53 protein-coding genes, 2 tRNA genes, 3 rRNA genes and 1 riboswitch (1 of these 59 running past the window's edge) are annotated in these 57671 nt (G+C 49.5%); of the genes, 28 read left to right on the top strand and 30 right to left on the bottom strand.

The annotated features are described in order from the left end of the window. The 3 genes from ABEA14_RS00300 to ABEA14_RS00290 form a co-directional block, all read right to left on the bottom strand. A protein-coding gene (locus ABEA14_RS00300) for a TolB family protein (RefSeq protein ID WP_345337724.1) crosses the window boundary here: on the bottom strand, positions 1-78 show its start. The gene continues 825 nt to the left of window position 1, outside the view; the window shows 78 of its 903 coding nt (coding positions 1-78); its start codon is at positions 76-78; the stop codon falls past the left edge of the window. A 186-nt stretch (positions 79-264) separates the two neighbouring features. Beyond that, positions 265-672: a hypothetical protein gene (locus ABEA14_RS00295; protein WP_345337723.1), complete on the bottom strand. Its 408-nt coding sequence runs from the start codon at positions 670-672 to the stop codon at positions 265-267. A 43-nt stretch (positions 673-715) separates the two neighbouring features. Further along, positions 716-2767 carry an FAD-dependent oxidoreductase gene (locus ABEA14_RS00290; protein WP_345337722.1) on the bottom strand — a complete coding sequence of 684 codons (2052 nt, stop codon included), beginning with the start codon at positions 2765-2767 and terminating at the stop codon, positions 716-718. Between the two features lie 202 nt (positions 2768-2969). Between ABEA14_RS00290 and sppA the strand changes: the two genes are divergently transcribed. Together sppA and ansA are read left to right on the top strand one after the other, a co-directional pair. Next, positions 2970-4829: a signal peptide peptidase SppA gene (sppA, locus tag ABEA14_RS00285; protein WP_345337721.1), complete on the top strand. Its 1860-nt coding sequence runs from the start codon at positions 2970-2972 to the stop codon at positions 4827-4829. 75 nt (positions 4830-4904) lie between these two features. After that, positions 4905-5918 carry an asparaginase gene (ansA, locus tag ABEA14_RS00280; protein ID WP_345337720.1) on the top strand — a complete coding sequence of 338 codons (1014 nt, stop codon included), beginning with the start codon at positions 4905-4907 and terminating at the stop codon, positions 5916-5918. Positions 5919-5939: 21 nt separating this feature from the next. Here ansA and ABEA14_RS00275 read toward each other — a convergent pair whose 3' ends face one another. The 5 genes from ABEA14_RS00275 to ABEA14_RS00255 all read right to left on the bottom strand — a co-directional run bounded on the left by ABEA14_RS00275 (position 5940) and on the right by ABEA14_RS00255 (position 11803). Beyond that, complete coding sequence (locus tag ABEA14_RS00275; RefSeq protein WP_425557236.1) at positions 5940-6563, bottom strand: arylesterase; 624 nt, start codon at positions 6561-6563, stop codon at positions 5940-5942. A gap of 64 nt (positions 6564-6627) precedes the next feature. Then, a complete protein-coding gene (locus ABEA14_RS00270; RefSeq protein WP_345337717.1) occupies positions 6628-9405 on the bottom strand; it encodes a DUF349 domain-containing protein in 2778 nt (925 codons plus the stop codon). Beyond that, the gene (locus ABEA14_RS00265) at positions 9395-9694 is read right to left on the bottom strand and encodes a YeaC family protein (protein WP_345337716.1); all 300 of its coding nucleotides are present in this window, start codon (positions 9692-9694) and stop codon (positions 9395-9397) included. The genes ABEA14_RS00270 and ABEA14_RS00265 overlap by 11 nt, the downstream gene beginning before the upstream one ends. Next, complete coding sequence (locus tag ABEA14_RS00260; RefSeq protein ID WP_345337715.1) at positions 9694-9927, bottom strand: hypothetical protein; 234 nt, start codon at positions 9925-9927, stop codon at positions 9694-9696. Before ABEA14_RS00260 ends, ABEA14_RS00265 begins: the two co-directional genes overlap by 1 nt. A gap of 199 nt (positions 9928-10126) precedes the next feature. Further along, on the bottom strand, positions 10127-11803 hold the full coding sequence (locus ABEA14_RS00255) for an alanine/glycine:cation symporter family protein (protein ID WP_345337714.1): 1677 nt from the start codon (positions 11801-11803) through the stop codon (positions 10127-10129). 204 nt (positions 11804-12007) lie between these two features. Between ABEA14_RS00255 and ABEA14_RS00250 the strand changes: the two genes are divergently transcribed. The 3 genes from ABEA14_RS00250 (at position 12008) to ABEA14_RS00240 (ending at position 12809) form a co-directional block, all read left to right on the top strand. After that, a tRNA-Asn gene (locus tag ABEA14_RS00250) sits at positions 12008-12084 on the top strand. Positions 12085-12105: 21 nt separating this feature from the next. Further along, positions 12106-12182: transfer RNA gene (locus ABEA14_RS00245), tRNA-Asn, on the top strand. Positions 12183-12338: 156 nt separating this feature from the next. Next, complete coding sequence (locus tag ABEA14_RS00240; protein ID WP_345337713.1) at positions 12339-12809, top strand: hypothetical protein; 471 nt, start codon at positions 12339-12341, stop codon at positions 12807-12809. 6 nt (positions 12810-12815) lie between these two features. Here ABEA14_RS00240 and ABEA14_RS00235 read toward each other — a convergent pair whose 3' ends face one another. Continuing rightward, the gene (locus ABEA14_RS00235) at positions 12816-13106 is read right to left on the bottom strand and encodes a putative quinol monooxygenase (RefSeq protein WP_345337712.1); all 291 of its coding nucleotides are present in this window, start codon (positions 13104-13106) and stop codon (positions 12816-12818) included. A 524-nt stretch (positions 13107-13630) separates the two neighbouring features. Here ABEA14_RS00235 and ABEA14_RS00230 point away from each other — a divergent pair. Next, positions 13631-15544 carry an EAL domain-containing protein gene (locus tag ABEA14_RS00230; RefSeq protein WP_345337711.1) on the top strand — a complete coding sequence of 638 codons (1914 nt, stop codon included), beginning with the start codon at positions 13631-13633 and terminating at the stop codon, positions 15542-15544. 21 nt (positions 15545-15565) lie between these two features. Here the strand turns inward: ABEA14_RS00230 and ABEA14_RS00225 are convergent, their stop codons facing one another. After that, positions 15566-16489, bottom strand: a complete 924-nt coding sequence (locus ABEA14_RS00225; protein ID WP_345337710.1) for a Gfo/Idh/MocA family protein — start codon at positions 16487-16489, stop codon at positions 15566-15568. 50 nt (positions 16490-16539) lie between these two features. Next, positions 16540-17472 (bottom strand): DMT family transporter, encoded by a 933-nt coding sequence (locus tag ABEA14_RS00220; RefSeq protein ID WP_345337709.1) that lies wholly within the window; start codon positions 17470-17472, stop codon positions 16540-16542. Positions 17473-17907: 435 nt separating this feature from the next. Here ABEA14_RS00220 and rsxA point away from each other — a divergent pair, with 435 nt between their 5' ends. Genes rsxA through nth form a run of 7 tightly spaced genes read left to right on the top strand, consistent with a single transcriptional unit; the run spans position 17908 to position 24401 of the window. Next, on the top strand, positions 17908-18489 hold the full coding sequence (gene rsxA / locus ABEA14_RS00215; RefSeq protein WP_345337708.1) for an electron transport complex subunit RsxA: 582 nt from the start codon (positions 17908-17910) through the stop codon (positions 18487-18489). 9 nt (positions 18490-18498) lie between these two features. Further along, on the top strand, positions 18499-19056 hold the full coding sequence (gene rsxB, locus ABEA14_RS00210) for an electron transport complex subunit RsxB (RefSeq protein WP_345337707.1): 558 nt from the start codon (positions 18499-18501) through the stop codon (positions 19054-19056). Position 19057: 1 nt separating this feature from the next. After that, positions 19058-21340, top strand: a complete 2283-nt coding sequence (rsxC, locus tag ABEA14_RS00205; protein WP_345337706.1) for an electron transport complex subunit RsxC — start codon at positions 19058-19060, stop codon at positions 21338-21340. Further along, the gene (rsxD, locus tag ABEA14_RS00200) at positions 21341-22429 is read left to right on the top strand and encodes an electron transport complex subunit RsxD (protein ID WP_345337705.1); all 1089 of its coding nucleotides are present in this window, start codon (positions 21341-21343) and stop codon (positions 22427-22429) included. It abuts the gene before it with no gap. Next, positions 22426-23064, top strand: coding sequence for an electron transport complex subunit RsxG (rsxG, locus tag ABEA14_RS00195; RefSeq protein WP_345337703.1), 639 nt, complete (start codon positions 22426-22428; stop codon positions 23062-23064). Before rsxD ends, rsxG begins: the two co-directional genes overlap by 4 nt. Next, entirely contained in the window at positions 23061-23756 is a 696-nt protein-coding gene (locus ABEA14_RS00190) for an electron transport complex subunit E (RefSeq protein ID WP_345337702.1), read from the top strand. The genes rsxG and ABEA14_RS00190 overlap by 4 nt, the downstream gene beginning before the upstream one ends. 9 nt (positions 23757-23765) lie before the next feature. Further along, positions 23766-24401 (top strand): endonuclease III, encoded by a 636-nt coding sequence (nth, locus tag ABEA14_RS00185; protein ID WP_345337700.1) that lies wholly within the window; start codon positions 23766-23768, stop codon positions 24399-24401. 59 nt (positions 24402-24460) lie between these two features. Here the strand turns inward: nth and ABEA14_RS00180 are convergent, their stop codons facing one another. After that, complete coding sequence (locus ABEA14_RS00180; protein WP_345337699.1) at positions 24461-25186, bottom strand: hypothetical protein; 726 nt, start codon at positions 25184-25186, stop codon at positions 24461-24463. Between the two features lie 75 nt (positions 25187-25261). After that, positions 25262-27043, bottom strand: a complete 1782-nt coding sequence (locus tag ABEA14_RS00175) for a substrate-binding domain-containing protein (protein WP_345337698.1) — start codon at positions 27041-27043, stop codon at positions 25262-25264. 292 nt (positions 27044-27335) lie between these two features. Here ABEA14_RS00175 and gloA point away from each other — a divergent pair, with 292 nt between their 5' ends. Together gloA and ABEA14_RS00165 are read left to right on the top strand one after the other, a co-directional pair. Next, complete coding sequence (gloA, locus tag ABEA14_RS00170; protein ID WP_345337697.1) at positions 27336-27743, top strand: lactoylglutathione lyase; 408 nt, start codon at positions 27336-27338, stop codon at positions 27741-27743. Positions 27744-27773: 30 nt separating this feature from the next. Beyond that, positions 27774-28820 carry a S1C family serine protease gene (locus ABEA14_RS00165; protein ID WP_345337696.1) on the top strand — a complete coding sequence of 349 codons (1047 nt, stop codon included), beginning with the start codon at positions 27774-27776 and terminating at the stop codon, positions 28818-28820. Positions 28821-28883: 63 nt separating this feature from the next. On the opposite strand, the gene ABEA14_RS00160 is transcribed toward ABEA14_RS00165, so the two are convergent. Continuing rightward, positions 28884-29750 (bottom strand): flagellar protein MotY, encoded by an 867-nt coding sequence (locus tag ABEA14_RS00160; RefSeq protein WP_345337695.1) that lies wholly within the window; start codon positions 29748-29750, stop codon positions 28884-28886. 184 nt (positions 29751-29934) lie between these two features. On the opposite strand from ABEA14_RS00160, the gene rnt reads away from it, so the two are divergent. Beyond that, positions 29935-30594, top strand: coding sequence for a ribonuclease T (gene rnt, locus ABEA14_RS00155; protein WP_345337694.1), 660 nt, complete (start codon positions 29935-29937; stop codon positions 30592-30594). 66 nt (positions 30595-30660) lie between these two features. Here the strand turns inward: rnt and ABEA14_RS00150 are convergent, their stop codons facing one another. Beyond that, positions 30661-31266: a peroxiredoxin gene (locus ABEA14_RS00150; RefSeq protein WP_345337693.1), complete on the bottom strand. Its 606-nt coding sequence runs from the start codon at positions 31264-31266 to the stop codon at positions 30661-30663. A gap of 248 nt (positions 31267-31514) precedes the next feature. On the opposite strand from ABEA14_RS00150, the gene ABEA14_RS00145 reads away from it, so the two are divergent. Further along, the gene (locus tag ABEA14_RS00145; protein ID WP_345337692.1) at positions 31515-32834 is read left to right on the top strand and encodes a Na+/H+ antiporter family protein; all 1320 of its coding nucleotides are present in this window, start codon (positions 31515-31517) and stop codon (positions 32832-32834) included. A gap of 36 nt (positions 32835-32870) precedes the next feature. Further along, positions 32871-33296: a 3-phosphoshikimate 1-carboxyvinyltransferase gene (locus ABEA14_RS00140; protein ID WP_345337691.1), complete on the top strand. Its 426-nt coding sequence runs from the start codon at positions 32871-32873 to the stop codon at positions 33294-33296. 65 nt (positions 33297-33361) lie between these two features. On the opposite strand, the gene ABEA14_RS00135 is transcribed toward ABEA14_RS00140, so the two are convergent. Next, positions 33362-33703 carry a Grx4 family monothiol glutaredoxin gene (locus ABEA14_RS00135; protein ID WP_345337690.1) on the bottom strand — a complete coding sequence of 114 codons (342 nt, stop codon included), beginning with the start codon at positions 33701-33703 and terminating at the stop codon, positions 33362-33364. Positions 33704-34063: 360 nt separating this feature from the next. Between ABEA14_RS00135 and sodB the strand changes: the two genes are divergently transcribed. The 5 genes from sodB (at position 34064) to ABEA14_RS00110 (ending at position 40376) form a co-directional block, all read left to right on the top strand. After that, the gene (sodB, locus tag ABEA14_RS00130; protein WP_345337689.1) at positions 34064-34645 is read left to right on the top strand and encodes a superoxide dismutase [Fe]; all 582 of its coding nucleotides are present in this window, start codon (positions 34064-34066) and stop codon (positions 34643-34645) included. Positions 34646-34839: 194 nt separating this feature from the next. After that, positions 34840-36774: a PrkA family serine protein kinase gene (locus ABEA14_RS00125; protein ID WP_345337688.1), complete on the top strand. Its 1935-nt coding sequence runs from the start codon at positions 34840-34842 to the stop codon at positions 36772-36774. 35 nt (positions 36775-36809) lie between these two features. Further along, positions 36810-38075, top strand: a complete 1266-nt coding sequence (locus ABEA14_RS00120; RefSeq protein WP_345337687.1) for a YeaH/YhbH family protein — start codon at positions 36810-36812, stop codon at positions 38073-38075. 9 nt (positions 38076-38084) lie between these two features. Then, a complete protein-coding gene (locus ABEA14_RS00115; RefSeq protein WP_345337686.1) occupies positions 38085-39644 on the top strand; it encodes a SpoVR family protein in 1560 nt (519 codons plus the stop codon). 51 nt (positions 39645-39695) lie between these two features. Continuing rightward, positions 39696-40376, top strand: a complete 681-nt coding sequence (locus ABEA14_RS00110; RefSeq protein ID WP_345337685.1) for a hypothetical protein — start codon at positions 39696-39698, stop codon at positions 40374-40376. A gap of 79 nt (positions 40377-40455) precedes the next feature. On the opposite strand, the gene fadR is transcribed toward ABEA14_RS00110, so the two are convergent. Then, positions 40456-41175 (bottom strand): fatty acid metabolism transcriptional regulator FadR, encoded by a 720-nt coding sequence (gene fadR, locus ABEA14_RS00105; protein ID WP_345337684.1) that lies wholly within the window; start codon positions 41173-41175, stop codon positions 40456-40458. 465 nt (positions 41176-41640) lie between these two features. On the opposite strand from fadR, the gene nhaB reads away from it, so the two are divergent. Then, positions 41641-43230, top strand: a complete 1590-nt coding sequence (gene nhaB, locus ABEA14_RS00100) for a sodium/proton antiporter NhaB (RefSeq protein ID WP_345337683.1) — start codon at positions 41641-41643, stop codon at positions 43228-43230. A 169-nt stretch (positions 43231-43399) separates the two neighbouring features. After that, entirely contained in the window at positions 43400-43924 is a 525-nt protein-coding gene (gene dsbB, locus ABEA14_RS00095) for a disulfide bond formation protein DsbB (RefSeq protein ID WP_345337682.1), read from the top strand. A gap of 70 nt (positions 43925-43994) precedes the next feature. Here dsbB and ABEA14_RS00090 read toward each other — a convergent pair whose 3' ends face one another. Genes ABEA14_RS00090 through ABEA14_RS00075 form a run of 4 tightly spaced genes read right to left on the bottom strand, consistent with a single transcriptional unit; the run spans position 43995 to position 46687 of the window. Continuing rightward, positions 43995-44483, bottom strand: a complete 489-nt coding sequence (locus ABEA14_RS00090) for a YcgN family cysteine cluster protein (protein WP_345337681.1) — start codon at positions 44481-44483, stop codon at positions 43995-43997. Continuing rightward, entirely contained in the window at positions 44473-45336 is an 864-nt protein-coding gene (locus ABEA14_RS00085) for a transporter substrate-binding domain-containing protein (RefSeq protein WP_345337680.1), read from the bottom strand. Before ABEA14_RS00085 ends, ABEA14_RS00090 begins: the two co-directional genes overlap by 11 nt. Positions 45337-45395: 59 nt before the next feature. Then, positions 45396-46412: a lytic murein transglycosylase gene (locus ABEA14_RS00080; RefSeq protein ID WP_377776153.1), complete on the bottom strand. Its 1017-nt coding sequence runs from the start codon at positions 46410-46412 to the stop codon at positions 45396-45398. Beyond that, positions 46409-46687 (bottom strand): YcgL domain-containing protein, encoded by a 279-nt coding sequence (locus tag ABEA14_RS00075; protein WP_345337813.1) that lies wholly within the window; start codon positions 46685-46687, stop codon positions 46409-46411. The genes ABEA14_RS00080 and ABEA14_RS00075 overlap by 4 nt, the downstream gene beginning before the upstream one ends. A 159-nt stretch (positions 46688-46846) precedes the next feature. Between ABEA14_RS00075 and minC the strand changes: the two genes are divergently transcribed. Genes minC through minE form a run of 3 tightly spaced genes read left to right on the top strand, consistent with a single transcriptional unit; the run spans position 46847 to position 48680 of the window. Then, positions 46847-47572, top strand: coding sequence for a septum site-determining protein MinC (gene minC, locus ABEA14_RS00070; protein ID WP_345337679.1), 726 nt, complete (start codon positions 46847-46849; stop codon positions 47570-47572). Between the two features lie 25 nt (positions 47573-47597). Further along, the gene (gene minD / locus ABEA14_RS00065) at positions 47598-48407 is read left to right on the top strand and encodes a septum site-determining protein MinD (RefSeq protein ID WP_345337678.1); all 810 of its coding nucleotides are present in this window, start codon (positions 47598-47600) and stop codon (positions 48405-48407) included. Between the two features lie 6 nt (positions 48408-48413). Next, positions 48414-48680, top strand: a complete 267-nt coding sequence (minE, locus tag ABEA14_RS00060) for a cell division topological specificity factor MinE (RefSeq protein ID WP_345337677.1) — start codon at positions 48414-48416, stop codon at positions 48678-48680. 33 nt (positions 48681-48713) lie between these two features. On the opposite strand, the gene bluB is transcribed toward minE, so the two are convergent. The 9 genes from bluB to ABEA14_RS00020 all read right to left on the bottom strand — a co-directional run bounded on the left by bluB (position 48714) and on the right by ABEA14_RS00020 (position 57473). Continuing rightward, positions 48714-49388 (bottom strand): 5,6-dimethylbenzimidazole synthase, encoded by a 675-nt coding sequence (gene bluB / locus ABEA14_RS00055; RefSeq protein WP_345337676.1) that lies wholly within the window; start codon positions 49386-49388, stop codon positions 48714-48716. After that, positions 49385-49990 (bottom strand): cob(I)yrinic acid a,c-diamide adenosyltransferase, encoded by a 606-nt coding sequence (cobO, locus tag ABEA14_RS00050; protein ID WP_345337675.1) that lies wholly within the window; start codon positions 49988-49990, stop codon positions 49385-49387. The genes bluB and cobO overlap by 4 nt, the downstream gene beginning before the upstream one ends. Positions 49991-50001: 11 nt before the next feature. Further along, positions 50002-50625: a histidine phosphatase family protein gene (locus ABEA14_RS00045; protein ID WP_345337674.1), complete on the bottom strand. Its 624-nt coding sequence runs from the start codon at positions 50623-50625 to the stop codon at positions 50002-50004. Next, on the bottom strand, positions 50618-51133 hold the full coding sequence (gene cobU, locus ABEA14_RS00040) for a bifunctional adenosylcobinamide kinase/adenosylcobinamide-phosphate guanylyltransferase (protein WP_345337673.1): 516 nt from the start codon (positions 51131-51133) through the stop codon (positions 50618-50620). Before cobU ends, ABEA14_RS00045 begins: the two co-directional genes overlap by 8 nt. Further along, positions 51126-51896 carry an adenosylcobinamide-GDP ribazoletransferase gene (gene cobS / locus ABEA14_RS00035; protein ID WP_345337672.1) on the bottom strand — a complete coding sequence of 257 codons (771 nt, stop codon included), beginning with the start codon at positions 51894-51896 and terminating at the stop codon, positions 51126-51128. Before cobS ends, cobU begins: the two co-directional genes overlap by 8 nt. Further along, entirely contained in the window at positions 51893-52918 is a 1026-nt protein-coding gene (gene cobT, locus ABEA14_RS00030; protein ID WP_345337671.1) for a nicotinate-nucleotide--dimethylbenzimidazole phosphoribosyltransferase, read from the bottom strand. The genes cobS and cobT overlap by 4 nt, the downstream gene beginning before the upstream one ends. 92 nt (positions 52919-53010) lie before the next feature. Then, a riboswitch (adenosylcobalamin-variant (AdoCbl-variant) riboswitch) is annotated at positions 53011-53114 on the bottom strand. A gap of 1074 nt (positions 53115-54188) precedes the next feature. Continuing rightward, a 5S ribosomal RNA gene (gene rrf / locus ABEA14_RS00025) occupies positions 54189-54304 on the bottom strand. Positions 54305-54324: 20 nt separating this feature from the next. Beyond that, a 5S ribosomal RNA gene (rrf, locus tag ABEA14_RS19310) occupies positions 54325-54443 on the bottom strand. Positions 54444-54589: 146 nt separating this feature from the next. Further along, positions 54590-57473 (bottom strand): 23S ribosomal RNA (locus ABEA14_RS00020). Positions 57474-57671: the final 198 nt, after the last annotated feature.

Raw genomic sequence — 57671 nt, 5'->3', positions numbered from 1 at the left:
GCCGGCCAAAGTACTGCCTGATACAAGCAGCGTGGTAGCAGCAAACAGTACGTTTTTGGTGGTTAGATTGGCTGACATATCGCCTTCCTATTGTTATTAGATGTATAAACTCCCCTGCTTCACCTGGCGGCTGTCAGCCAGCCGAAGCGCAGCAGCGCAAGTTACAGCGGATCCAATGGCAAGGCTAGCCTGGTGAGCAGAAAACGTTGGTTGAGGAGGTCTGGTGGTGTAAGTGAACTCTTACGAGGAAAGGTGAATACAAGGCTAGAGTAACAGAATTAGCGCTAGTGTTCCGGTAACTACACTGGGTGTCCACCATGGAAACTGCCACCCCTTTTCCTCTTCAACCACCTCAGGGTCATCAGGCGAGATCACTGGCTCCATCTTCTTGCGCCCTTCCATCTGATGGATCTCTACCATGGAGGGGTTGTCTTTGGGTATTACACCTGCAGTATCAGCTGCAAACTGTTTGCCTTCGAGAGTAAAGCGATAGCTGTGGCCGGTGTGAGTATGCAATACCAAGGTATCGCCCTCTTCGATATCTTCCAACCACTCCTGGTTCTTTGCGATCTCGGCATCAGGTTGAGAAACGGGGACCGCAACGTAAACAGTGTTCGTGCATGCAGACAACAGCAAAGCTGCGACCGTAAGCATCAAAGTGCGGCCGTTCATCTCTCTCTACCCTGTGTTCAGTTGATTTATTCAGTTCGGTTCGTTAAAGCTCGGCAGCCAACTCAGCACCATCACGAATGGCACGTTTTGCGTCCAACTCAGCCGCCAGCTTAGCACCGCCAATCAGGTGCACCGACGCGCCTCGGTGCAATAAGTCATCATAAAGCGAACGCTGCGACTCTTGGCCAGCACATAGGATGACATTGTCTACCGGCAATAGTTCAGAGTGACCGTCGACTTCGATATGCAAGCCATCTTCATCAATGCGCTTGTACTGCACACCAGCCATCATTTTTACACCATGATGTTTTAGTGTGGCGCGATGGATCCAGCCCGTGGTTTTGCCCAAGCCTGCGCCCACTTTACTGGTTTTGCGCTGTAGCAGGTAGATCTCACGATCTGATTTTTCTGGGTCATGCCCGTTATGTTTAGCTTCCACCTGCGCTTTCAAACCACCTGCCTGCTCCAGATTAGGGTCGATCCCCCAAGTGTCTAACCAACGAGGCAAATCTACTGTCGAAGATGGATGACCTTCAACCAGGTACTCAGCGACATCGAAGCCAATACCACCAGCGCCTATGATGGCAACCTTCTCACCAACAGGTTTATGCTCTCTCAGCACATCGAGATAACCCAACACTTTCTCATGGTCAACGCCCTCAATAGGCGGTGTTCTGGGGGTTACACCGGTAGCAACAATGATCTCATCAAACTGTTGTTCAATAAGAGAGTCTGCTGTTTGTAGCTCTCCAAATCGTTGCTCAACACCCGCGCTGTTCAACCGGTTGCGGAAGTAGCGCAGCGTTTCATAAAACTCCTCTTTACCGGGGATCTGTTTGGCATAGTTAAATTGCCCGCCGATATCCTGGTCTTTATCGAACAACACCACATCATGGCCTCGCTCCGCTGCAAAACATGCCGCGGAAAGTCCTGCAGGCCCCGCACCGATAACCGCCACCCGCTTCGCTTTCTTAGCAGGTTCGATAACCAGTTCGGTTTCATAACAAGCAAGAGGATTAACCAAACAACTGGCACGTTTACCTTTAAACACGTGGTCAAGGCAAGCCTGGTTACAGGCGATGCACGTATTGATGGTGTCGGCTTTGCCCGCGGCCGCTTTGTTAACAAATTCAGCGTCAGCCAGCATAGGCCTGGCCATGGACACCATATCCGCATCACCACGAGCGAGCACCTCTTCACCCACTTGAGGGTCATTGATACGGTTGGTGGTCACTAATGGAATGGATACTTCGCCTTTGAGCTTGGCGGTGACCCAACTGAATGCCGCCCGGGGAACACTGGTGGCAATGGTCGGTACCCGTGCTTCGTGCCAACCGATACCAGTATTGATAATGGAAACACCAGCCTGTTCCAGCCACTTGGCCATGGAAGGTAGCTCTTCCATGGTGACCCCTTGGTCAACCAGCTCCAACATTGAGAGGCGGAAAATAATGATGAAATTTGCCCCCACCTGCTCACGAATCGCTTTGACTATCTCCAGTGGAAAGCGCATCCGGTTTTCTAATGAGCCGCCCCACTTGTCGGTGCGTTTATTGGTACGCGGACAGACAAATTGGTTGATCAGGTAGCCCTCTGACCCCATCACTTCAACACCGTCATAACCGGCTTTCTGGGCTAATTTTGCACACTTAGCGAACTGTCTGATGGTCCTTTTGACACCGCCTTCACTGAGCGCAGAAGGCTTAAACGGGTTAATCGGTGCTTTGATCGCGCTGGGGGCGACGGAGAAAGGGTGATAGGCGTACCGACCTGCGTGCAGTATTTGTAAACAGATTTTCCCGTCGTGCTGGTGCACGGCTTCAGTCACTTTTCTGTGTTTGCCGACTTGGAAGCCGAAGCTAAGCTGGCTGCCATGGGGAGCCAATCGGCCACGAAAATTAGGCGAGATGCCACCCGTCACAATCAGACCAACGCCGCCTTTTGCTCGCTCAGCGTAAAATGCTGCCAATTTGTCGAAACCGCCCCGTTCTTCCTCCAGGCCGGTGTGCATTGAACCCATCAAGACGCGGTTTCGTATCTGAGTGAAACCTAAGTCGAGTGGCGCAAGTAAATTAGGGTAGTTTGCAGAGGTCATAGTTCTCGGGCCATTTTTAATGTTTTTGTTATTGGGTACTTATTAGCTTCAACTACTCAGCTTAATGGTCGTACCAGTTGGTCGCAAGTGTTCGAGCTCTAATTTCGCAGTTACAGAATTACAATTGTTTACAAATTGAGATACGTTAATCCGCCACAAGGACTTAACATTCCAGTGTTAGCTAAATGGATTAGATGTGTTGATGAAATATCTAAAGAAATTTTTCCGCTTTGTCGGAAAGGCCCTGACCGCCACTCGCGTCGGGCTGACCAACCTGCTGTTTATCGTGTTCCTAGTGGTGTTTATCACCACACTCACCGCTGATAAAGGACCAACCATGCCTGAAAAGGCGGCCTTGGTGTTGAGTATTCAGGGACGTATTGTTGAACAAAAGATTGCTGTTGACCCCGCTGAAGCGTTCACCCAACAGATGCTCGGTGGCAAAGAGAAGCCGAAAGAGACATTGCTGAAAGATATCATTTTCGCCATTGAAAATGCACAGCACGATACCCGCGTTGGCGCGTTGGTCATCGAAACCCGCGATATGGCACCCGCCGGTCTCAACAAGCTGCAGGCAATCGGCAAGGCGATTGAAGAGTTTAAATCTTCAGGTAAACCGGTCTACGCGATTGGGGATTACTACGCCCAGCACAACTATTATTTAGCCGCTTATGCCGACGAGATATTCCTTAACCCCCATGGTGGAGTAATGCTGGAGGGCTATGGCCGCTACCGCACCTACTTCAAATCGTTGCTGGAGAAGATCAAAGTTACGCCACACGTCTTCCGGGTGGGTACATTCAAGAGCGCTATCGAGCCATATATCCGTGACGATATGTCACCTGAAGCAAAAGAAGCTAACCTGGCCTGGATGGGTGACCTGTGGACCGCATATAAAGCCGATGTTGCAGAGCAGCGTGGACTTGAGCCTGAGCAGTTGGATGTCTCGATCGAATCAATGCTGGAAGGCCTCAACAAGGTTGACGGCGACTTTGCCCAGCTAGCGTTGAACAGCGGCTTAGTTGACGCTCTGAAGACTCGCGAAGAACTGCGCCAACCTATCATTGAAGTGGTTGGTCAGGATCCTGAGCATAAGAGCTTTAACCAGGTTTGGTTGGGTGAGTATCTGTCCATCATTCGTCCTCACCAAGCACCTCTCGAGAACAAAGATCGTGTTGGTATTGTGGTTGCGAAAGGTACCATCATGAATGGTGATCAACCGCCAGGCACCATTGGCGGTGACTCTACGGCTCGCCTGTTGCGTCAGGCCCGTCTGGATGACTCCATCAAAGCGGTTGTTCTTCGCGTTGACAGCCCTGGCGGAAGTGCCTTTGCTTCAGAGGTTATCCGTAACGAGATTGATGAACTGAAACGTGCCGGCAAACCCGTTGTCGCTTCAATGAGTACCTATGCCGCTTCAGGTGGTTACTGGATATCTGTCAGTGCAGATGAGATCTGGGCTTCTCCTACCACTATCACGGGTTCTATCGGCATCTTTGGCATGCTCACCACCATCGATCGCGCGCTTGACCATATCGGCGTGCATACAGACGGTGTAGGCACCACTGATATTGCGGGCATCAGTATTACCCGCCCGCTGGATCCAGGTGTTAGTGCCATTATTCAACGCAGCGTTGAACATGGTTATGACCAGTTCATCGGATTGGTTGCTCAAGAGCGCGATATGACGCCTGAGCAGGTTGATAAGATCGCCCAAGGCCGTGTCTGGAGTGGTAAACAGGCACATGAACTGGGCTTAGTCGATAGCCTGGGTGACCTTCAGGACGCCGTCTCTGCTGCAGCAGACTTAGCGGGCCTGAGCAGCTATGACGTGGATGAAGTGAAACGTCCAATGAGCTTTAAAGAGCACCTGTTGAATCAACTGCTGAACGGTGGTGCGTCACTGATGGCAAGCGACTCTCCGCAAGACTTCAGCGGCTACACACCGAAAAGTCAGTTCATGACTGAGCTACAACGCCTGTTCAACGATTTATCTGTGTTGAATGAGCTGAATGACCCTATGGGTATTTACGCGCGCTGCCTGGGTTGCGAAGTTTACTAATTCGCAGCTAATCAGATGAAAAAGGCCGGAACTACCACTGGTAGTTCCGGCCTTTTTACGTATATGCTTGCGCCCATGAACAAGAAGAAAATTTATATCGCATATACGGGCGGTACCATCGGTATGCGCCAATCTGCTCATGGCTATATTCCTGAGCCAGGCTTCCTCCAGGAAGTGCTGGAAAAGATGCCTGAATTTCGCCGTGACGAAATGCCAGAATTCACCATTCACGCCTATCAGCCACTGATTGATTCATCAGACATGACGCCGAATGATTGGCAGAAGATTGCCGATGATATCGCAGCAAACTACGACCAGTATGATGGCTTTGTGGTATTGCACGGCACCGATACCATGGCTTATACGGCATCGGCACTCTCTTTTATGCTGGAGAATCTGGATAAACCGGTTGTTGTTACCGGATCTCAGATCCCCTTGGCACAGCTGCGCTCAGATGGCCGCGAAAACCTGCTGGATGCTTTGTTCCTGGCAGCCAACTACCCCATTCCAGAGGTCTCACTCTGTTTTAATCACAGCTTGTTTCGCGGCAATCGAACAACCAAAGTTCATGCTGACGGCTTTAATGCCTTTGGCTCGCCGAACTTCCCCCCCTTGTTGGAAGCCGGTATTCAGATCCAGTTGGTAAAGGGTGAAGTTAAATCTGCAACGGGCAAACCGCTCAAGGTGCAGCCCATTCAAGCGCAACCCATCGGTATGGCAAGCCTCTACCCGGGTATTTCTGCCGATGTAATCGCCAATATTCTGCGTCAGCCGGTCAAAGCGCTGCTGTTGCAAAGCTATGGTGTGGGCAATGCGCCGCAACACAAACAGATGCTGGACCTGCTCTCTGAAGCGTCAGAGCAAGGCATTATCGTCGTGAACTGCACTCAGTGCCTCAAAGGAAGTGTCAACATGGGAGGCTATGCGACAGGCCAGGCTCTTAGGGATGTGGGTGTGATCAGCGGCTATGACATGACAACAGAGGCAACGCTAACTAAGCTCCACTATCTGTTGAATCAGCCACTTACTCCAGAGCAGATCCGTGAAGCGATGCAAACCAGTTTGCGTGGCGAACTCAGCCGCAACTAGCAATTTAGTGTGGGGCTTTAATTACAAAGCCCCATTATCTTGCAGCAACTGATAAATTGACTCCGCCAGCTCCCTGTATCCAGCCTTGTTGAAGTGAACGTAGTCAGACTTCAAGCTCGGTGAACGCTGCAACTCGGCCATTAACTCGCCATCAAATACCAGGTCATACTCTTCAGCCAGCTCCCGATAAAATGGTGCTGATGAGCTGAACAGATTCTTTTCTGGCACGCCAATTAAGACTACGGGGATCCCGGAAAGCTGCGCATGCTCAATCATTGCTGCCAAATTAGCTTTCGCTTGTTGGGGAGAGTGATTTCGCAAAATGTCATTGCCGCCTTCAATCAATATGATCAAATCAGGCTGGTTGGTTTGAACAACTGAAGCAAAACGCTCACGCCCCTGGCTGGTTGTTTCTCCCGAGACACCGGCATTAACCACCTTACGCCTTGACAATTCGGCCAGAACCGCTGGATAACTGTGCTCTTTTTCAACGCCATAACCGGCTGTAAGGCTGTCGCCAAACGCCAGGATTGTTGCGTCGTAATATAAAGGTGTAAGTTTTGGTTCTGAACAGCCGCTTAAGGACAAGACCAAGCCAAGCAAAAACAATGTGGCCAATCGATTAAAAGCTATCGTCACAATCATCACCGTTAAAAAAAGCACCTGAAAAGGTGCTTTTTGGATTTCAATACTAAAGCGGCACCACCTCTCAGGCGGTCAGCGCCTTTTCAAACCGCTTTAACGCATCTTTATCATCAGCGGTCACTGCGCCTGCTTCCAGCCATTGCCAGAACAGGTTCTCAACCGAGCGGCTCTCACCGCCGTTCATACGATCCTGCAACAGGGTGAGACGCAACTGTTGACGCAAAGCTTCGTTGTTGCCCGGGGAGTCCAGTCCTGCAAGCAACTCGGCTTCAATCATCAAGCGATTACGGGTCTCACTGTCCGCAGTCTTATCTGAAGCTTCCTGTTGCCAGGTTTTCAAACTACGTTGCCAGCGCTCTGGTAATGCTTCTAACAAGGTCTGATCATCCCCTGAAATAGCTTCTATCAACTTTTGATAGTTGTCTTTCACCGCTTTTTTCTGGAATGAAACAAGCTTGTTCTCTGCGTCGGTAAGTAATTTATCCAGTTCAGTTTCCAATTGACGACGCTCGCGGTTCGCCAGTTCGCCCACCTCTGCAGTTTCTGCCTGAACTTTAGCTATCGCGTCATGGATAGCGACTTCAGTATCAGCAGCGGCAACCCGCTCGGAGAAGCTATTCATGGCAGCTTTATACTTGTCAGCTTCAGCCTGCCATTGCGCGCGTTGTTCATTACGAGAGGCATACTTTTGCTCGCGCAGCTGTTGGCCTATCGCCTGGAAACGTTGCCATAGCGCTTTTTCATTGGCGCCTGCGTAACCAGCATCACGCCACTGCTTCATCAAGTCGTCAAAACTCTCTGACGCAGTTTCCAATTCGTTTAGATCGAGGGATTCAGCCTGCTTCAGAAGGCTCTGTTTACGAGCTTCATTCTCAGCATAAAGTTTCTTCAGGATGTCAGAGACCTGGCGAGACACTTTGGCGTACTGGCTCTGAACTTCCTTGCGTTTTGCAAAATCGATTTCACCACTACGGCGCCATTTATTTGCTATTTGGCGATAAGCTGACTCCAGCTGATTAAGTAGCATGGGCTCGGTCTGTTGCTTCGCCAACAGGTCACTCATCTCTTTAATTAGCAGCTCGCGAGCAGCCAGGTTCTCTTCCCTCACCTTCTGCTGTTCACCATAGAACTGACGGCAAGTCTCAAATGCCTTTTCACTTAGCTCGTCAAACTGGTCAGCCAGCGGCGCCCAATTTTCATCGTTACGGTCAAGCTCCAATGTCTGCCAGCGTTTGCGGGCATCCTTAACCGCTTCTGCCTGAGCTTTAGGATCTTCAAGCGGCTTTTCCGCCAGTTGCTGGATCTCTTCAAGTAGCACAGTAGCCTTAGGTGCGGCAACCAACTGGTGCCATTCGAGAAGCTCTTGTTCCACTTTAGCCAAGCTCTGGTAACGCTTGTCAAACCGGCGTCTGGCTTTGTCAGAAAGTTTGTTAAATATTGGCTGCAGGCGATGAAACTCGCGTACGGCAACTTTCAGACGCCCCGCTCGCTGGTGGCGTTCAGCGCGCCAGAGTTGTTTATCGAGGTCCGCTTCCGCACTTTTTTGCGCATTCAACTGTTCGTTTTTGGCTTTACCCAGCGCTTTCAAGCGGGATTCCGCACGCTGTTTTAACTCTTTCGGCAGTGGTAGCTCTGACAAGTGTTGCCAAGCTTTGCGCATGGTATTGAACTGACTTACAAAATCGTCCGCACTTTCAGACAGCTCAACCAATTGGTCAGCAATACCGCTGGCTTTTGAGATCTGCTCAGGAAGCTGAGCAAGTTGCAACAGACGCTCCTCAAGCTGCTGACTTCGCTTATTCAACGCCATCCAGTCATCTTCGCGCAAAGTAGCTTCTGCAATACTCTGCTTTAAGTGCGTGAGAACCTCATTAAATGGCTCAAGATCGTATTCTTGCTGCTCTTCAATCAGCGTGTATATCGCTTTAATGTCTCCGGCAAGGGCATCCAGGCCACCATCGAGCAAGGCTTTGTTTTCTTTTTGCTCTATCGCTTTTTCCTGCTCTGCGAGTTGCGCCGACCACAGCGCCTCAAGCTCCTGCAGTCGAACACTCAAACGCTCATTCAGCGAATCAAATTTTTGCTGCCATGCCTGAAGCAACTCAAGTTGTGACAACTCCTTGCTCAGCTCACTCCAACGGCTAAGCAACTCATTTGCCTTTTGTCCAAGTTCCGGGTGCGACTCGGCTTGTGGCTCCAACAGCTTTTCGATAATCCCCTGCAACTGGGCAAGATTAAGTCGTGCCTGTTCGTTTAACAGGGCCGGCTTCTCTTTGGCTTCTTTTAACGCCTTCAATTTGTCTTCAAAGTACTGTCTGACACTCAACTGAGCCGCTTTTTTGCCTAAGCGACGCATCTGTTTCTCATCGTCGACCTGTTCAGCAGCCCAAAGAGCAAGCGCTTCGTCTGTTTCATGCTCCGCAGCGTCGATATAGCAGCGACTCTTGTCAATACGGCTCAATGCGGATTTACGTAAGGCAGCCTCGGACAATTGGCGCCAAACCGATTCCAGGAATTTTTTGTCTTTGCAGTCGTTAACAAACGACTGCACTTCTGAAGCATCTTTAAGTTCTGATGAGGTGATCAGGTCCGTGACATGTTGAAGAGCCGATTTCTTGAGCCCATCATCACGTTCTTCTCCAGCTGCCAGCCACCACAAGGAGAGGTCATCCAATCGCTCCAACGCGGTACGGCGAACCTGACGATGCCCATCATTGAAAGCCAGCTCTCTCAATATTGTGCGATGCTGCTGATTTTCCAGCTGCAGTGTTGATATTGCTGCTTGCCTTTTTTCGTGATCAGAGTGTTTCCAGGCGGGGCGGAAAAGATTCTTAAATATCATCGTGTTTAAACCTTACGATCGACTCTGCAGTCTGTCCTTTGAACTGTTGTTTTAATTCCGCTTTGGATAGCGTATTTAATGAGCCGTCTTTGGCGACGCTCATGTGCTGCTGCTGGTCCAGGTGCGTTGCCTGATAAGCAATCACCAGCTGCATAGCATTGTCTTTTTGTTCAGCGCTAAGTGGATTTCCATCGGGCCACTTTCCTAGCTCTACCGCAGTTTTTAAGCGCTGATAGCTTTCGAAATCGAGTTTTTCGACCAGCTCGATGATATCCATCTCTTTACCCACTATTTTTTCTTAAAAATCAGCCACACACGAATAATGATGTACCAAATGAATCCGGCCGCAGACATCACCTGGCCTAACGTTCGCTGCCAGTCGGGTTGGGATTCACCATCAAAAAAAGTCACCGCAAAACCCGCAACAAACATGAGCAAAGCAATAAATTGCTGCGTCATGATTCTTTGCTGCCGTTTGATAGCGTATACCCGTTGCTGGCTGGCACGCTTCTCATCATCCATTTCACCTCTCGCAAAACCGCAATGTGAGCATACGTCGGCTCTATCCGAAATACGTTTTCCGCAGCAAGGGCAAGGAATGATGGCCATTGATAACTTCCAATGAATAAAAGAGATGCATTATGAAATATTTGCCGAGGGATTAAAACAAGAAGACCCCTATTGGGGCCTTCTAACATCAAGCTAATGACGTTTTTATCAATTAGTCTTTGTGTTCACTGCGTTGTTGATAAAAATCGCTCCAGTAATCCGCAACCGTTGTCTTCATCTCTTTGAATAACATCATGATGCCGAACAGGTTGGGCAGCGTCATCAATACAATGGCGACCGCCGCAAGATTCCATACCACGGTGGTATCAGCAACGGCGGCCCACATAAATCCAGCGCAATAAAACACCCGGTATGGCATTACAGCCCTGACACCAAGCAGATATGTGATTGCTCGGTCACCGTAGTAACTCCAGGCGATAGCTGTCGAGAATGCAAATAGCAGCAGACCGATGGAAACAATATATTGGCCAAAATCACCAAAGAAGCCTCGGGTAAACGCTTTTGTTGTTAACGCGGCAGAGTGAATCAGAGAATCCCCTTTAACCTCCAACTCTTTGTTGATCAGGCTGCCATCTTTAATTTCAATACTACCCGAATAAGGGTGTCCGCCCACCAGATACTGCACGTTTTCAGCCACTGAGTGAGCATTAATCAGCGTGTAACCGGGAGACTGAGCCAGCCCATCTTTTACTACCACGGTACCGCTATAGGACTCCACATTTGCTTCATTGCTGCCAATAAGGAAGCTTGAAAGTGCTGCTCGGTCTTCATCGCTTTGATCACTGTATAGACCTGCGATGTATTTCATATCGGCAGACTGGAATGAGTTTTCGTGTTTTTCTGTCCAGACCCCAGAAGAGAGGATCACAAGTCCTGTCAAGGTACAAACAATGATGGTGTCAATGAACGGCTCCAGGATAGAGACGATACCTTCTGAAACTGGCTCATCAGCTTTTGCTGCTGCGTGAGCAATTGGCGCAGACCCCTGACCCGCCTCGTTAGAGAACAGGCCTCGACCAACGCCTTTGTTGAATGCGTAAGCAAAACTGGCACCGAGGAAGCCACCGGCCGCGGCGGATCCAGAAAACGCATCAGAGAAGACTGATACCAAGGATGGAAGAATATTCTGGTAGTTATAGAGGATTACCGCCAAAGCACCAATCACATAGAGTGCAGCCATCAACGGCACGACACGAGATGTGAACTTAGCAATACGACGAATACCACCGAGAATAACCAGCGCCAACAAAACGGTCAGCACTCCACCAGTCAGGATGGGATCTAATCCAAAGGTCGACTCCATGCTGATAGCGATGTTGTTTACCTGAGGCAAATTACCCGTACCAAATGAACTAATGACTGTCGCAATAGCAAAGATCACTGCCAGCCACTTCATGTTCAGGCGACGGTCCATGTAGTACATGGGACCACCCGCCATGGTGCCATCTGCGGTTTTTACGCGGTACTTGTGAGAAAGTGTCACCTCCACGAACTTGGTTGTCATACCAAAGAAAGCGGTTGCCCACATCCAGAACAGCGCCGCTGGGCCGCCGATATGAATGGCCAATGCAACGCCACCGATATTACCGGTACCCACAGTACCTGATAGCGCGGTTGTTAATGCCTGAAAATGGGTGGTGTCACCCATGGCATTTTTAACGTCATATTTCCCTCTCACTACGCGCCAGGCGTGCCCGAAGTATCGGATTTGGGGAAATTTAAGGTAAACAGTGAAAAATAAACCCACCCCTAATAACACATAAGGGAACCAACCAGCGGATCCCAAGTATCCATCTAGCATCAATAAAAAATCGTTAAGCCCCTGCAAAGTAGCCTCCCTGGAAAATTTTTTTATTCGTTAATTTTTTGTTATCAAAAGCATACTAGATAAGCTGAGTCCCGTTTACCAGCCCTCAATTCCACAGAAGCTGAACAACTACTGAGCAACTGAATCGCAAAGCGAAGAAAGAGTGTTGACAGCGAAAATTCGCTACATTAAGATGCGCGCCGTCCTTGAGGAAAGGACATCTACTCCCCTGTAGCTCAGTTGGTTAGAGCGGTGGACTGTTAATCCATGTGTCGTCCGTTCAAATCGGACCAGGGGAGCCAAATTTAAAATGTGAAGTTTATTCCCCTGTAGCTCAGTTGGTTAGAGCGGTGGACTGTTAATCCATGTGTCGTCCGTTCAAATCGGACCAGGGGAGCCAATAAGAGAAAGGGCTGCGAGAAATCGCAGCCCTTTTTCGTTTTCAACCGTTAGAAAACAATTAATCCAGCTAATACATCACACCACCGCACTAAGCCAATAGCCCAATATATAAAATTAAATAGAATGAATGAGAGGATAAAATGAGGTCTTCTCAATGCAGTTGTCAGGCCATGGCCAATTTTCAATGTTTACTGTGGGGCAGGTTTTATATGTTCGCCCACTGGGTAGCTGGAACGAAGAGTGTGCCACCGTTTACCTAAAAGCATTTGAACAAGGGCTGGTAGAGATCCAAAAGCAACATGGGGCATTCTTCGGCATAGCTGACATGCGCTATTGGACACTGGGCACACCTGGCGCCCTGGAGATAATTGGTGTTGGAGGACGAGAGGCTCGCAAACAACTGGGACTTGGCAAAATAGCAGACCTCTATTTTGGCGGAGATCCAATCCCCTCTCAGGTGTCTCGCGCAACCTTTATTCCTGACAGCGATTGCTTCTGGCAAGTCAATACATTTGAAGAAGCGAAAGAGATAATGCGCTCTCTCAGTGCCTGCGTCGACTACGAGGAGTTGCAAACCCTGATCGATAGCGACAACCTTGACCTGCATCCCCTGTCGCCCACCTAGCGCCAACTAAGGAATCTGCGACATTTCATTGATAGTAAAACTCTCGACGGCACCATCGACCGCCTGCAAGTATGCGGCCAAATGAGGGTTATCCATATGCGCCTGCCAGAGTTCGCGACTTTCCCAATTTTCAAAAAACAAAAAATGGGCCGGGTTTTGATTATCCTGATGCAGATCGTAATTGATACACCCCGGCTCCACGCGCGTCACATTAATCAACTTAAGCAATTCAGACTTTACCAGAGCAACCTTGTCGGCTCTCGCATGTATATTGGCGACGATAGTTAGCTTTGCCATGATCGTTCCCTTGTTGTAAATGGTTCCAACGGCTTACCTTGATAGCAATATAGAACCGATAACTGCCAGGTAAAAGTTGCGCTCTCACTAGGGTCTGTTGACCTTTGCTGTTTGTTTTTGCAGCAATATGTTGGTGATTTAAGCGAGGCAGAGGCTATGAAGTTGAGTGGCCCTCAATAAATAGCCGATAACGAAGCATAAATCACCAACAAATGCTGCCCGAAGGGTTCGCTGAAACACGTTCTGCACTACGTCATTCACTACTTACTTAGATCGCTAAGTTACGTAGCTCACTTCTTGCTCAAAACGTGTTTCATTCGAACAAAATCCATACACGAAAGGTCAACAGACCCTAACTCTGCGCAAGTAAAAAATTGAACCACCTCATTGTTCTAACTTTTTTCTCTTGACCAAGTGTAAAGATTGCTGACGGTCTATAGGGTTGCTGGAAAATTTACTCTATAGTATTTGTTAATTGATCCGATAGATCACTGATTTAACAGGGATAGATGGGCGGCCCCCAGATGAAAATTCAAAGTAAGACGCTGTTCGTAAATGTCTTTATTTTGCTGTTATTGCTTCTTGTCATTTGGGCAGGACAATATCTGTCTGTTATTAACCAGATCGAGTTCCAACGAGAGCAACTCTATTCCAACGCTCGGGTTCTATTAGAGAGCACAGAGCAAACGTCAGAAGAAAAGAGAAATACATACCTTAGCCAGCTCTCAGGTTATGTATCGTTATCCGTGTTAAGCAGCGATGGTGAAATCAAAGCCAGCTTCACGAAAGCGCCCAGAGTAAACTTCCCTCTCGCAAGCCTGGCCACAGCATTGGGGATCGCAGCTACAGATTTGCAGGCAAATGCCGGTTCGCACGCCGTAATTATTACCCCAGATTACAGTCACCTGCAGCTGAGCTTTATCCGCAACATCGCATTTACCACTATTGCATGGCTGATCATGTTGATAGTCAGCATCATGTGGTTGCGTGGCAGCCTGCATAAACCACTCAGAAACTCTGTCAAAGAGCTGCAAGCTCTTTGCGACAAACTTGTTCACGCAGAAAAAGATCTTCAGGTAAGCTCAGGTCTTGCCAGTGAGTTTAAATCTATTGGCGAAGGGTTACAGGCGATTCAGAAGAGCGTGGTGGACCGACTGCATCAAACCGAAGAGGAACTGACTCAGGTAAGAAAAACCGCCTATCTTGATCACCTCACCGGTTTGCCTAACCGAAGCCAGTTCATGCTCGATATTCCTGAGATGCTGGCCGACGAAAGCGGAAAACATTTTGGCATCATGGCCTTGGTTCGGACCACTGCACTGGGTCAGATTAATAAAGCGAAAGGCTATACGGCAGGCGACCAGTTCATCAATGTACTGGTTGACTCAGTTAAGTCAGTAGCCAGCCAATTCAGAGGCTCCAAAATCTACCGCCTGAACAGCTCTGATTTCGCCATCGTATTGCATCACTTTTCGCAGAAAGAAGCCGACAGCCTAGGCGCGCAGTTGCAAGGTCGGCTTAATGAAATCAAACATAACCATGACCTGGATAATACTGCATACATTGGTATGGCTGGTTTTACACAGGGCATGTCCGTCGGTGACCTGCTAGCACTGTGTGATACAGCAACGGGTGTCGCTCAGTCGAAAGATTCGAATTCATGGCATTTCCAGACTGACTTAGCGGGTACAGAAGTACTGGGCGAGCGGAACTGGCAGGAAAGCATTGAATACCTAGCCAAGCAAACCAAGTTCACGCTGATTGGCCAAATGATCAAGCCGCTCAAACAGGGCAAGATTTACACCGCTGTTTCACCAAGATTCAGCACTGCGGACGGAGATGAACTCCCATACCGTTCTGCCTACTCTATGGCTGAACGTTTGCAGCTTTCTGTCGATCTGGACAAGGCGGTATTGAGTGCCATTTTGGCGTTAGCCAATAAACGCGGAGGCGAAGATCCGCTGGGTCTGACTGTATCTGTCACCGCAGCCCACGACTCATCGTTCTTGGTATGGCTGGAAAGAATGCTAGGTAAACACAGTAAGCTGGCGAGCCGCCTTACTTTTGAGATTACTGAGCAGGGATTACAACGGGATCTTAAGTCCAGCCGCCGATTTATTGATGTCGTCCACCGAACTGGCGCAAAAGTAACAGTGAAGCAGTTTGGTCTCGGCATGACCTCATTCAAGTTCTTTAAAGACCTGAAACCTGATTACATTAAGATTGACCAGAGCTACATGGAAGATATCGAGAGCGATCGCAATATTCAGTACTTCCTGCGCCTTATTATTGATATCGCTCATCGCTTGAGCATCAAGGTGATTGCCAGTGGCGTCGAGTCCCAGGAACAGAAGTACGTGCTTGAAGGTATGTTTGTCGACGGGATCCAGGGCAGCTATGTTCACCGTGCCGCCCCACTGACAACAGTTGAATCTTAAGCTGACCCCATCTAATCAGAGTTAGCTGTCTGTAGCCAAAAGCCTGTCTAAAGAGCGTTCAAGCAGCGCCGCTTTAGGCAGGTCAAACATACCGTTATTCAACGCCTCGACATGAGGAGTTTTCCCTTCAACTACTTTCAGAAACTGCTCTACCACTCGGCAATTAGCGCTATACCAGATGTCTCTTGTATCCCACTCGCCTTCGTTATTTTCCTGACCATCGACTTTAATTGGGGCAAAACGCCAATTATCACCGGGGCGAAAGCCTCCACTGAGCTCAAGACGCTTAAGCTCACCGATCAATTTCAAATCAATTTGGATCCCAGTTTCTGGCAATCGGTATAGCTGTGTATCGAGTAGCGTTCCTTCACTCTCAAGCAAAGCACTGACGTTGCTCACACCTTCACCTATGTGGTGATGAACCAGCTGGAACTCACCCAGGGTGTGTATCAGAAACGATAAAGGATGGGCCGCGATATCCAGAAACCAACCGGCTGGAGATTTCTGCATTGGGAATCGACAGCCCACAGATAAAACGACGCGAGACAGCGGACCTAACTCACCATCGTCCAATATTTTTTGGATCGACTTTGCCGTTTCCAAAAACGAGAATGGGTAATTAACAAACGTTGGATAACGCCCTAGCCCTGCCAATGCGCCTGGAACAATCTGTGCCCCGGTAAGAGGCTTCTCACAGAGCACTGGACGGTCATTAAACTGAGAAAGGTAATCCAGGTGAGTCGAAGTGGGTGACGCGATTACAATAATGTCGCAGTGTTGAAGATCCGCAGCATTAGTCGAGGCTAACGGGATCCCCTCCTCTGCAGCAATACGCGCTGTCCCCTCAGGGTTGGTGCCAACGATGCCTGCAATCTCATGACCTGCTTCTCGGAAAGTTCCGACATGAACACGTCCCCAAGAGGTACCAATAATCCCAACTTTCATGCGTAGACTACACCCTTACTGAATAGCAGATCATATCCCATTGATTTAGCTTAGCCTTTTACAGCCAATACGGCATCACCATTTTCAAGTACCGTCTGATCTGAGTCGTCGTCTCGACTCTGAGAGCGCCATTGGCTAATGAGAACCCCAAGGATAATGAGGCCTGCAGCAACCCACTGCTGCGAATTCAGGCGCTCTCCCAAAAGAATATAAGCAAACAACAAACTAAATACCGGGATAAGATTCACGTAGCCAGCGGCTGCAGTTACCTTCACTTTTGAGATCGCGTAGTTGTAAAGCAGATATGCACCTAGTGTCACAACCACACCCAAATAAACAATAGACAACAGCGCGATATTGCTGACCTGTTCAGGCACAGGAACCCACATCAGCATAGGTGCGAAGAATATTGCGCCACAAAACGCCTGGAATGCGGTCAGCGTAATAGCCGGATAGCGTGCACTCAGATGCTTCAGGTTAATGCTGTAAACTGCAGCGCAGATCATCGCCAGAAATTCTAAGAAGTTACCCCACAGCGCGTTAGGTGCGTGACTGTCAGACTCTCCCGCCAGAGTGAGCCAGACAACACCAATAATGGCGACCATAAAGCCACTCAGCATTTTTCTTGAGACTTTTTCACCGACACTAAACCAGGCCAACACGGCTACCATCAATGGCAGTAAGGCGGTGATCATACCGGCCTGTGCAGCTGAGGTGTGACGCATAGCTTCACCTTCCAATACAAAGTAGAGGCAAGGCTCACATAGCGACATCACAGCCAGCCGTTTCCAGTCTCCGGCCTGGTACTTGAACTGTTTAACCGCTTTAAACATCAGCAGAAAGCAAAGCGACGCCAGCAGCATACGGCCGAATATCACCCACACCGGATGCATTTCACCAATCGCATATTTCAGAGCGATAAAGGAACTGCCCCACAAGAGCATGGCGATAATCAGGGCTATGGTAGGTAAACGTTGCTGCATTAACTTACATTCCGAGTGATCTAACGGGCGGATCCTAGAGCATAATAGTTGTTAGTCAATGGTAAGGGCCTGTTGACCTTTGGTGCATGGATTTTGTTCGAGTGAAACACGTTTTGAGCAAGGAGTGAGCTATGCAACTTAGCGATCTAAGTAAGTGGTGAATGACACAGCTCAGAAAGTCTTTCAACGAACCCTTCGGGCAGCATTTTTTGGTGATTTATACTTCGTTATCGGCTATTTATTGAGATCCACTCAACTTCTTAGTCTCTGCCTCGTCTAAATCACCAACATTTTGCTGCAAAAGCAAACAACAAAGGTCAACAGGCCCTAATATGCACACGAAAAACCACAACTCTGGACGGTTGTTAAGGCGCGGTCAAAAGCGGATAATACGCCCACTTTCAAATAGTAACCTCACTAGGTGACACCAAGTTCATGAGTGAATATCTGTTGCTGCTGGTCGGCACTGTTTTGGTCAACAACTTTGTTTTAGTAAAGTTTCTTGGCCTCTGCCCGTTTATGGGAGTTTCCAGCAAACTGGAAACGGCCATCGGCATGTCGCTGGCAACAACCTTTGTACTGACTCTGGCTTCAACCTGTAGCTATCTGATTAATCAGTATCTTTTAGTGCCTCTGTCGCTGGAATACCTGCGTACCATGAGCTTCATTCTGGTGATCGCAGTGGTCGTGCAATTCACCGAAATGGTGGTTAGAAAAACCAGCCCACTGCTTTACCGCTTATTGGGGATCTTTCTTCCGCTTATTACTACCAACTGCGCCGTGCTCGGCGTCGCTTTGCTGAACATCAATGAGAATCACGGCTTCATTGAGTCGATCATTTATGGTTTTGGTGCCGCAGTTGGCTTCTCGTTGGTATTGGTGCTGTTTGCTGCCATGCGCGAACGTTTAGCAGCGGCGGATGTTCCAGCTCCATTTAAGGGCGCATCCATCGCCATGATTACCGCCGGTCTGATGTCGCTCGCCTTTATGGGCTTCAGCGGTCTAGTGAAATTCTAAGGGCGAACCATGACTGGATTTCTCATAGCTATCATCGCATTCGCCGCCCTCTCATTGGTGTTTGGAGCCTTACTGGGTTTAGCGGCATTAAGGTTCAAAGTAGAGGAAGACCCGTTGGTTGAGCAGGTCGATGCTATTTTGCCGCAAACCCAGTGTGGCCAGTGTGGTTATCCGGGGTGCCGCCCCTATGCTGAAGCCATCGCCAACGGTGACGAAATCAACAAGTGCCCTCCAGGTGGCGAGGCAACCATTCAGAAACTTGCAGACTTAACGGGCCGAGAAGCGAAACCACTAGATGCCGCCCATGGCGAAGAAGACGTAAAAAAAGTCGCCTTTATCCGTGAAGCTGAATGTATTGGCTGTACCAAATGTATTCAGGCATGCCCTGTCGACGCGATCCTCGGAGCATCAAAGATGATGCACACGGTGATTGCTGACGAGTGTACCGGATGTGACCTCTGCGTTGAGCCCTGCCCGGTGGACTGCATCGAGATGCGCCCAGTCAAACAAACAACAGATAACTGGAAATGGGATTTGAAAGCGATTCCTGTCAGGGTGATTGATTAAAATGGAAACCACCCTGAACTTAGTAAAACTAGGCAAACTGTGGGATTTTCCTGGCGGTATCCACCCGCCGGTAAGAAAATCGATCTCTACTTCGCATCCAATCAAGCGTTTGCCGCTTCCCGACCACCTGTATCTGCCACTAAAACAGCATGTGGGCAGAGGCGGTCAACTGTTAGTCGCTGTAGGCGATCATGTGCTGAAAGGACAAGCTCTTAGTTCCGGAGAACAGGGCGCGTTGCCCATTCACGCGCCGACGTCAGGAAAAGTCGAAGCGATCTCAGACTACCCCAGCGCCCATCCATCAGCCCTGCCTGAAACAACGCTAGTGTTGCGCCCCGATGGAGAGGAGCACTGGTGCGAGCGCAACCCCATTGATACACCGCTACAACAGCCAAAATCAGTACTGATAGAAAAAATCGCAACATCTGGCATTGCAGGGCTTGGCGGTGCTGGATTCCCTGCGTCACGTAAACTGGACGGTGCGCCAGAGTCGCTGGAGTTTCTGATTATCAACGGTGCCGAATGTGAACCATACATCAGCTGTGACGATATGCTGATGCGTGAACATGCTGAAGAGTTGGCAACCGGCATCGAGCTGCTGGTTCATATACTCAACCCCGCCATGGTTTTGGTAGGTATTGAGGATGATAAGCCCGAGGCAATTGAAGCCATGGCTAAAGCCACAGAGGGACTGAACGTTTTGGTCAAGGCGATACCGACCAAATACCCATCTGGTGGAGAAAAACAGCTAATACAGCTTCTAACAGGAAGAGAAGTACCAACTGGCGGCCTGCCCTATCAATGCGGTGTCGTCATGCACAACATTGGCACCACCTATGCCATTAAGCGCGCGATTTGTGATGGAGAGCCGCTACTGGAACGGGTGGTGACGGTGACTGGCGAAGCGGTTGAACAGCCGGGTAACTATTGGGCGCACTTTGGAACACCGGTTCGCCACCTGCTTGAACATGCAGGTTATAAATCCAAACATGGCCGCCGTATTATCATGGGCGGCCCCATGATGGGGTTCACCCTACCCCACGCAAATATTCCGTTGGTCAAGATCAGCAACTGCATTTTGGTCCCCAGTGAGCAGGAATTGCCCATGGCTGGTCAGGAGATGCCATGTATCCGCTGCGGCCAATGTGCCGAAGCTTGCCCTGCTTCGCTTCTCCCGCAACAGCTTTACTGGTACAGCGCCCACAAAGAGCTGGAGAAAGCCCGCGAATATAAACTCTTCGATTGTATTGAATGTGGCGCCTGTGCCTATGTCTGCCCGTCAGAGATTCCGCTTGTGCACTACTATCGCCGGGCAAAATCAGAGCTACGCCAGCAAGATGCTGAGGCACTCAAGTCAGATCGCGCCAAACAAAGATTTGAAGCGCGTAATGAACGACTTGAGCAAGCTAAGCTTGAAAGAGAAGCCCGACATCGAGAGGCAGTAGCCAAACGTCAGGCTGCGGTCGCCAATCGAGGCTCTCAGAATCAGGGCGCTCAGGAGGCTGTCGCAGCTGCCATGGCCCGAGTTAAAGCCCAGCAGTCTGACCAGCCCCCTGCTGCGATAATCGATGAGCAGGGTAATCTCCAGCCAGACAACCAGGCCGCTATCGAGGCCAGAGCCAAACGCAAAGAAGAAGCCGCCAAGCGCAGAGCGGAGAAAGCAGCCGCTAAAGCGAAGCAGATGGAAGCTGAGTCACCGACATCTGATTCACTTGCATCTGCTAAAGACCCACGCAAGGCGGCGGTTGCTGCTGCCGTGGCACGAGCCAAGGCCAAAGCGGAAGCTAAGAAAGCACAAAGCGCTGAGACCCCGGACGAAGAAACGTCTGTAACTGAGCCTTCACCTGAACCTTCAGCTGACACTCCGGACGTCGATCCACGTAAGGCCGCCGTTGCTGCTGCCGTGGCGCGAGCAAAAGCCAAAGCGGAAGCCAAGAAGGCACAAGGCGCTGAAACACCTGACAATGAAGCGTCTGTAGCTAAGCCCTCATCTGAACCTTCAGCTGACACGACGGACGTTGATCCTCGTAAGGCCGCCGTTGCTGCAGCCGTGGCACGAGCCAAGGCCAAAGCCGAGCAAAAGAGACGCGAAGCGGCAGAGAGCACCAGCGATCAAACCGAGCAAGAACCAAAAACACAGCCTGCACCTGCGCCAGTGGCAAATGAAAACGCAGCGGATGCAAAAAAAGCCGCTATTGCAGCTGCCGTCGCCAAGGCCAAACAGAAAGCGATGGAGCGACAGGCGGCAGCTAAGTCTGAAGACTCTTCAGAGGAGGACGCCTAGATGTCATTTAAATTAGCGGCTTCTCCGCACCAGAGGATCCCGACACGAACCAGCAAGCTGATGTTCACGGTCGCATTGGCGGCTCTTCCCGGCATTGCCGCTCAGTATTGGTTTTTTGGTGCTGGCGTGTTTTGGCAGCTGTTGTTGGCCATCGCTACTGCCGTGGCATCAGAAGCATTAATTCTGAAAATTCGGGGTAAAGAGATTGCATCAACGTTGGCTGATAACAGTGCCATGCTGACCGGTGTGCTCCTTGCCATCAGTTTGCCACCTCTGGCGCCATGGTGGTTGGTCGTCATTGGCACGGCATTCGCCATTATTATGGTTAAACAGCTTTATGGTGGCTTGGGTTACAACCTGTTTAACCCTGCCATGGCAGCTTACGTCATGCTGCTGATCTCATTCCCGCTTCAGATGACCAGCTGGCACCCTGCCACAGGCTTTGGCGCTCATGGGTACGGTTTCATTGATGCTGCCTACCTGATATTTACCGGATTCAGCAGCGAAGGCTTCAGCCTGGCACAGATCCTTAGTGGTATTGATGGCGTTACGACCGCCACACCATTGGATCATTTCAAAACCAGCCTGACCCAGGGCTACACCAGCAGTGAGATTATCGCCAACAACCCGCAGGGCATGCTTGCGGGTATAGGCTGGGACTGGGTTAACCTGGCCTACCTTGCTAGTGGCATCTACCTGTTGCAGCAGAAGGTTATACGCTGGCATATTCCTGTGGGTGTGCTCGGTGGCCTGTTTGTAGCTGCCTTGGTCAGTTTCTTACTAAGCCCTGATAACACCGCAACCCCCATATTCCATTTGTTCAGCGGTGCCGCCATGCTGGGCGCCTTCTTTATTGCCACAGACCCGGTCTCCGCCAGCACAACAGTCAAAGGTCGACTGATCTTTGGCGGCTTGATTGGTTTGCTTGTTTACCTGATCCGCACCCATGGCGGTTACCCCGACGGGATGGCGTTTGCGGTGCTGCTGGCCAACATGTGTGTACCACTGATCGACTACTACACCCAGCCCAGAACCTATGGTCATAGTGAAGAAACGCCGCTAGAAGACGGTAAAGGAGAGTCATCATGAGTCTCTCCCCAATCAGTAAGAATGGCCTGATACTGTCCGCCTTTGCGCTTGTGACAACCGCGTTAGTTGCGCTCGTCCATGACTTTACGGCACCACAAATTGAACGTCAGGAACAGCAACAGCTGATCACCACCTTAGAACATCTGTTTCCGGCAGGCAGTTACAACAACGACCTGTTCAATGAGTGCATTTTGGTGACCAGCGAACAGTTTCTAGGACGACCTACGCCACAAAAAGCCTTTATCGCTCGCTTTAACGACGAACCCGTGGGCATCGCTATTGAGAGCACAGCACCGGATGGTTACAACGGGTCTATTGATATCATTGTCGGCATTTTAAGCGATGGTACTACCGCTGGCGTCAGAGTGTTGAACCACAAAGAAACCCCAGGGCTGGGGGACAAGATTGAGCTGAGAAAAAGCAACTGGGTGATGGCCTTTGATCGCAAACAGCTGGCAGATGAAAACGATCCGCTATGGAAGGTGAAAAAGGATGGTGGCCAGTTCGATCAATTTACCGGCGCTACCATTACACCCCGCTCAGTGGTTAAAGCAGTGAAAAATACGCTGCTGTTTTATCAACAGCACCAGGCACGCCTGTTCGATAATCAGCCCGGCTGTGGAGGCGACAAATGAGCCAATTTAAAGAACTCGCTGTTCAAGGCCTTTGGAAAAACAATCCAGGATTGGTCCAGCTTCTTGGACTGTGTCCCCTGCTGGCTGTCACTGCAACCGTAACCAATGGTTTGGGTCTGGGACTCGCCACCATGCTGGTACTGGTCGGTTCGAATGTTTCGGTATCGTTAGTAAGAAACTGGGTGCCTTCCGAGATCCGTATCCCGGTCTTTGTGATGATCATTGCCGCCTTTGTTACCTGCGTAGAGCTGCTGATGAACGCCTATACCTTCGGCCTTTATCAGTCTCTGGGTATTTTCATTCCGCTTATCGTTACCAACTGCGTCATCATTGGTCGCGCTGAAGCCTATGCCTCCAAAAACAATGTCGGTTTGGCTGCGCTGGATGGTTTGATGATGGGCCTCGGTTTCACCCTGGTACTGATTTTACTTGGCGGTATGCGTGAACTATTGGGCCAAGGCACCCTGTTTGACGGCATGGAGATGCTACTGGGTTCCTGGGCTTCAAGTTGGCGTATCGAACTGTTCAAGGTCGACAGTCACTTTCTATTGGCTATCTTGGCTCCCGGTGCCTTTTTGGGCATGGGCCTGCTGATAGCGCTGAAAAATGCCATCGATACTCAAATCTCCGCTCGAGCTTCAGTAAAAGAGCCGGTGAAAAAAGCCGCACGGGCACGTGTGACAGCAAGCTGATCATCTAACATGAATAAAGAAAAAAGAAGAGAAATTCTGGAGCGCTTGCGCGCCAATAATCCACACCCAGAAACTGAGCTGAACTTTTCGTCGCCGTTTGAGTTATTAGTCGCGGTAACGCTCTCAGCGCAGGCAACGGATGTCAGTGTGAACAAGGCCACTGATAAGTTGTTTCCGGTTGCCAACACACCTCAGGCAATTGTAGAACTGGGGGTTGAAGGTCTTAAGGGCTATATCAAAACTATTGGTCTTTACAATTCAAAAGCAGAAAACGTGTTTAAGGCCTGCCAGATCTTACTGGATAAACATGGCGGAGAGGTTCCTGAAGATCGTGCGGCTCTTGAAGCCCTGCCGGGGGTAGGCCGTAAAACAGCGAACGTAGTTTTAAATACAGCATTTGGCTGGCCGACCATCGCCGTAGACACCCATATTTTTCGTGTTTCAAACCGTACCAAGTTTGCGATGGGAAAAGACGTCGACAAGGTGGAAGAGAAGTTACTGAAGGTCGTGCCAAAAGAGTTTAAAGTGGACGTACATCATTGGCTGATACTTCATGGGCGTTACACCTGCGTGGCCCGTAAGCCGCGCTGCGGCAGCTGCATAATTGAAGACCTCTGCGAGTTTAAAGAGAAAACCGAGATTTAGCCCAATCGAAGAATACCAAGACGCAGGGGTTAACTGACCTCTGCGTCTTAGCGTTTCAGCTAGCCGACATTGCGCGCTGGAAACGGGATTAACGAAGGAGAACCCACCTGCTCCGCCTCCCCGTCATCTACTGGTACGGTATCGTTCTGAGTATCTTGTTGCTGAGGTTTACTCTGAAGCGCCCCGCTCAAACGCGCCTTGATATCATCCAGCTTGTTCTTTTCGCTACCATTGGGCGCGAGCGCCTGACCTAGCGCCGCTTTGGCTTTCGCCACTTTGTCGTCCTCGTCAGCAGGCTTGTGAGCAGCCAGTTTCTGAGCAATACCACTCGCTTTTGCTTTCAGCTTCTGCTCATCAATGATGCCCAGCTCCTGCATTGACAACCCTTCTCCTTCCATCATCGACATCAGCGAATCAGAAGGTAAGCGCAGCGACGGACTGCACTCTTCAAACAACTGGCGCAGCTTAACGCCCTGCGTCATCGAGAAGCCTGAAAACGCTTCGCGAAGTGCCTCAATATCCAGAAATGCAGCGTGCAGATGCTTTCGTAACACCACATCAGAAGATGCATCAGCTACAGAGTTTTCAACCTCATCGCTGGCACCAACATTAAACTCATCGACCGAAAGGCCTTCGGCCATCATTTGATCCAATACCGCTTGAGAAGGCAATTTCAACTCGCTCAAAGCGATATCTATGTTCTTCTTCACGCGCACAGCTTCTACGAGAGAATAGAGCCCGAACACCGCGGTTACATTTGCTCGGTTGCGAAATACATCAAACATAACGTCTCCTGGCTGGCGAAATTAAACTTCAAAATGAAAACGGGCACCTATCTGAATAGACGCCCATGGAAAATGTTAAAGAACCCAAACCTCAACACGTCTGTTGCGTGCCCTGCCCGCCTCACTATTATTGTTAGCGACAGGCAATGCCTCGCCGAACGCTTCCACTTCCAGCACGTTGATACCGCGGGAAACCAACTCGCGCTCAACGACACGGGCACGATTCAGTGACAACCAGCGGTTGCGATCTGCTTTACCGACGCTGTCAGCAAAGCCCATCAATACCACGCGGCGGCCAGCGTTCTTCTCCATGTAGCTAATCAGACGTTCAAGGTCTCGCTTACCCTTGTTGTCGAGCTCTTTGTCGCCATGATTGAAGCGGAAGTTAAGCGACAAACGCTGTCCCTTTTCGGTGTACTGATTGTACTTAGCCGGTGCATCAGAGGCGGCGTATACCTTCTCCACCTTGATGTTCTGAGAGATCAAACCAATCTCTTCAACAATATCCTGCCCCTTGCGCGAAATGGCGAAGCTGGCGAAATCTTTAATCAAGTTTGATGCAGTGGTGGGCGTGTAGAAAAACAGGCGGCGAGACAAAGCGTAGTCTTCCGTACCCACGGTAAAGCGTGTTGGGAAAATAGCGGCAGTGTCTTGACCTTCAGATATTGAGATCGCTTTCGAGTGACCCACATAGTTCAGACCAATAAAGCCAATAGCGCCTTCATCGGCAGAAACACCTGTCGAAAGCTCAGAGCTTGACTCCAGCCGCGTTGCGCCCTCAGCTAGTTTCTTACCATATTTCTTCAGCACCAGGTTTTTGAACGTATCCCAGGTACCTGATTTGCTGTCGCGAGCAAACAGCTTGATTGGCATATCAGCGCCGCCAACCTGCTTCCAGTTACTGATCTCTCCAGCAAAGATCCGTGCCAGCGTGGCACTGTCCAAACTACTGATAGAGTTATTCTGGTTAACGATAACGGCCAAACCATCAAGACCGATGATATGTTCGTTGCCGACCTTGCTTAAGTCGCCGATAGCCGCTTTAAGGTCTTCAATTTCGGTTGGTTTAACTGGGCGCGAAGACATGCCCATATCCGCTTTCCCTGATTTCAGTCCTTTAAATCCTGTGCTTGAGCCATGGGCGTGCAACTCAATGGCGAACACTTTTCCGTCCTGGATATACTGGAGTTCACGCTCAACCGCGACTGCCCCCTTCTTCCAATAAAACTCTGTTACGCCGATAGTCTTCAGGTACGCTTCAAGCAGCGCGGGCGCCAGTTTTTCACCAATGGTATTGGAGCCATGAAGGCGAAACGCCACCACAGGGTTGCTCACTGGCAGAGTGAGTCCTTTAGGCTCAGCCGTTGCAGCAGGTGCAGATGTTTGCACTGGCGCGGTAGCAGCAACGGTAGGGGGCGCTACAGACGTCGCTGGCGCTGTGACCGTTTTCGGCATCAGCATCAAGTAGATGACAACGGCAAGCAGTACGACAGACATACCGAGTACCGCATAAATCAGCAGTTTCGATTGGTTATCATCACTTTTTTGAGGTACGGCAGCGGCCTGAATCGGCGCAGCAGGTGCCGTTACAGGCGCAGAGTCGGGCCGTTTCCTCAAATCTGCAGCCAACTGCTTAATCTCTGCGATGATGCCTGAGATCTCGTCATGCTCAAGCGCACTTAACTCATTGATGACGAGCTGGAAGTAGGCCTTGTCCTGCAGCATTTGAGAAGCGGAGATCTCAATATCGAATTCCTGCTGCGCGGCCTGCTGAAGTGAATTGAGCTGCTCTTTCAATTCACGCTTTATATTTCGGTTATCGTTCTGTGAAAAACTATCGGCGTCTTGTCTGTCCACTTCCACCACCCTGTTACTTCGAACAAACGCTATTAGGAGAGACAAGAATGTACGCCGGTAACATTTCAAATTTATGAACGCCGGGGTTTAACCTTCAGAAAATTAGAGCAAAGTTAAGTAACTGGGGGATGACAACCTTACCACTAATTACCAGATTTCAGACTGGAAGATCTTAGTATTTATTTCGCCGCACCATATGAATTAGGTTATCCTTGCTACCATTATTTAACATTCCAGTAATACACCACCCCGGTGATATGCCACTGTTTTTTACCAGGCTCAGGAGTTTCCCATGCGCATTCTTCATACCATGCTTCGTGTTGGCGATTTACAACGATCAATCGATTTTTATACCGATATTCTGGACATGACCCTGCTGAGAAAATCGGACAATCCTGAGTACAAATACACCCTGGCATTTGTCGGTTACGGCGACGAAAAATCAGAAGCCGTGCTCGAACTTACCTATAACTGGGGCACAGATAGTTATGATCTTGGGAATGCCTATGGTCACGTCGCCATTGAAGTCGACGATATTTATGCCGCCTGCGAAAAAATCCGTACAGCTGGCGGCAACATCACTCGCGAACCAGGCCCGGTAAAGGGCGGCACCACAGAAATCGCATTTGTTGAAGATCCAGATGGTTACAAGATAGAGCTGATCAACAAGAAGTTTGCTGGCCAGGGGCTTGGCCAATAATCACTGAATTAGTACAAGGAAAAAGCGTTAATGGACAGAATGTTAGCTTCGATTAAAGCACTGCCTGGCACCCTGCTTATTGCATTGATGTTGACCGCATGTGCAAGCAATGCGGGCAACAGTGACGTTGCCGATGTTTTCGCTCGCGTTAATAACAGCGTCGTTGAGCTGCACGTCAAAGCGATTAAAACGGAAACCACGGGTAACCGTACCAGTTCTAAAGGGCTGGGATCCGGTGTATTGATTTCAGAGTCAGGTAAAGTCCTTACCGCAGCCCATGTGGTGGATACCGCCACAGAAGTCAAAGTTCTGTTTCAGAATGGCGAGATCAGCTTCGCCAAAATCCTATGGATGGAACACAGTGCGGATTTAGCAATGCTCAAGCTAGATAAGGTGCCTGAGGGGATCACACCAGTAAAACTGGGTGACTCAAAAGCCTTGCGTACGGGCGAACGTATTATGGTGATAGGTGCGCCTTACGGGGTTAGCCATAGCTTGTCAGTTGGCTACGTTAGCGGCCGTCATTCTGGCCCAGAAAAAGTCTCTCGGGATATTACCCCGCTGTTTATTCAAACCGATGCAGCCATCAACAAGGGTAACTCCGGCGGCCCTATGTTCAACATGCGCGGCGAAGTGGTTGGCATCGTCAGTCGAATTCTAAGCCAGAGTGGTGGATTTGAAGGTCTGGGTTTTGCGGTCGCAAGTCAGACTGTAAAAGAGATCATCGAAGAAGGCACCCTGCCCTATGCCGGCCTTACCGCGCTCCCTCTTACGCCAGAGCTGGCCAAAGTGCTGAATATTCCCCAGGGCTACGGCGCGCTGGTTCAGCAGGTTGTACCCTTCTCGCCAACGGATCTCATCGGGCTTCAGCCGGGCCGTTTACCGGTAAAGGTACTGGGTAGAACCATACTGTTAGGCGGTGATGTGATTCTGGCTATCAATGGAATCGAGATCAGAAATCAGGAAGCATTGTTTAAAGTCCGGGAAAACATGCTGGTGATGAAGGAAGGTGACCCTCTGGTAATCAATATTCTTCGCGACGGCAAAGTGATGACCCTGATGGAAGAGAAGAAGTAACCTTTCACTCAGCAAAAAGCCCCGATATCGGGGCTTTTTATTAGATCGAACTCTCAGTAGAAGCTAGCGACTCATACGGATGACCACACGGCGGTTCTTATCGCGACCGATAACAGTGTCATTGGTTGCTATATGCCGCTTCTCACCATGTCCCTCGGTCTTTATCCGACTCTCATCCAGCCCTTGTTTAGCCAGATAGGTTTTCACCGACTTAGCACGCTTTATCGACAACTGTTCGTTATGCCAGCGGCCACCGTAACTATCGGTATAGGCGTCCACCAGCACCAGCTCAACCGCAGGCGCTAGTTTCAAGTACTCACCGATCATGTCCAGTTTGCGCTGAGATTCTTTGTTGAGTTGGTCGGAATTGCTCTTGTAGTTGAGGACAGTGTAAGCAATATCTTCAAAACCAAATGGCAGTAACTGGTCGACGCAACTTAGAAACTTGTAATACTGCTGGCGAAAGTTCACTGAGGAAAGCCCAACCGCAACCTTGTCCCTGCGCTGATGCCAGTCGCTGTAATAAAGCGTGGGCTGCATCCCTTTCTCAAGTTCATGCAGCATGACCCAGGCGCCATTCTGATCCACATAACCATCAAATTGACGATAGAGTGTGGTTTCTCCAATGCGCTGAGAAGGCAGACCTGGCTTCCAGTTAGGTGCAACCGACTGCAATTCGACAGGAGTGTGCTGATCTGAGGTCAGACGCATATCCATCTCAAACCCAAGATTATTGAGCTTGCTCGCCCGACTACTGAATTTCACCTGACCGTAATTTGGTACTTTGTGCTCCAGTCGACACTCCAAACGCGTATCTGACGCAAGAGTCCACTGGCTATCTTCAAGACCGGCCGCATAGGTGCGAAGCCCAGCAGACGCGGTATTGCTCAGCATCAAACCGATTGCCAATAGAGACAGCTTTACTTTCATATCAGACCTAATGCATTACCGTACATACAGGATACTAACCCGATATCGGCCGCACCGCTCAAATCTTTAGCGCTATCTGTGTTTTCTAATACAAAGCAGAGCAAAACAATATCCGCTGGTATTACGACCACGGTCTGGGATAATGCCCCGCTTAACTGGCTTAACAGAAGTAGTGATTTGTCCAATGAGTGATTCCGTTAAACGCGCCCTTAAGCAACGTTTCAGAGGTTATTTTCCCGTTGTTATCGATGTTGAAACGGGTGGTTTTAACGCCGATACAGATGCACTGCTTGAGATTGCGGCCGTCACTCTGAAAATGGATGACGAAGGATTCCTCACTCCTGATCAACAGATACACTTCAACGTTAAGCCGTTTGAAGGAGCCAACCTTGAGCCAAGCTCATTGGCCTTTATCGGTATTGATCCGGATGACCCGGCCAGAGAAGCTATTAGCGAAGGCGAAGCACTGAGAGAAGTCTTCAAAATGGTTCGCAAACAGCAAAAAGCGGCAGAGTGCCATCGCTCAATAGTTGTCGCTCACAACGCAGCTTTTGACAATGCGTTTCTAAATGCGGCTGTGGCGCGAGCCAATATTAAACGCAATCCGTTTCATCCCTTTGCCACCTTTGACACGGCCACCGCAGCGGGTATCGCCTACGGTCAAACTGTTTTGCAAAAAGCCTGTAAAGCGGCAGGTATCGACTTTGATAATGAGCAGGCTCACAGCGCGGCGTACGATACCTTGCGCACAGCGGAGCTATTCTGCGCCATCGTCAATAAGCTACAAACCCTTGGAGGCTGGCCAGTAGTGGATGTCGATGAAGAAGAGAAAGACAACGGCTGATAGTGACCAGAGAATCTGAATAAAAAAGGCTGCCAATAGGCAGCCTTTTTTATTTCAAATACTGATTTACAGCTTGTCAGCATTCTCAGACAGGTAAGCTGCAACGCCTTCAGGGCTTGCATCCATACCTTTGTCACCATCAGTCCAACCAGCAGGACAAACTTCGCCGTGCTCTTCGTGGAACTGCAGCGCATCAACCATACGCAGCATTTCGTCTACGTTACGGCCCAGAGGCAGATCGTTAACTACCTGATGACGAACCAGGCCTTCTTTGTCGATCAGGAAAGAGCCGCGGAACGCAACGCCCGCTTCTGGGTGCTCAACGTCATACGCCTGACAGATAGAGTGAGTGATGTCAGCAACCAGTGGGTATTTAACCGGACCGATACCGCCTTGATCTACCGGTGTGTTGCGCCATGCGTTGTGAGTGAAGTGAGAGTCGATAGAAACACCGATAACCTCAACACCACGTTTTTCGAACTCAGCCATACGGTGATCGAATGCCAACAGCTCTGACGGGCACACAAAAGTGAAGTCCAGTGGGTAGAAGAAAATAACCGCTGGCTTACCGCTGATTGCTTCTTTCAGATTGAACGCATCAACAATGTCACCATTTGCCAGGACTGCAGGAGCAGTAAAATCAGGGGCTGGGCGGCCTACGAGTACACTCATGTCGCTTCTCCATTTTATTTAATGAGTTAGGTCTTCCGACCTACGAGTTTGTTATCAGTTCCGATCAGATGCAAGAGTATAAGGATCCACTTGCGAGTAACCAAGCATTTCAGTCAGATATTCGTGCTGACCGCTTCCTTATTAACCAATCCTGACACCAAACATAGTCAACTCCAAGCCAAATTCCACTGGCATAGAGTTTGCGGCTTGCGCACAATATACAGCTTAGCTAACAGTTGGATTTTTCAATGAATGCAGTCGTTATCTCTGTACTGCTCGTGCTCGGATTGAGCTTGCTACGTGTAAACGTAGTTATAGCGCTTGTGATCAGTGCGCTGGCCGGCGGGGTTATTGGTGGATTATCACTTACAGATACATTAACCGCTTTTAATGGCGGCCTAGGCAATGGCGCCAGCATCGCACTTAGTTACGCCATGTTAGGTGCATTTGCTGCGGCCCTCTCAAATAGCGGTATCACCGACTATTTAGCCGAACACGTCATAAAAAGGCTTGGTGGTGGCAATGATGAGAGACAAAAAGCCTGGGCCAAGCACCTGCTGCTGTTTGCCTTGCTTGCAGTATCTGTCTCCAGCCAAAACCTGATCCCCGTGCATATTGCGTTTATTCCTATTTTGGTGCCCCCATTGTTGCACCTAATGAGCGAATTGAAGTTAGACCGCAGACTGGTCGCATGTGTTATCACCTTTGGCCTGACGACCCCATACATGCTGCTACCCGTTGGCTTTGGCGGAATATTCTTAAATGAGATTCTGCTGACAAACTTGAATACCAATGGTTTGGAGGTTCAGGCTGCGGACGTTGCTCCGGCGATGTTAATCCCTGCTTGCGGCATGTTTGTGGGACTTGCCCTCGCCTTTTTCACTTACCGCAAACAGCGCCACTATGATGAAGCGGCAATCAAAGCTGTCGAGCCTGAATCAAGCGGTGAAGAAGAGCGCCAGCTCTGGGCTCCATTGGCTGCAATTGTTTGTGCTTTGGGCATTCAGCTGTACACCGAATCTATTGTTATTGGTTCGCTGACTGGCCTGATTGTGCTTTGGATCGGTCAAAGTATTAAGTTAACTCAAACCCACGCCCTGTTTACCCAAGGGGTGAGAATGATGGGCATGATCGGCTTTATCATGATCAGCGCCGCTGGTTTTGCCGCCGTTATGAAAACCACAGGTGATGTCGATAGTCTGATAGCCGTAGTTTCGGGGCATATGGGCGAGAACAAGGCTCTGGCCGCCATCACCATGCTGGTGATTGGGTTGTTGATTACTATGGGCATCGGTTCATCATTCTCGACAATTCCAGTGATTGCTACGCTGTATGTGCCGCTGGCTATCTCGCTTGGTTTCTCAGTGCCAGCAACCATCGCATTGGTAGGCACAGCGGCAGCACTTGGAGATGCAGGTTCACCGGCATCAGATTCAACGCTAGGACCAACCTCAGGGTTAAATGTTGACGGCCAACACGACCACATATGGGATACCGTGGTTCCTACCTTTATCCATTACAACCTACCGCTCTTAGCATTTGGTTGGTTGGCGGCCATGGTTCTTTAAGCCAATGGTTTCCATAGATGTATTAAGCAGTAGAGAATGGAATCAATGAAAAATAGAGAATCGAAAACAGCAGGCTCTTTGATAGATGATCCTGTCATCCTTCGACTATTTGAACGCATGCCTCACTCTGTTCAGGAGAGTTTCACAGAAGAGCAGCTAATGCACCTGAAGGTTGCCGTGGGCTCTCGCGGCTGGGGCGAACATGCCGTTGATGTGCGCGGCTCATTCCGTGGTTGGCGACACCGTTACTACTATGTGATGCTGTTTGGCCGAAACCGCAGGCACCTGACACCAGGCCAAAAGCGAATTCACAACCTGATATCTGCCGCTATGCTCACAGGGTTTGTCTGTGTCGGATTGCTGATTGGTCTGCTGGGGCTTTATCTACTGAAATCTGCGGCAGGCATCGATCTATTTCCTGACCACTCACTTGGGATTTGGGATTGGTTTAACAGCAACTAATGCCAATCCGAACAGATAAAAAAACCGGCTTACGCCGGTTTTTTTATCTTCGAACAAGTCGCTTATTAAGCTTCTGGTTCTTCGGTACGATATTTATCTGCGGTCTCTTTGACCAGAGGTTGAAGCTCACCTTTCTGGAACATCTCAACCATAATGTCGCAACCGCCAATCAGCTCACCGTCAATCCAGAGCTGTGGAAACGTTGGCCAGTTTGCATACTTTGGCAATTCAGCACGAATTTCCGGGTTCTGCAGGATATCAACGTAGGCAAACTTTTCGCCACATGACATCACCACCTGTGCAGCCTGAGAAGAAAAGCCACAGCTTGGCAACTTAGGTGAGCCTTTCATGTACAGAAGAATTGGGTTCTCGGCGATCTGTTTCTTAATACGTTCGATCGTTTCCATGGTCTCTCTCTGATAATAACTAAATCTGCAATTGGGCCCATTGTACGGGGTTGATCACGAAATTTCAGCACACAATTTTTATGGGCTTTCTTTGCGCTGAGATAATTTTTTGCGTACCTACTTCACACTTTCCAATAACTCAGTAGAATGCTTAGAGGTTGTTTTTCTTTGCTGTATGAACTTTGTTCACTGAAAATGCGTTTAAGAACAACAAACAATCTACGTAAGTAGTGAGGCTAAGCAACAGATATAGGTGGCTGAGCCAAAAACGTAAACACACAGCAAAGAAAAGAAACCCTTTTTTGATTCCCAACCCCTTAAGAGCCTGCGAAAGGCTCTGAAAAATGGAGATAAGAACAGATGGCATTTGAACTTCCTGCTCTGCCGTATGCGAAAGACGCGCTGGAACCGCACATCTCTGCCGAGACACTGGAATACCACTACGGCAAGCATCACAACACCTATGTCGTTAAGCTGAACGGCCTGGTTGAAGGCACCGAGTTTGAAGGCAAGAGCCTTGAAGAGGTAGTGAAGTCTTCTTCAGGTGGCGTTTTCAACAATGCTGCCCAGATCTGGAACCACACCTTCTACTGGCACTGCCTGAGCCCAAATGGCGGCGGCGAGCCTAGCGGCGCACTGGCTGAAGCCATTACCGCAGCTTTTGGTTCTTTCGAGGACTTCAAAGCTAAGTTCACTGACAGCGCAATCAACAACTTTGGCTCTAGCTGGACCTGGCTGGTGAAAAAGGCTGACGGCAGCCTGGACATCGTCAACACCTCAAACGCAGCGACACCACTGACTGAAGAAGGTGTAACACCTCTGATGACCGTGGACCTGTGGGAGCACGCTTACTACATCGACTATCGCAACCTGCGCCCTGACTACATGAAAGCATTCTGGGCGCTGGTAAACTGGGAATTCGTGACAAGCAACTTCGCTTAATCACAAATTCACGCCAGCTCACAAAACGCCTCGCATTAGCGGGGCGTTTTGTTATCCGCTTTACAAAATTTCTTCGAGAATTTTCACCTTTTCCGCAAGTAAATCAGTCAGAGACTACTCTATATATGTATGGGCTTGGTTCCTAACCTGAGTAGCCAGGTAACTTGTGCGTGTATTCTAGGGGGGATTTTCCAATGGGGATCTTCGAGCATTATCAACAACGCTATGAGGCTACACAGGAAGAGGAATACTCTCTAAAAGAGTTCCTCGAGCTGTGTAAGAAAGACCGTAGCGCGTACGCATCCGCTGCTGAACGCCTGCTTATCGCAATCGGTGAACCTGAGATGGTTGATACCTCTCAGCACGCCGTATTGTCCCGGATATTTTCTAACCGCGTTATCGCCCGGTACCCGGCATTCAAAGAGTTTTATGGAATGGAAGATTCCATTGAGCAGATAGTGGCGTATCTGAAACACTCAGCCCAAGGGCTTGAGGAACAAAAGCAGATCCTTTACCTGCTTGGTCCCGTAGGTGGTGGTAAGTCATCTCTGGCGGAAAAGCTGAAGCAGCTGATGCAACATGTTCCCATCTATACTCTCTCGGTCAAAGGCCAGCGTAGCCCGGTCAACGACCACCCGTTTTGTCTGTTTGACGCTGCTGAAGATGGCGACATTCTCGAAAAAGATTATGGCATCCCTAAGCGTTACCTAGGAAGCATCATGTCTCCCTGGGCTGCAAAGCGGTTGCGCGAGTTTGGCGGTGATATCACCGAGTTTAAAGTGGTTAAAGTATTTCCCTCGATACTCGACCAAATTGCCGTCGCCAAAACTGAACCAGGGGATGAGAACAATCAGGACATCAGTTCACTGGTGGGCAAAGTGGACATTCGCCAGTTGGAGCACTTCTCTCAGGACGACCCTGATGCCTATAGCTACTCTGGCGCCCTGTGCCGAGCAAACCAGGGGCTGATGGAGTTTGTCGAGATGTTTAAAGCACCCATCAAGGTGCTGCATCCGTTGCTGACGGCGACTCAGGAAGGAAATTACAACCCGACAGAGGGTCTGTCGGCATTGCCGTATCGCGGTATCATTCTCGCTCACTCCAATGAATCTGAGTGGCAGAGCTTCCGAAACAATAAGAACAATGAGGCGTTCCTCGACCGTGTTTACATTGTCAAAGTGCCTTATTGCCTGAGAGTCTCAGAAGAGATTCGAATTTATGACAAGCTGCTAGAGCACTCGGAATTGGTCGGCGCGCCTTGTGCGCCTGGCACACTGGATATACTAGCAAGATTCAGCGTGTTGTCTCGCCTGCAGGACCCAGAAAACTCCAGCATCTACTCGAAAATGCGGGTCTACGATGGTGAAAGCCTCAAAGACACAGATCCCAAAGCTAAGTCCTACCAGGAGTACAGAGATTTTGCCGGCGTCGATGAGGGCATGAGCGGTCTATCCACCCGTTTCGCTTTCAAGATTCTATCCCGTGTCTTCAACTTCGACCATGCTGAAGTGGCCGCCAACCCAGTGCATTTGTTCTACGTGCTTGAGCAACAGATTGAGCGTGAGCAATTCCCACAGGAAACTGCCGACGCATATCTGGAGCACCTGAAAGGCTATCTGATCCCGAAATATGTCGAGTTTATTGGTAAGGAGATCCAGACCGCTTACCTTGAAAGCTACTCCGAATATGGCCAAAACATTTTTGACCGTTATGTCACCTATGCCGATTTCTGGATACAGGACCAGGATTATCGAGACCCCGAAACTGGTCAGCTATTTGACCGCGCAGCATTGAATGCAGAGCTGGAAAAGATTGAAAAGCCAGCGGGGATCAGTAACCCCAAAGACTTCCGTAATGAAATAGTGAATTTCGTGCTCAGGGCCAAAGCCAATAACAACGGCAAGAACCCCAACTGGACCAGTTACGAGAAGCTTCGTACCGTGATAGAGAAAAAGATGTTCTCAAACACGGAAGACCTTCTACCTGTTATCTCGTTCAATGCAAAAACATCGGCCGAAGATCAGAAGAAACATGAAGACTTCGTCGCCCGTATGATGGAGAAAGGATACACCCAGAAACAGGTCCACCTGCTTTCTGAGTGGTATCTAAGAGTCAGGAAGTCGACTTAGTATTTGCAGGCTCCAACAACTAACGGGAGGTGTCGATGGCGCATTTTATTGATCGACGACTCAACAGTAAGAAGAAGAGCACGGTCAACCGGCAACGCTTCTTGAGGCGCTATAAACAGCAAATCAAGAAGGCGATGTCTGACGCCATCTCAAAACGAGGCGTCACTGATGCAGACAAGGGCGAAAAGGTTAGTATTCCTACACGCGATATTTCCGAACCTATCTTTCATCAGGGTCAAGGAGGTCATCGAGAACAGGTATTGCCTGGCAACGACAGATTTATACCCGGTGATCAAATTGAACGCCCGCAAGGTGGCGCGGGTGGTAGCGGTGACGGCGAAGCCAGTGATAGCGGTGAAGGCGAAGATCAATTCGTATTTAACATCTCCAAAGATGAGTACCTTGACCTGCTGTTCGAAGATCTGGAGCTACCAAACCTTAAAAAAAATACGCTCGACAAACTTACCGAATTCAAAACTTATCGCGCGGGTTACACCACAGATGGTGTGCCGACCAACATCAACATTGTTCGTTCACTACGTCAGTCTCTGGCCCGTCGTACTGCGATGAACTCAGGGAAGAAGCGCAAAGCCAGAGAGCTGGAAGAGGAGCTTAAACAGCTCGAAGCCGAAAAACCCAGAAACAGTGCGGCCATCAAGCGCCTGAAAAAAGAGCTCGATGAGCTGAAAAAGCGTATTGCAGCCACCCCTTTTATCGACACCTTTGATCTGCGCTTCAATAACTTTGTGAAGCGCCCCGTGCCCACCTCCAAAGCCGTGATGTTCTGCCTGATGGATGTCAGCGGCTCGATGGATCAGGCCACTAAGGAGATGGCCAAACGTTTCTACATTTTGCTCTACCTGTTTTTGACCCGTACCTACCAGAACATAGATGTCATCTATATACGCCATCACACCCAGGCCAAGGAAGTAGATGAACACGAGTTCTTTTATAGCCAGGAAACAGGCGGCACCATAGTCTCCAGCGCACTGAAATTGATGAAACAGATCATCGATGACAGATACCCATCAGATCAGTGGAATATCTACGCAGCGCAGGCGTCTGACGGTGATAACTGGGCTGACGATAGCCCCCACTGTTACGAGCTATTGAGTAAAAAACTGCTGCCATTGGTGCGTTACTACACCTATATCGAAATCACCCACAGACCCCACCAAACCCTGTGGCATGAGTATGAGAAGTTGCTCGACCAGTTTGACTCTTTTGCAATGCAACGGATTAAAGCGGTCGAAGATATTTATCCGGTGTTTAGAGAGTTGTTCCGCAGGCAGGCGGCATAAGGGGGCGTGATGGCTAAAAAGCAAAGTAAAAATGTAACGCCAATGGATGACGGTCCAGACTGGAACTTCCCTCTGCTGGAACAGTACGAAACGGAAATTGACCGCGTCGCAAAAATCTATGGGTTGGACACCTACCCAAACCAGATTGAGGTAATTACCGCAGAGCAGATGATGGACGCTTACGCCAGTGTAGGCATGCCAATAGGCTACAGCCACTGGTCGTTCGGCAAGCGTTTTATTCAAACGGAGCAAACATACAAACGTGGGCAAATGGGGCTGGCCTATGAGATTGTGATTAACTCGGCACCCTGCATCTCCTACTTAATGGAAGAGAACACTGTCACCATGCAAGCGCTGGTGATGGCACACGCCTGTTATGGCCACAACAGTTTCTTCAAGAATAACTACTTGTTTAAAACCTGGACAGATGCCAGCTCAATTATCGATTATCTGGTATTTGCTAAAAACTACATCGCTGAATGCGAGCAACGTCATGGCACCAGCGAAGTTGAAGCCGTGATCGATTCCTGTCATGCGCTGATGAACCAGGGGGTAGACAGATACAAGCGCCCTACCGAAATATCCTTGGCTGAAGAAAAGAAACGGCAAAAGGATCGTGAAGAGTATCTGCAATCTCAGGTCAACGACTTGTGGAGAACATTACCAAAACAGCAGGCCAACCGCGTTGCCCAAAAAAACAGGTTTCCGCCTGAGCCACAGGAAAACCTTCTTTACTTCATCGAAAAGAATGCGCCGTTGCTTGAGCCCTGGCAGCGAGAAGTGGTCAGAATTGTGCGCAAGATTTCGCAGTACTTCTATCCACAAAAACAGACCCAGGTGATGAACGAAGGTTGGGCCTGTTTCTGGCACTACACCCTGCTAAACCACCTATATGACGAAGGCAAATTAACCGACCGCTTCATGCTGGAGTTCCTCCATTCGCACACCAACGTAGTCGCTCAACCACCCTACAACAGCCCCTACTACTCTGGTATCAACCCTTACGCCTTAGGCTTTGCCATGTTTAGGGATATTCGCCGTATCTGTGAACAGCCGGATGAAGAGGACAAGCAATGGTTCCCTGATATCGCAGGCAGCGACTGGTTGAAGACGGTTCACTTCGCGATGGAGAACTTTAAGGACGAGAGTTTTATCGCTCAGTTTCTCTCTCCCAAGTTGATCAGGGAATTTAAACTCTTTTCATTGTTGGATGATGACAAACAGAACTTTATGGAGGTGGGTTGGATCCACAATGATGCCGGGTATCGCAAAGTCCGTGAACTGTTAGCAGCACAATATAACCTTAGCCACCGCGAACCCAATATTCAGGTCTACAACGTTGACCTGCGTGGTGACAGATCTCTCACACTGAGATACATACCTCACCAACGAATCCCCCTGGACACCAGTTACAATGAAGTACTTAAGCACCTCCACCGGCTATGGGGATTTGAAGTGAAGCTTGAGCAGGTTGAGGAGGACGATAAAGTCGAGCTAATAGCCACCTGTCCGCCTTCAGCTCCCGCAGAGGAAGCAAAAGAAGATAAAGATATGGCTACACATATTTGAAGATCTACTAAACTTATCGTCGACCCTCAACTTAGAACAAGGAAGTAAAAAATGAAAAAGCTCGTTATTGCCCTTTGTTTTCTATCTGCCGCCTTCAGCGGTGCCGCAAGCGCTTCATATATTAAGTTTTCTGTAGATTCATATATGGACATCTATGACTGGGATGACTACTACATCGAGACGATATGGTTAGAATCCGAATATTATGTTGACGTTGAAACCCAGGAGCTTGTTGGTGCGACATTAAGTACTAGCTATGGAGATTATGCATTTAGTTCGAAATATGGATTCGGCTCTGGATCCCTCTGGGCGGGGATTTGGTATTGGGGCCACGGATTGGTAACCAATTATTCCGTGTCATTTAAAGCCCTAAGCGGCAGTGGACACCGTTTTAGCCTAAGTGGCTGGTACGAAAATCACTTTCCCAGAAATGATAAATACCTTTGCATTCAGGATTTCAGCTGCGACGATGACGCCCTCCTGAGCGACGTTTCCACGTGGGAGGATGCAGAAGGCGGTGAGGGAGCTGACTATGGCTATATGTACGATTTGGGACCCAATGAACTAACAGGGCGGTACAGTGATTCTTCCACTGGCGGCTTCTGGGAAGTTGATGATATTCCAAACCTTTTAAAGCAACGTATTCTTGTCCCGGAAACAAGCAGCTGGTTGACGATGCTTGTAGTGTTTGGCTTTATCGCTACAAGAACAGCCGCTCGGAAAAAGAGTTAGCTTCTGCCTCTAAAGCAAAAAAGGGGTTAACCCATGGTTAACCCCTTCCCAAAAAAGATAGTGTATTGCAGTTGGTTCTTTATCTGGCAATGTCCACAATATCACTTGGCACATCGTCACGTAGGCTCTGCCAAAGCTTGGCACTTTCGTAACCGTAACGACGCACGACGCTGATTGCTTCGTCGTACTTGTCTTGCTCTGCAAGCGCCAGGATCTCCTGGTAGAACTTGCCTAGCAAATCTCGAGACTGAGGCAGTGAAAAATAATACGCACCAATGCGCGAATAAAGGCCTTTAAAGCCATTCAGGGTCAACACATAGATGGGATTATTAGACGCAAATGCCAACGCATGGTTTATCTGATAATCAAACTCTGCACACTTCTCCGGATCATCAGGAATGTCTCCCGCATCCAGAATAATCTGCTTAACCTTGTCACCACTGTTCTTCAGTGCCGCACGGATATAGATACTGCTGATGTTGGTGCGTGCTGAAAGCAGGTGGTCCACCAACTCAGGAATACCATCCTGATTCAGTCGGGCGATCGTTTCCAGAATATTTAAACCGGACGTCTCCCAGAAATTATTCACTCGTGTTGGTTTTCCATGCTGAATGGTTAACCAGCCATCACGAGCCAAGCGCTGAAGCACTTCACGTAGCGTAGTCCGGGTAACACCAATCAGTTCTGATAACTCTCGTTCGGCAGGCAGAATAGAACCAGGGGGAAAACGGTTGTTCCAAATAGAGTCAACAATGTACTCTTCGGCAAACCCCGCGGGGCTCTGGGCTTTAATTATCATTTATGGTCCTGTCGCAGGTAACTCTTCAAGCAGTATAAAGGAACTCATCATACCAGATGCCTTTTTTAACCAACAAGCAACAGCGAACTTTTAAAAGTAAAAACTTACTCACATTTTGACTCAATTCATCCTTTCAAATCCCCATCATTACTGCGATCCAGCTCTATCTAAATAAAAAGACCGCAAGCGGCGTAGGCAATTGGCAAAAAGTAGGTAAAATAGCGACCAAATTTTATAAAGGACCGGGCCTGTAGCTCTTTGGTGTATGAATTTTGTTCGCCGATAAATCAAAAATAATAACGACGAACAGCACTTCATTGACGATATCTTCACCGTTTCAGGCCAATCATTGAGACCCTGCTCAATTTGGCTTCAGCCCTGACGAAATCGTTCTCGTTCTGCGTTAATCAGACAACAGAGACATACAGCTCCTAAAAAAAAGCAAATAATCCTGGAGCACTTCTAATGCCACAAACAAAGACGCTTGGCGAAGCGTTTATGAGGAACTTCCTCGGACAAGCCCCCGACTGGTTTAAAATTACCATTCTGGTTTTTCTACTGGTCAATCCCATAGTCTTCCACTTCAGTCCGTTTGCAGCAGGTTGGCTGCTGATCATCGAGTTTATCTTCACACTCGCCATGGCACTGAAATGCTATCCTCTTCAGCCTGGTGGGCTATTGGCAATAGAGGCCGTCGCTTTAGGTATGACCTCACCAGACATGGTGATGCATGAGCTAACTGCCAATATTGAAGTACTGCTACTGTTGGTGTTTATGGTGGCAGGTATCTATTTCATGAAGCAGTTGCTGCTGTTTATCTTTACCAAATTACTCATAAAGATCCGCTCCAAATCCCTGCTTTCTCTTGCTTTTTGCTTTGCAGCAGCATTCTTGTCAGCATTTTTGGATGCACTAACCGTTATCGCCGTGGTTATTGCTGTCGCCACTGGGTTTTACGCTATTTACCACAAGGTGGCTTCAGGTAAGGAGTTTCACCACCCTCATGACCATACTGCTGATGAAAATCTGCATGACCTGACGCGAGATGATCTCGAGCAGTTTCGTGCGTTCTTACGTAGCCTGATGATGCACGCAGCCGTGGGGACTGCGTTGGGTGGCGTGTGCACCTTGGTAGGTGAACCACAAAACCTGATCATTGGTGGTAAGGCTGGTTGGGATTTTATTGATTTCGCCATTCGCGTAGCGCCAGTGACATTGCCAACGCTGTTCTTTGGCTTGTTAACCTGCGTCCTGTTGGAAAAAGTCAGATGGTTTGGTTACGGCGCCAGACTGCCAAAGGCCGTGCGCACTATCCTGCAGGATTATGAACGTTATTCTACTGAACGACGCACTAAACGTGACGTAGCCAACCTCATTGTCCAAGCTTTTATTGCCGTCTGGTTAATCGTAGGACTGGCGCTGCACCTGGCTGCAGTAGGTTTAATCGGATTGAGTGTGATTGTTCTCGCGACGTCCGCAACTGGCGTCATTGATGAGCACAAACTAGGCAAAGCCTTTGAAGAAGCTCTGCCGTTTACAGCCCTGCTTAGCGTGTTCTTCGCTATTGTTGCCGTAATCATCCAGCAAGACCTTTTTGCTCCGGTAACCGACTGGGTATTGAGCTTTGAGGGCCATGGTCAGTTATGGCGCGTTTTCCTGGCAAATGGCCTGCTCTCAATGGTCTCTGACAACGTATTTGTAGGCACGGTTTACATCGAAGAGATCTACACAGCACTGCAAAACGGGACCATCAGCCGAGATCAGTTTGATCTTCTGGCTGTCGCCGTGAATACGGGCACCAACCTGCCAAGCGTAGCAACGCCAAATGGCCAGGCTGCTTTCCTATTCCTGCTGACCTCAGCTCTTGCCCCCCTGTTGCGCCTCTCATACGGTCGCATGGTGTGGATGGCACTGCCCTATACCATCGTATTGCTTATTGTCAGCTTGGTTGCGACAGTGCTGATCCTTCAACCCGCCACAGATGCTCTTTATGATGCAGGTTTGATAAACCATGTTTCTGCTGTTGCAGAATCGGCGGTCTCAGGTCACCACTAAGTTAAGCAGGCTCATTGTCTGCTAAGAAAAGCCCAGCTCTTGCTGGGCTTTTTGTTTTGTTTGCCATAGCAAATTTGTAAAGTTTGATGTCAATGCCTTGGCGATAACAAGCATAGGGGTAAAATCAGCTCCTTATTTCCATACTCAGCTGTCAGAAGGAATTTGTTGAGTGATCCAGATTATCGGTAGTTGGCCAGAGAAACGATGGCCGTGGTTGTTGTTAGGAGCCTCAGCTCTGGCTTTGGAGCTCTGCGCCCTATTTTTCCAGTACGGCATGGACCTAGCGCCATGCATTATGTGTATTTATGAACGTGTCGCCATGCTTGGGGTATTGCTCACGGGCTTTATTACTGCCATTGCACCACAATACCTTTGGCTCAGACTGACTGGCTTTGCCGCATGGCTTGTTTCTGGCGTGTGGGGGCTATTGCTCGCGTGGGAACATGTCCAGCTGCAAATTAATCCTTCACCATTCAATACCTGTGATTTTGAGCCTAACTTCCCAAGTTGGCTGCAGTTACATCACTGGTTACCGGTGTTTTTTGAAGCGACAGGAGATTGTGGCGAAATAGCATGGTCTTTCCTGGGCTGGTCGATGCCACAATGGCTGGTCGTCAGCTTCGTTATTTATACCCTGCTCGCAGTCGTCGTACTGGCTTGCTGGGGTATAAGTCGACTGAAGGCTAATAGCTAAGCAGACGAAAAAAGAAAAAAGCGGGCTCCCAGCCTAATGCCAGCCCGCTTTTTTATTAGGGGATCTGTATCTAATCCCCACTATCGACGTAAGCTTCACTGTAGCCATCTTCATCCAAAGGCCACCACACAATATGTTCTGACAATGTTGGCCCGGCATCCTTTTCCAGTACCACATGCTTTCCGCGAACTGAATGACCTTCCAAATGCATTCTGGACTTGTCCCCAGTTAACAGGGGGTGCCATTCTGGAAGTGGCTTACCTTCTGCCAAACGTCGATAGGCGCAGGTTGGCGGTAGCCATAAAAACGACTCGATATCATCGAGTGTCACTTTGACACAATCATGCACATGGCGAAAACGATGCGCATAGTCTGAACACGCACCGGTTTCCGGGTCTAACAGTCGGCAGGCGACTTCAGTGAAATACAGTTCGTCGGTATCTTCGTCGATAACCTTGTGCAGGCAGCATTTGCCGCACCCATCACAAAGCGATTCCCACTCAGATTCGCTCATCTGAGCCAATGTTTTCTTTATCCAAAAGGGCTGATCAGCGGCCATTTTCAGCTACCTTTCCGAAAACATGCTCGTATTGTTTGGCAAACTCCGCTCTCAGTGATTCTGGAAGGCCTGCAATATGAGCCTGGTAATAGTCTTCACGCTGCTGGTAGTTCGCAACCAGAGTGTCAAACTCGGCGATGACAGCTTTTCCTTCAGCGGTCTTTGCACACGCCAGGTGCCCGGTCACCATAGACTCACTCTCAGCCAGTGCCACACTGCGGATATTCTCCTCCTGATGGTCATCAAGATAGTGTGCAGCGACTTCTGGATACTCAATCACATAATCAACTCGGCCCTGCCCCAGCATAGCCAGGAGTCCCTTTGACATATCATTGGCACCTCGCACATAGAGGTTGTAACGCATTTCGGGAGAGTTAAGAAATGGATCTATCTTGTCGCCATATGAGCGACCGGAAACCACGCCAAGGCGCCCACTTTGCTCCCCTTCAAACAGCTTGGCCAACGCCACTGGCTTGCGACCAAACTTCGCTATCGCGCTCTGGGCCTTGACGTTGTCAGCCTGATAATAAAGTCGCATGCCGAAATAAAGTGAAAATGGCTTGGAAAAATGCAGCTTATTGGATCGCGCTTGCGTAAAACGTACGTTGCTGACACACCCTGCCTGTTCTCTTTGAACCAATGCAACCGCCTGACCACTATTGGACTGAGCCAGTGATACCGGGTACTGCTTGCGTAACTCAGGAATAAGGATTTTCAGCAATCCGTACTCAGTATGGTGCAACGTGGTTTCACTACCCTGTTCAAAGTCCTTGACCGGAAAATCGACGTACAGGGTTGTAGATTGCTTGGCGTCAGAAGCAACCAAAGCACCACTAAAACTAAAAACAGACAAAGCAAGAAGCCAGCGCAAGCGCTGACCTACAAAGCTATGTTTAGAACTAGATAATCTCATCACAGTGCAGGGTATCGAATACGATCTGACAAATAGCCCACAGTACAGGCGAAGTAATAGCTCCGGTTCCAGCGCATCAAGACATCAAAGTTCTGATAAGCCAGAAACACTCGACCATTGGTGTCATCAGGAATAATCACCGAAGCATCGATGCTGTTTGTGGGAAGGTCTGTGCCGTCATAACGGCGTACACCCAAGGTCTGCCATTCGGCCAACGTGCGTTTGAGTTTGATCCCTGATTGTTCGGCATCAAAACCAGCTGGCAGCTTCACCTGGCGCCCCCAGGTAATAGAATCATCCCAGCCACTTTGGCTTAGATAATTGGCAATCGAAGCAAATGCATCTGCCTCGGAGCCCCAAATATCTTTGCGACCGTCACCGTTGTAATCAACCGCAAAGCTTAAGAATGAACTCGGCATAAACTGCGTCTGGCCCATCGCACCCGCCCAGGAGCCTTTGAACTTATCAACGCTGATATGCCCCTGCTCCAAAATGGTCAAAGCCGCCATCAACTCTTTGCGGAAAAACTCAGCACGACGTCCTTCATAGGCCATGGTCGACAGCGCAGACACCACAGGAAAGTTTCCCTGATAACTGCCAAAGTTAGACTCCGAGCCCCACAAAGCGACAATAAAACGGGGCTGAACCCCATACTCTTTACCTATTTTTTCTAAAACATCCTGATGCTTGGCGTATAGCTGACGCGCTTTTTTTACCTTCCAATCAGGTACTCGTTTTGACATATAGGTTTCCAGAGTCGACTTGCGAAACTCCGGCTGCGATTTGTCCTGCTTTACAGCTTTTCGCATATAAGTGACGTCGGCAAAGGCTTGCTCCAGGATCTGTTCGCTGATCCCTTGAGCCGCGGCATCTTGTTTTACTTCAAGAATAAAATCAGCAAATCCTTCTGGCGCTGGCAGATATTCTGCAGCCATCGCCTGATTGGCTGTTATTACGCTACTGAATGCTGTGCCGCTAACAGAAATTACTGCGGCAATGAGCGCACGTTTAATCATTCATCTAATCCTTTTTCGGCCCGATGTTGTTTCAGAAGACCCTCTGTCGGTGGTGGTAACTGCAGATAAAAACCTCTATCGGTCAACTCAACCTTAACCTTTTCGATATCTGCCATGGCCAAACGTTCACGTTTTTCCAAATTTACAACCATCACCAATTGAGGACCGGCGAACTGCGCCATTAATGCCTCGGGGACACGAGAAAAATCGTCTTTGCGCTCAATGAACAGATAACTATCGACTTTTTTGCTGCTCTTATAGATCGCACACCACATAGTTGAAAAATCCCGCTTGAACATACTTGCCTTGAAAGGGTTGCAGACTATACCATGACCTGGCCTTGGGAGGACAGAACCCAGGCGATAGGCGGCTTCAGACCGCACATGGGCCACAAGGCCAGGCAACAATTTATAAAAGACAGGTAACGTCTTCATATGTCGCAATCCGCGCTTGAATTGAAAGGCAGCGCATTTACCCTTTCAGTTCTGAAACTTAGCAGTTTAGATATTGACGCTGTGGCGTCAGAACTTGGGCAAAAAATTGCTCAGGTACCCCATTTTTTCGATCGTGCCCCTGTCGTGGTAGACCTTGAACTCTTACAAGGTGAACAGATCCCATTCGAACAGCTGAAAGAAACGCTTGAGTCGCTCCGCTTGGTCGCTGTTGGTGTCACTAACGCCGACGAAGAGCAGCGCAGCGCGGCGAAGCTAGCCGGATTGGCGGTGTTAACCAAACCCGTATCCAGCAAAGCAAGTAAACCAAAGCCGGCTGCTCAAGCTGCCCCCCCTGCGACTTCACAACCGGCGCCCATGCCACAGGAGCCTGCCAGACAGGAAACCATGGTGATACGTCAGCCGGTTCGCTCAGGTCAGCAGATCTACGCCAAGGATTCAGACCTCATTGTTCTGGGTCAGGTGAGCAACGGTGCCGAGGTAATTGCCGATGGCAACATCCATGTGTATGGCACTCTGAGAGGCCGCGCTATTGCCGGAGCGAAAGGCGATCTGGATGCAAGAATATTCTGCCAGAACCTGCAAGCCGAACTGGTTTCGATTTGTGGACACTACTGGCTAAGCGATGCCCTGCAAGAAACCCATTGGCAGCAAGCAGCAGCCATCTCATTGCGGGACGAAAAACTAACCATCGACGCACTGAATTAAGCGAATTCATACAGGAATAAGAACTATGGCACGTATCATCGTTGTCACATCAGGAAAAGGTGGTGTTGGCAAAACCACTACCAGCGCAGCCATCGCAACTGGCTTAGCAATCAAGGGAAACAAAACTGTCGTTATCGACTTCGATGTAGGCCTGCGTAATCTCGACCTGATCATGGGTTGTGAGCGTCGCGTTGTCTACGACTTCGTAAACGTCATCAATCAAGAAGCCAACCTTAACCAGTCGCTGATTAAGGACAAGCGTGTAGATAATCTCTACATTCTGCCGGCTTCTCAGACTCGCGATAAAGATGCCCTGACCAAAGAAGGCGTAGGCAAAGTTCTGGAAGAGCTTTCAGAGACTTTTGATTACATCATTTGTGACTCACCTGCGGGTATTGAAATGGGCGCTCAGATGGCGCTGTATTTTGCTGATGAAGCCGTGGTGGTTACCAACCCTGAAGTCTCTTCTGTCCGCGACTCAGACCGTATTCTTGGCATCCTTGCAAGCAAGTCTCGTCGTGCAGAAGCAGGCGAAGAACCTGTAAAAGAGCATCTGTTGCTGACTCGTTATGCGCCAAGCCGTGTCGACCGTGGCGATATGCTGAGCGTGGAAGATGTACAGGAGATCCTGGCGGTTCCATTGCTGGGTGTGATCCCAGAATCTCAAGCTGTATTGAAAGCCTCTAACTCAGGTGCTCCAGTAATTCTGGACGAACAGAGTGACGCGGGCCTGGCTTATCAGGACGCGGTAGAGAGACTGCTCGGCAATGAAGTGGATTACCGCTTCCTGACGGCGCAGAAAAAAGGAATTTTCAAGCGCATCTTTGGAGGTTAACCACTTATGTCATTGTTGGATTATTTCCGCTCGTCTAAGAAAAACACGGCATCACTGGCAAAAGAGCGTTTGCAGATTATTGTTGCCCACGAGCGTAGTCGACGTAACAGCCCCTCTTACCTACCCCAGTTGGAACGGGATATCTTGGAGGTGATTAAACGTTACGTAGATATCAACCCAGATCAGGTAAGTGTAAGCCTCGACCAAAAGGGCTCAGATCTGTCTGTATTGGAATTGAATGTCATGCTGCCTGATGAGGGCCAACGCCAGTAACAACAGCCAGTGCATAAACATCAAAAAAGCCACCTATTCAGGTGGCTTTTTATTTCCTGCGTTTTCTTCAAACCAAACCTGGTGCCGCTGCCGGCGTTTATCCCACCCCAGCTTCTCCAGCTCTGGCTCGCTGAGAAAGCCGTTGGTGTACCCCAGGCACAAATAACCGATCAGTTCCCAGTGGTCAGGCGCCTGCAAAGCTTCCGATACTTTGGTTGGATCTAAGATGCTAACCCAACCTACCCCTATGTTTAATGCCCTTGCCATTAACCACATGTTCTCTATGGCACAGACCACGCTGAACCGTCCCATATCAGGCATGCTTGTCTGCCCCAACACAGGTTGCTCACTGGGACAGTAGTAAACCGCAAGATTGACTGGCGCTTCCTTAATACCTTCTAATTTCAATTGCTGATACAGCGCCTGCTTGTCGTCAGTAAACAGAGCGGACGCCTTCTGATTTTCGGTGGCAAAGGATTCAGCCACTTTACGCTTGGTATCCTGATTGTGGACAGTGATAAAGCGCCACGGCTGAGAATATCCCACCGAAGGCGCCCACATTGCCGCTTCAAAAATCTTCTCAAGCATGCTGTCAGGCACGGGGTCAGAGACAAACCTGTTGCCCCTGACATCACGGCGTGAGCGAATGACGCGCTCTACGGTATCGGCCTCAGCTTGCGAAAAGATTCCATCCTTGGCGTCGGTCACCAATCCACTCCTTTACGCGCCTTAATGCCTGCATCAAACGCGTGCTTTAACGGCTGGACTTCGGACACGGTGTCTGCCATTTCGGTTAAACGACGATGAGCTCCTCGGCCTGTCAAAACCACACTTTGTTCTTGGGGCCGGTTGGCAATCGCTTCAATCACTTCATCCAGATCCAGATAGTTGTACTGAACCATATAGGTGATCTCGTCTAATAGCACCAGATGAAGGGTGTCATCCGCCAACATACGTTTTGCTTCTTTCCAAACCTTTTGCGCGGCGGCGGTATCTGCTTCTCGATTCTGAGTTTCCCAGGTAAAGCCTGTGTTCATGACCTGAAATTCAACGCCAGCATTCTCTAACAGGTTGCGTTCACCACAATCCCAGGTGCCTTTAATAAACTGGATAACACCCGCTTTATAACCGTGACCAACGCAACGAGCGACGGTGCCAAAGCCAGACGTACTCTTACCCTTACCATTGCCGGTAATAACGATAAGAACGCCACGCTCTTCTTGTGCATCGTCGATTCTCTTATCGACGTTTTCTTTAATTTTCTGCTGTCTGGCTTTATGCCGTTCGTCTTTATTCACTTGGTCTGACACCGAGCATTCTCCTAATTAAATTCGTGCGTCCAACCAACCCGCTTTACGCGATATGAGGATTGGTCATGCTGTTGAAATCGTTCAATTGTGGTAATCGATCCGTAGGGAATCTCTAAGGACAGTAACGAGCGGTAGGCATCTAAACCTAAATTCAACACCTCGTTCAACACCATGCGAACAACACCGCCATGTGTCACCACCACTCCTTCCCCGTCTATTTCATCCCAGATCCCCATCAGGCATTGATGAATACGTTTCTGAAAATCGGGCATCATTTCTGCGTCTGGAATGCGACCACGGACAGGGTCACGCCAAAAGCTCGCAAGCATGACTTCCTCAGTGTTGGAGTACTTTGAAAAAGGCACACCATCCAAACACCCAAAGTCATACTCTTTTAGCTCATCAACCAGATCACACTTAAGCGTTTTATTGTCAGCGACTTGGTTGGCCACCAATGAACAACGGTTTAGTGGTGAGCTAAAGATCCTGGTTTTCGGACCGACAAGCCTTTCTACAGCATCAACGAGTTTTATCCTGCCTAATTCGGTCAAACCAACGTTGGTTGAGCCAAGCAAACATGACGGTGACATTACCTCGCCATGGCGAACCAAATGCATTACCTTGAGTTCAGCCATGAATTGGCCCCTTTAGCAACAAAGGGAGTCCAGCAGACACCAAGGTAACCCTGCCAGCAATTTGAGCGATACGCTGATTCATACGACCAGCCTCGTCTCTAAATCTTCTACCAAGGGCATTTTCTGGCACTATGCCCATACCCACTTCGTTGCTGACAAGAATGGTGTTTTGCTGTCGCTGTTGCAAGGCCACCTCAACGGCCTCTAACCTTTCATTTATGGCTAACCCTTTTAACATCAAGTTGCTCAACCAAAGGGTCAAACAATCAATCAGTAATAGAGTTTCGGGACTTGATGAGGAGATCACCTCAGCAAGATCTGTTGGCACTTCAACCAACTGCCAGTGGCCAGGTCTTTGTTTTTGATGATGTCTGATCCGTTCGGCCATTTCATCATCTAGCACCTCAGCGGTGGCGATATAGACCACGTCCATTTGGCTGTTAATCGCCAGCGTTTCCGCAAACGTACTCTTACCTGACCTCGCCCCACCAATCACTAATTCAATCAATAGATACTCCCAGCGCGCCTGCACAAGCCATCAGCAGTATGGCTTCAGAGAGCTGCTGCGCAGCCCCTAGGTTATCACCGGTATAGCCACCTATCTGTGCCAGAAACAACTTTCGAACTATGAGCCACAATAACAGGAGGCATACCACCGTGGGTAAGACGGCCTTCATTGGCAATAACAGCATAGTGAGCAATGCGATAGCGATTACGGAGACGATGCCGCCTTTCGTTAACTGAGTGGATAGCGGTTTGCTCTTACTGGTTTTGGCCTCGCTCACGTAGGGGAGCGCAGAGATGAAAGTCACAGCGAAAGCGCGACTGATGACGTGGCCAGCAATAATCAGCTGAGGGTTGTTCAGACTTGCAGTGGTAAGCACCTTAAGCATCAAGGTAACCACCAATATGACAACACCGTAAGTCCCCACCCGGGAATCTTTCATTATTCTCAGCTTATCGTCGACCGTATGGCCACCGCCGAAGCCATCGGCAGTGTCAGCAAGCCCATCTTCATGAAATGCGCCAGTGAGAAGCAGCGACACCGCAACAGAGATAACGGCGGCAATCGTACTATCAAACATTGGTTCGGTTAACCAGTATGCGCCGGCACTGACAATGCCTACCAGGCACCCAACAACAGGAAAATAGACACTACAGCCTTGCAGCCATCTGTGGTCATAGGGTTCCGGCAACTTTACCGGTATGCGGGTCAGGAACTGCAGCGCCGTTAAAAGCAGCAGCCAATGCCAGCGAATCAAAGCCGTCACTGGCTCACTCCAGCAGAATCAAAACTGGCCATTTCGTTATAAAAGGCAACTGCACTCTGTACCAGCGGAAAAGCCAATGCCGCACCAGTCCCCTCTCCTAGCCTTAGCCCCAAGTCCAGCAGTGGTTTTACACCCAGCTCTTGTAACAAATAGTGATGACCACTCTCAGCTGATGCATGACAAAAAACCATATATTCTTTGACTTCGGGCACCATTTTCACTGCCACCAAGGCCGCTGCAGATGCAATAAATCCGTCAACCAATATCACCATTTTGTGTTCTGCAGCCGACAGCATAGCGCCAACCATCATGGCAATCTCAAAGCCTCCTACCGTCGCCAGAGCTTCAACAGGTGAGTCTATTCCTCGATATTTGTCTCTCACTGATTCAATAACTTCGAGCTTTCGCTCCAAGCCATCAGCATCGATGCCGGTGCCTCGTCCAACACAATAACTGGCTGGAATATCTGTAAGCAGAGCAATTAGCGCTGCTGACGACGTCGTATTGGCAATCCCCATTTCACCAAAACCAACAATGTTAGTCCCAGACTGTGCCGCCTGACTCAGCAGCGATGACGAGCGAGCAAATGCTAATTCGATGGTATCAATCGACATTGCGGGGCCAACACAAAAGTTGTTTGTACCTTTTCCAAGGGAACAGTCGATAACACCAGGAAAACCAGAAACATCCCCTTTAACTCCGGCATCAACGACAGATAGCGATATATCATTCAGTCGACAAAACACATTGATAGCGGCGCCGCCCTGACAGAAGTTAGCCACCATCTGTGCGGTTACCTCTTGTGGAAAGGCACTGACGCTCTCCTCGGCAACCCCATGATCACCCGCAAACACCCAAAACTTTGGCTGCTTGAGTTTGGGCAATTTCGCCCCTTGAATCATTGCAACCTGTTTGGCGATAACCTCAAGCGCCCCTAGTGAACCCTGAGGCTTTGTTTTGTTATCAATCGTTGCTTGAATTTGGTTTTCTTCACTGCGCTCGACTGCGCTTATTGACCACATATATGTCCCTAAATAGTTATAGGGGTAATCGTTCGACAGGGTATTGAAGAGACACCCAGCTTGACGAGTAACCCGCTCGTTGGCTGCGTTCAAACAGGACAGGTAATCTGACTTATAAGCTCGAAGACGAGTGCTTATTTACAGTTGCGGGCACAGTTGTGGATTTTCACCACATTCCCTGTATAGAACGCTTGTTTGAGGCGTTTGCAGTATAGAGGGAGAGCCCATCAAGGCACAACAGACAGCCGCTCGGAATGCGGTCTCTGACAGATGACACACCAAACAACAATCTGTTTTAGCTACCTAGGTAAGGGCCAAAGCCCCCTCACCCACCCCTCTCCTCAAATGAGGGCGATGAAACGCAACTGTCTTATTTATCTATTGATTCTATCAACCGCGCGAAGCGCCGCTCACATGGGGGTGAAGACAGTGCGCTAACGAAGCAACGCTTCGTGCGCTGGCTGACCGCGGGGGGCAGCGCCGTCAGGCGCATTAAGTTAAAAGGCTGCCCGCAAGCTGCGAAGGTGTCTCGGTGGTTTTTCAGTACCCCACAACGCAAAAAGGCCACCCTTTCGGGTAGCCTTTTTACTTAATAAGGTGTCTATCAACGAGCCAAGAGGTAGAAGCGTTTCTAAAAGGTTTATCGCTCACATGGGGGCGTAGGCCACGCGGTTAGCAAAGCATCGCTTTGCCGTGGCCGTAGCGCGCAGCAAGCTGTGCTTGCAAGCCGGGAGTCCTTGCGGCGTGAAGGGGTTGATAAAGGAGAGCAGCTCATCCCGCAAGGGCTGACCGCGAGGGTAAGCGCCGTCAGGCGCATATACGACCGATTCATATGGAATGAATCAGAGCGAAGTCCCGTAGGGATTTGGGGTATGGACGCCCCAAACAAAAAACCCCAGCATTGCTGCTGGGGTTCNCTGACCGAATGGCGTTGCTCAACCTTTGAAAAGGTGTAACCCATGTTGCCGGTTTAAAGTGTTACCTATGTTCCGGTTGCACATCACCCAACCCTCTCCCCCAGGAGAGGGCTTTTACAAGCCAAACGTCTGTGATTTGTGGCCGCGCGGAGCGCCGCTCACATGGGGGTGTAGGGTGTGCGGTTAATGAAGCGCAGCTTCATACACCCGAAGCGCGAGCGGCTTGCCGTGAGCTGGGCAGGCCCACATAGCGAGCTTGCGAGCGCCTGTGGGCCGCATGGGAGCGTCGGCGCCGTCAGGCGCATATACGAAAAAACCCCAGCATTGCTGCTGGGGTTTTTCGTGTATTAGGTGTCTGGCGGTGACCTACTCTCACATGGGGAAGCCCCACACTACCATCGGCGCAGTTGCGTTTCACTTCTGAGTTCGGAATGGGATCAGGTGGTACCACAACGCTATGGCCGCCAGACTAAAAACTTAATCAGAAAATGCTAACAGTCACTCTATTCAGATTTTGGCTTGTCTACAGCTCAGTGATTAACTCAAAAACNTTTCACTTCTGAGTTCGGAATGGGATCAGGTGGTACCACAACGCTATGGCCGCCAGACTAAAAACTTAATCAGAAAATGCTAACTGTCACTCTATTCAGATTTTGGCTTGTCTACAGCTCAGTGATTAACTTACATGCCCCATGGACGGGGCTAGTACCCAAAAATGTCTGGAACATTTTTGGTGAAACTTCTTAGGGGTTGTATGGTTAAGCCTCACGGGCAATTAGTACAGGTTAGCTCAACGCCTCACAACGCTTCCACACCCTGCCTATCAACGTCGTAGTCTTCAACAACCCTTCAGTGGACTTAAAGTCCAAGTGAGAACTCATCTCGAGGCTCGCTTCCCGCTTAGATGCTTTCAGCGGTTATCGATTCCGAACTTAGCTACCGGGCAGTGCCACTGGCGTGACAACCCGAACACCAGAGGTTCGTCCACTCCGGTCCTCTCGTACTAGGAGCAGCCCCTCTCAATTCTCAAACGCCCACGGCAGATAGGGACCGAACTGTCTCACGACGTTCTAAACCCAGCTCGCGTACCACTTTAAATGGCGAACAGCCATACCCTTGGGACCGACTTCAGCCCCAGGATGTGATGAGCCGACATCGAGGTGCCAAACACCGCCGTCGATATGAACTCTTGGGCGGTATCAGCCTGTTATCCCCGGAGTACCTTTTATCCGTTGAGCGATGGCCCTTCCATACAGAGCCACCGGATCACTATGACCTACTTTCGTACCTGCTCGACGTGTCTGTCTCGCAGTCAAGCTAGCTTATACCATTGTACTAACCTCACGATGTCCGACCGTGATTAGCTAACCTTCGTACTCCTCCGTTACTCTTTGGGAGGAGACCGCCCCAGTCAAACTACCCACCAGGCAATGTCCCCGAGCCCGATTAGGGCCCTGGGTTAGAACATCAAACATACAAGGGTGGTATTTCAAGGATGGCTCCATGCATACTGGCGTACACACTTCAAAGCCTCCCACCTATCCTACACATGTAGGTTCAATGTTCACTGCCAAGCTGTAGTAAAGGTTCACGGGGTCTTTCCGTCTAGCCGCGGGTACACAGCATCTTCACTGCGATTTCAATTTCACTGAGTCTCGGGTGGAGACAGCGTGGCCATGGTTACACCATTCGTGCAGGTCGGAACTTACCCGACAAGGAATTTCGCTACCTTAGGACCGTTATAGTTACGGCCGCCGTTTACCGGGGCTTCGATCATGAGCTTCGCTTGCGCTAACCCAATCAATTAACCTTCCGGCACCGGGCAGGTGTCACACCCTATACGTCCTCTTTCGAGTTTGCAGAGTGCTGTGTTTTTAATAAACAGTCCCAGCCACCTGGTCACTGCGACTGACGTCAGCTTAGGGAGCAAGTCCCATCACCAACATCAGCGTACCTTCTCCCGAAGTTACGGTACTATTTTGCCTAGTTCCTTCACCCGAGTTCTCTCAAGCGCCTTAGTATTCTCTACCTGACCACCTGTGTCGGTTTGGGGTACGATCTACATGTACCTGAAGCTTAGAGGCTTTTCCTGGAAGCATGGCATCAATGACTTCAACTCCGTAGAGTCTCGATATCGTGTCTCAGTCTTAACGGTCCGGATTTGCCTAAACCATCAACCTACACACTTAAACCAGGACAACCAACGCCTGGCCCATTTAGCCTTCTCCGTCCCCCCATCGCAGTACATGTCGGTACAGGAATATTAACCTGTTTCCCATCGATTACGCCTCTCGGCCTCACCTTAGGGGTCGACTCACCCTGCCCTGATTAGCATTGGACAGGAACCCTTGGTCTTCCGGCGAGCGGGTTTTTCACCCGCTTTGTCGTTACTCATGTCAGCATTCGCACTTCTGATATGTCCAGCATGCCTTACAGCACACCTTCAACCACTTACAGAACGCTCCCCTACCCAACGTGCAAGCACGCTGCCGCAGCTTCGGTGTATCACTTAGCCCCGTTACATCTTCCGCGCAGGCCGACTCGACTAGTGAGCTATTACGCTTTCTTTAAAGGATGGCTGCTTCTAAGCCAACCTCCTAGCTGTCTGAGCCTTCCCACATCGTTTCCCACTTAGTGATAACTTTGGGACCTTAGCTGGCGGTCTGGGTTGTTTCCCTCTCCACGACGGACGTTAGCACCCGCCGTGTGTCTCCCGGATAGTACTCACTGGTATTCGGAGTTTGCATCGGGTTGGTAAGTCGGGATGACCCCCTAGCCGAAACAGTGCTCTACCCCCAGTGGCATAAGTCCGAGGCGCTACCTAAATAGCTTTCGGGGAGAACCAGCTATCTCCGAGTTTGATTGGCCTTTCACCCCTACCCACAGCTCATCCCCTAATTTTTCAACATTAGTGGGTTCGGTCCTCCAGTTGATGTTACTCAACCTTCAACCTGGCCATGGGTAGATCACTCGGTTTCGGGTCTACACCCTGCAACTAGACGCCCAGTTAAGACTCGGTTTCCCTACGGCTCCCCTATGCGGTTAACCTTGCTACAGAATGTAAGTCGCTGACCCATTATACAAAAGGTACGCAGTCACCCCCGAAGGGGCTCCCACTGCTTGTACGTATGCGGTTTCAGGTTCTATTTCACTCCCCTCACAGGGGTTCTTTTCGCCTTTCCCTCACGGTACTGGTTCACTATCGGTCAGTTAGGAGTATTTAGCCTTGGAGGATGGTCCCCCCATGTTCAGTCAAGATATCACGTGTCCCGACCTACTCGATTTCACAATGAGATTGTTTTCGTGTACGGGGCTATCACCCTGTATCGCGGCACTTTCCAGAGCCTTCCACTAACGCACTCGTGCTTAAGGGCTAATTCCCGTTCGCTCGCCGCTACTAAGGAAATCTCGGTTGATTTCTGTTCCTAAGGGTACTTAGATGTTTCAGTTCCCCTCGTTTGCCTCTACAACCTATGTATTCAGTTGCAGATGATGTGCAAAGCACACCGGGTTTCCCCATTCGGAAATCATTGGGTATAACGTCTTTTATCAACTTCCCAATGCTTATCGCAGATTAACACGTCCTTCATCGCCTCTAACTGCCAAGGCATCCACCGCATACGCTTAGTCACTTAACCATACAACCCCTAAAAGGTCTCAAGTTAATGACTGTGCTGGTAATGACTTCGCCAAAATCTCTGAACATTCAGTTCAGATAGAGTGACTATGGCAACTTTTTAAAAACTACATTTTAAAAACTTGCTTTGTCAGCATTTCCTGATTGTTAAAGAGCAGAGCATTGACTCCCTAGAGGGAGAAAAACTCAAATATAAGCA

It is taken from the genome of Corallincola platygyrae, assembly GCF_039544265.1.
GTDB classification, from domain to species: Bacteria; Pseudomonadota; Gammaproteobacteria; order Enterobacterales; family Neiellaceae; genus Corallincola; species Corallincola platygyrae.
Note: the sequence above shows the minus strand (reverse complement) of the source record. Positions and strands in the feature narration are given on the sequence as shown.

What these genes read in the sequence shown, in the direction of transcription:
- ABEA14_RS00295 (WP_345337723.1), bottom strand. Translation starts at nt 672, where the DNA reads ATGAACGGCCGCACTTTGATGCTTACGGTCGCAGCTTTGCTGTTGTCT.
- ABEA14_RS00290 (WP_345337722.1), bottom strand. Translation starts at nt 2,767, where the DNA reads ATGACCTCTGCAAACTACCCTAATTTACTTGCGCCACTCGACTTAGGT.
- sppA (WP_345337721.1), top strand. Translation starts at nt 2,970, where the DNA reads ATGAAATATCTAAAGAAATTTTTCCGCTTTGTCGGAAAGGCCCTGACC.
- ansA (WP_345337720.1), top strand. Translation starts at nt 4,905, where the DNA reads ATGAACAAGAAGAAAATTTATATCGCATATACGGGCGGTACCATCGGT.
- ABEA14_RS00275 (WP_425557236.1), bottom strand. Translation starts at nt 6,563, where the DNA reads ATGATTGTGACGATAGCTTTTAATCGATTGGCCACATTGTTTTTGCTT.
- ABEA14_RS00270 (WP_345337717.1), bottom strand. Translation starts at nt 9,405, where the DNA reads ATGATATTTAAGAATCTTTTCCGCCCCGCCTGGAAACACTCTGATCAC.
- ABEA14_RS00260 (WP_345337715.1), bottom strand. Translation starts at nt 9,927, where the DNA reads ATGGATGATGAGAAGCGTGCCAGCCAGCAACGGGTATACGCTATCAAA.
- ABEA14_RS00240 (WP_345337713.1), top strand. Translation starts at nt 12,339, where the DNA reads ATGCAGTTGTCAGGCCATGGCCAATTTTCAATGTTTACTGTGGGGCAG.
- ABEA14_RS00235 (WP_345337712.1), bottom strand. Translation starts at nt 13,106, where the DNA reads ATGGCAAAGCTAACTATCGTCGCCAATATACATGCGAGAGCCGACAAG.
- ABEA14_RS00230 (WP_345337711.1), top strand. Translation starts at nt 13,631, where the DNA reads ATGAAAATTCAAAGTAAGACGCTGTTCGTAAATGTCTTTATTTTGCTG.
- ABEA14_RS00225 (WP_345337710.1), bottom strand. Translation starts at nt 16,489, where the DNA reads ATGAAAGTTGGGATTATTGGTACCTCTTGGGGACGTGTTCATGTCGGA.
- ABEA14_RS00220 (WP_345337709.1), bottom strand. Translation starts at nt 17,472, where the DNA reads ATGCAGCAACGTTTACCTACCATAGCCCTGATTATCGCCATGCTCTTG.
- rsxA (WP_345337708.1), top strand. Translation starts at nt 17,908, where the DNA reads ATGAGTGAATATCTGTTGCTGCTGGTCGGCACTGTTTTGGTCAACAAC.
- rsxB (WP_345337707.1), top strand. Translation starts at nt 18,499, where the DNA reads ATGACTGGATTTCTCATAGCTATCATCGCATTCGCCGCCCTCTCATTG.
- rsxC (WP_345337706.1), top strand. Translation starts at nt 19,058, where the DNA reads ATGGAAACCACCCTGAACTTAGTAAAACTAGGCAAACTGTGGGATTTT.
- rsxD (WP_345337705.1), top strand. Translation starts at nt 21,341, where the DNA reads ATGTCATTTAAATTAGCGGCTTCTCCGCACCAGAGGATCCCGACACGA.
- rsxG (WP_345337703.1), top strand. Translation starts at nt 22,426, where the DNA reads ATGAGTCTCTCCCCAATCAGTAAGAATGGCCTGATACTGTCCGCCTTT.
- ABEA14_RS00190 (WP_345337702.1), top strand. Translation starts at nt 23,061, where the DNA reads ATGAGCCAATTTAAAGAACTCGCTGTTCAAGGCCTTTGGAAAAACAAT.
- nth (WP_345337700.1), top strand. Translation starts at nt 23,766, where the DNA reads ATGAATAAAGAAAAAAGAAGAGAAATTCTGGAGCGCTTGCGCGCCAAT.
- ABEA14_RS00180 (WP_345337699.1), bottom strand. Translation starts at nt 25,186, where the DNA reads ATGTTTGATGTATTTCGCAACCGAGCAAATGTAACCGCGGTGTTCGGG.
- gloA (WP_345337697.1), top strand. Translation starts at nt 27,336, where the DNA reads ATGCGCATTCTTCATACCATGCTTCGTGTTGGCGATTTACAACGATCA.
- ABEA14_RS00165 (WP_345337696.1), top strand. Translation starts at nt 27,774, where the DNA reads ATGGACAGAATGTTAGCTTCGATTAAAGCACTGCCTGGCACCCTGCTT.
- ABEA14_RS00160 (WP_345337695.1), bottom strand. Translation starts at nt 29,750, where the DNA reads ATGAAAGTAAAGCTGTCTCTATTGGCAATCGGTTTGATGCTGAGCAAT.
- rnt (WP_345337694.1), top strand. Translation starts at nt 29,935, where the DNA reads ATGAGTGATTCCGTTAAACGCGCCCTTAAGCAACGTTTCAGAGGTTAT.
- ABEA14_RS00150 (WP_345337693.1), bottom strand. Translation starts at nt 31,266, where the DNA reads ATGAGTGTACTCGTAGGCCGCCCAGCCCCTGATTTTACTGCTCCTGCA.
- ABEA14_RS00145 (WP_345337692.1), top strand. Translation starts at nt 31,515, where the DNA reads ATGAATGCAGTCGTTATCTCTGTACTGCTCGTGCTCGGATTGAGCTTG.
- ABEA14_RS00140 (WP_345337691.1), top strand. Translation starts at nt 32,871, where the DNA reads ATGGAATCAATGAAAAATAGAGAATCGAAAACAGCAGGCTCTTTGATA.
- ABEA14_RS00135 (WP_345337690.1), bottom strand. Translation starts at nt 33,703, where the DNA reads ATGGAAACGATCGAACGTATTAAGAAACAGATCGCCGAGAACCCAATT.
- sodB (WP_345337689.1), top strand. Translation starts at nt 34,064, where the DNA reads ATGGCATTTGAACTTCCTGCTCTGCCGTATGCGAAAGACGCGCTGGAA.
- ABEA14_RS00125 (WP_345337688.1), top strand. Translation starts at nt 34,840, where the DNA reads ATGGGGATCTTCGAGCATTATCAACAACGCTATGAGGCTACACAGGAA.
- ABEA14_RS00120 (WP_345337687.1), top strand. Translation starts at nt 36,810, where the DNA reads ATGGCGCATTTTATTGATCGACGACTCAACAGTAAGAAGAAGAGCACG.
- ABEA14_RS00115 (WP_345337686.1), top strand. Translation starts at nt 38,085, where the DNA reads ATGGCTAAAAAGCAAAGTAAAAATGTAACGCCAATGGATGACGGTCCA.
- ABEA14_RS00110 (WP_345337685.1), top strand. Translation starts at nt 39,696, where the DNA reads ATGAAAAAGCTCGTTATTGCCCTTTGTTTTCTATCTGCCGCCTTCAGC.
- fadR (WP_345337684.1), bottom strand. Translation starts at nt 41,175, where the DNA reads ATGATAATTAAAGCCCAGAGCCCCGCGGGGTTTGCCGAAGAGTACATT.
- nhaB (WP_345337683.1), top strand. Translation starts at nt 41,641, where the DNA reads ATGCCACAAACAAAGACGCTTGGCGAAGCGTTTATGAGGAACTTCCTC.
- ABEA14_RS00090 (WP_345337681.1), bottom strand. Translation starts at nt 44,483, where the DNA reads ATGGCCGCTGATCAGCCCTTTTGGATAAAGAAAACATTGGCTCAGATG.
- ABEA14_RS00080 (WP_377776153.1), bottom strand. Translation starts at nt 46,412, where the DNA reads ATGATTAAACGTGCGCTCATTGCCGCAGTAATTTCTGTTAGCGGCACA.
- ABEA14_RS00075 (WP_345337813.1), bottom strand. Translation starts at nt 46,687, where the DNA reads ATGTGGTGTGCGATCTATAAGAGCAGCAAAAAAGTCGATAGTTATCTG.
- minC (WP_345337679.1), top strand. Translation starts at nt 46,847, where the DNA reads ATGTCGCAATCCGCGCTTGAATTGAAAGGCAGCGCATTTACCCTTTCA.
- minD (WP_345337678.1), top strand. Translation starts at nt 47,598, where the DNA reads ATGGCACGTATCATCGTTGTCACATCAGGAAAAGGTGGTGTTGGCAAA.
- minE (WP_345337677.1), top strand. Translation starts at nt 48,414, where the DNA reads ATGTCATTGTTGGATTATTTCCGCTCGTCTAAGAAAAACACGGCATCA.
- ABEA14_RS00045 (WP_345337674.1), bottom strand. Translation starts at nt 50,625, where the DNA reads ATGGCTGAACTCAAGGTAATGCATTTGGTTCGCCATGGCGAGGTAATG.
- cobT (WP_345337671.1), bottom strand. Translation starts at nt 52,918, where the DNA reads ATGTGGTCAATAAGCGCAGTCGAGCGCAGTGAAGAAAACCAAATTCAA.